The sequence below is a fragment of the Enterovibrio norvegicus FF-33 genome, from assembly GCF_000286835.2.
Taxonomy (GTDB): domain Bacteria; phylum Pseudomonadota; class Gammaproteobacteria; order Enterobacterales; family Vibrionaceae; genus Enterovibrio; species Enterovibrio norvegicus_A.
The window spans coordinates 1,853,466-1,900,719 of sequence record NZ_AJYD02000038.1; the positions used below are offsets into that span (position 1 = coordinate 1,853,466).

A 47,254-nucleotide genomic window follows, 5' to 3' on the forward strand; every position below is an offset into this window, starting at 1 on the left:
GGCATTAAAACCTGAGTGCATTTCTGCAGACACTGCACGTGCTTTGGCTCTCTGTGCCACGTCCTGAGGCCAGCCCTTTCCATCGAGATAGCGATCATTCACATATTCACTGATTGCCAACGAATCCCACACCGCGATGTCACCGTCCACCAGCACAGGTACTTTCGCTGCACCTGAGTGTTTAGCGATCTCTGCGTAGAAAGACTCGGTGAAAAGCGCCAGTTCAACTTCATCAAAATCGATGTTGAAACCACGTAGTGCTAGCCAGCCGCGTAACGACCACGTTGAATAATTTTTGTTTGCGATGATGAGTTTCATTGCACACTCCTTTGCATTGATAGGGGATGAAGACAGAACCAGTATGCTAGGTTGCAGTGAAGGTTTCTAACGCATAGTCTTGATACCTTGTATTTGAATTGTTGATGCTAAGGATTTGCAAATATGGATATTGATTCACTGAGAAGCTTCTTAGCCATCGTCGATACAGGCAGTTTCACTCGTGCCGCAGCACAAATTCACCGCACGCAATCAGCGATCAGTATGCAGATAAAGCGGCTTGAAGAAGAGCTGGGCAGCCCGCTTTTTGACCGAGAAAAACGGCCTCTTAGCCTTAGCTTTGCTGGTCAGCGCCTTGTCAGTCATGCGCGGCGTTTAATCGCTGGGCACGATGAAGCGCTGGAAGCATTCAAGCGCGAAGATACCTCTCGCCCGATACGAATTGGCTGTCCCGATGACTACGCAGAATCTTTGTTACCCGACTTTATTAGCACACTGCGGTCACGCATCGGTGAGCAAACCTTCGATGTGCTTTGTGCTTCTAGCACACGCCTAAGACAACGTTTAGATAGCGGTGAATTAGACATGGCAATCCTCACCCGTTCACCCGATTCTGACGAAGGTTGGCTGCTCAAACATGACAAAGGGGTATGGGTGTGTGGCAGCGATACAAGTTTGCTTCATCGCAGACCTTTGCCCATCGCCTTGTTCGATAAGAACTGTAAGTTTCATTCCACCGCATTGGATGGGTTAGGCAAATTCGGGATCGAGGTCGATTTGGTGGCGTTTACCACCAGCGCTTCCACCCTTCATGGTTTAGCCCGCGCAAACCTTGCTATTTCCGCCATGGCGTCCAGCAGTGTGCCGCCAGATTTACAGCTCATTGATAGTGGGAGTCTTCCGCCACTGCCTGCGGTTGATATTGTCGTCGTTACCGCAAGCCGCTCACACCCATTGATCACACCGTCAGTAATATCACAGATATCTCAGGCGTTTTTGGTCCAAGAGCAGAGTCATATGCACATCGCCTAGCTTTGGAACAGGTCTAGGTCTAGGTCTAGGTCTAGGTGAGGAATTCATTGCGATTTTTGCCGCGATCAAAAACAAAAAAGCAGCGAATTCGCTGCTTTTCTATTTTTGAAACCTTGAGCTACTCACTCTGTGGTCACTGGCCTAACGACGACGTCATTAACGACTTAGCGCCAAGTAAGCCCCAGCACCAATCATGATGGATCCCGCACCACGGTTCATTCGCCTGACTGCTTTTTCGGTTCGAAGTAATTTCGCCGCTTTCGCCGCGCCAAACGCCACCAGCATTGCACCACTCATTAATGCAATGGCTGCCAGCACATTAGCCAATACCACATCTGCCATGCTGAGTACGGTCAAATCCATAAACGTGGGCAGGAAAGCGATATAGAACAAAATCACTTTCGGGTTGGAAGCCGAAATCAAAAAGCCTTGGATGAAAGCAGACAAGTGCCCTTTCGTTTTCTCTTCCGGCGAATCTGACATCGAAGCCAGTTGTGGTAACGCACGAAACATTTTGTAGCCGAGATAGATTAAATACGCCGCGCCCATGAAACGGATAACCGTGAAAAGTTCAGCATAGTTTTCAGCAATGGTTGCCAAGCCAAAACAGGCCAACGTCAGATAAACCAGATCACTCACCACCATGCCCGCAGCCAGTGCTGTGCAATCACGCGCCCCCTTTACCATGGCACGCGCAAGAATGGCAAAAACCCCCGGCCCCGGAGTCAATACAAAGATAAAAATAGCGAGCGTAAATGTAACCGCGCCTTCGAGAGACATAGCTCTTCCTTTCGGCATTCAATAATTTTCAGAAATTACCAGAAATCGTAGGGTTACTCGAGAGGAGTTTTGCATGAATTGACAGACTATTGCTCACAATCTCCAGCTCCCTGACTTAAGCCGAAACAGCGAGACATTCATTGAATGATCTCGCTGCGCTCATGGTATGGCCTAATTGATGGCTGAATTGTGCTGAATGAATAGCTTACCTAAACGTATTCCAACACGTCTTCTTGACCCTCTTTTGCTACAGAATAGCGGTTTTTACCACTGGCTTTAGCGTGATACATGGCTTTGTCCGCCTGGTCAATCACCGTGCTCAACGATGTCCTGTCATCGGAAGCCCAAAAACGCACACCTATACTCGCACTGATTTTCGGTTTACAACTATTGATGACAATGTCTTGATTCAACCTATCGAGAATACGCGTCACGATAGGGTGAACGGTCGTCATATCATAAATGGCGATAAGGAATTCATCTCCCGCCAAGCGAGAAACGAAATCGAGACGAGAAACACTGGCTTTCATCCGACTTGCCACCACTTTTAGCAGTTCATCACCCACCTTGTGTCCATATTGGTCATTCACCGCTTTGAAACCATCCAGATCAACAAATAGGACATGCATATCTCGTCCTTTACTGTGTATCTTCACCAGTTTTTCGAACGCGTGAGCGCGGTTAGCCAACCCTGTCAGTACATCATGGTTAGCAATATGGCTAAGGCGTTTATTTTCTAGTTCGACCGACTGATCCACAATCGACACCACAAAGCCTTCAACCTTTCCACGGTGATCCGTCAGTGTCCGCACGGTGACTTGACATGGAATATAATGGCCAGCCGCTGATTGCATCTTACTATTCCATTGATAGCTCCCCGACGTTATCAATGTTTTTAAGCCACCAAAAGTGACATATCCCAGGTCACCCGCTGAGATATCTTGCCAGTGGTGACTGACCCCAAACTTTCTGATGCTGGCTGTATTCTGTGTTTTGATGACAAGTGAACGCGACAAAACTAACGTGGCATCTTGGCTCTTATCGAAGATCAATTCAGCCAGTTTTCGACGTTGTTCTGCTTCTCGGTCAGCGGTGATGTCTTCAAACTGCAACAAGGAGTGCTGTGCGGACGCCATCGGATGAGTGCTGATTGAGAATACCGCACCTGTTTCAATGTGAACCAATTCCACGTTTTTCAATGGCAAGTGCTCATCAACTGCTTTTGATATCGCCATGATGCGTGAAACCGGCTCGAACGTTTCCAGCAACTGTTCAAGATCAGTGGGGGAGCAGCCAAAACGGTTTAACTGCATTGCCGCCGCAGGGTTGTAATACGTGACTTTGTCACCTGGAGAGATCACGATGACGCCATGCTCCATGGTATCGAGTACTTGGCTGATATAACGCCCTTTTTTCTCCAACTCTTGCAGCGTTTGTTTTAGCTGATTGTCGCGCTCAGAGAGATTCGTCACCATCTCATTAAAACAGGCGGTGAGTTGGCCCAGCTCATCATTATGACGCACAGGAATAGTTCGACTTAGCACACCCAGACGAACAATCGATGACATAGACTGATGCAGTGAACCCAGGGGGGATGCGACGATTTGGTGTAGAAACTGTGCAAACAGCAACGAGAACACAGACAAAAATCCCGTACCGACAGCCAGGTACACCAACAACATGCGATGCTCACTGTCGATGGTTTCACGAGAAATATAGAGCTCTATTTTCCCTAGCGTCTCTTTACCCAAAATGATTGGCCTGACCACATACTCAACGGCGATGTTGGTACATGCGATAGTGCCATTTTGAGATCCGCAATCTGACGGTAACCTCATGAACGAAACAAACTCAATCTGCTCGGGAGACACAACCCGTGCAGCAATTAAATCGGGATCAGCGCTCAGCGCCATCAGTTGCTCTCGGCCTGTTTCTTTGTCACTAAATGCGATGGCGGCGGTCAGGTTGCTCGCTGCCGCGTTAGCCATCACAGTTGCACGACTAATCAAACTTTTTTCGAGATTCTTACCCACAATATGATCGACAGCCACCCCAAGCACAACTGCGCCGCCGGTCATTAATAGCCATGTTGGCAGGATAAACTTCACCCTCAATGGGAGGTTGTTCAAAAAACGAAAGATCATGCATTACCCTCCACATCAATGACGGCGATTGAAAGCAACTGAGAGCGCAATGTAAACGACGTACCCAATAAGTTTTTCAGGTTTACTAAGGGTTTGACTCGGTTATTTACTTTGATAAAGGCCACCATGCCGCCAGCAGCAGTGAAGCTTTCGCCTTCTCCGACAATCAACGCGTCAGGAAAGCGAGTACGTAATGCCGCAATTCGAGCCGCGGCGCTTTCAGTGGTGTAAACAATGTGGCAGCCTAAAACGTTGTCATCCCCTTGCGTAATATCGCGAAAGTTTGCCTGCTCCGGCTTTTGTGTAACGACATCTTGCAAACGTCGGCTCACGACGCTGTTCCCGTCCACACAAAATTGATAGCGACCATTTTGGGGTTGACGGTCTTTCCAATCAGTCAAAAATGCAAATCGAAATAGGTACACAGCTTTCAGATCTTCATCTCGAAAATCACTCGCACGCACCCCTAAACTGACCATCATGACAATCGTCAACAAGAGCCAGCTTATTCTTCGCGAGAAAGTACGTTTCGCCAAATCAATCATTCAAAAGCGCAACCCAATCAAATTGTCTTTATTTCCATTGCCAATCGACTTCTAACCAATATTGTGTGCCGTTATTAAAACCCCGATAGCTTTCGGGAAACTCGTTCACTTGGTCGTTGAACAAGCTTTCTGCGCTCAAAGTAACAAGCGGCATATGTTCAGATGCTTGCCAGCCGATCACCATATCCCACGTTAATACTTCTGGCCACGCGTAGTACTCATCATCCTGAAGCACGTCATCAGGATTGCTGGCATGTACATAGTTAAGGACGTTAGTCACCCACCATTGCGACGTGATGTCCCACATGATCAGGGCATTGGCTAAATGCACAGGTTCATTTTCGTAAGAACGCATTGGGAGGTCCGTCGAAGAACAGATCGCGCCGTGACAATCCGCTTTGATTTCGCGATAACTGTAACTCGCATTCACTTGTACCGCTGAAGATGGCTGCCATTTCATGCTCAACTCACCACCGTAGGTCTGAGAACTTAGCGGTGCAATGTGTTGATATTGGAATACGTCAATGATCGTTCCAACGGTTCCAGGAGATGAATTCTCAGGAAGGAAAACGCGTTGTGAATTAATCAACTGCCAAGCAGTAATACCGTCCTCTTCGCTATAGAACAAATTAGCATCAAACTGGAAGCGATTTCCTTCCCAGAAACGGTAACCCAGTTCGTATGTATCAACATTCTGAACAGGAAGATCCTCGTTTCCATGATTCTCAATGATCTGAAGGTAATCAACTGGAATGCAGTTTGGCGGTGTGCCTTGATCGCAAAATGCCAAGTTACTTCCATAAGCGTTTTCGTGAAAATCCGTCGTGCGCCCTTGGCGCGCAGGCGTCACCACTGCCCTTCCCCAACCCGCCCATACTCGTTGATTATCACCAACGTCTTGCATGACACGTACTTGAGGCTGAGAGAAGGTCTCACTGACCATATTGAAGTACTGCCAACGGTTACCCACCATCAGCGAGGTTGTGTCAGTCAGCGGATAGGTATAGTTGAAGTACACAGCGGCGCTCTGATTCACGAAGCCGGGTTCGTCTGCGACACGCACATACGGCGAGGTGTAAATTTCATTTTGCTCATACGGGCGGAAATATTCGTCAATCAAACGATAGTCAAAACCCACCGTCAGTTGCCCGCCCCACACGCTGTTGTCGCTGTAGCGCGTTTCCGAATCAATACGTGTGAAATAGGCGTTACGATCCGAGCTATCGCTACTGCTATAGGTTAACCAGAACTGCTGCTCCCACTGTTTGGAATCACCTAATTCTTGCAAGAACTTAACGCCGGCAAAATATTCTTCCGCCAGCATTTCAGTTTCATAATTGACGTAATCTGGGCCATCGACACCGGGCGTCAAAAAATGAGGGTGATAAGAGCCCCAGTTGTAGTCTTCGCGAGAACGAATGCCGCCAAGCTGAAACGACACCTCTCGGTCATTTTTCTGATAGTCACCACGTACACCAAAGCGCTCGGTTTGAACACGAAAGTGCTGTATAGGCTGGACGCGTCCTTCATCACTGGTCCATGGCATGTGTTCAACAAGCTCGGCGTACCCACTCATATAGAGATTATCGGTAACCTGACCACCATGATGAATTCGCGCTTCTTTGTAATGGTAATTACCTACCGAGGCGGAGACTTTATTTCGTGGCGCATCTTCAGCATCATAGGTAATGATGTTCACGACCGCATTCACGGCGTTGCCGCCCCAAATCGTACCAACCGGGCCCATGACCACTTCGATACGTTCAATGCTGTCCAAACTAACGGGAATCAAGTCCCAGTCCACGCCAGAAAACATGCCGTTAAATACACTGCGGCCATCCACCATCACTAACATGGTGTTGCTCAGCGTTTCATTAGGTGAACGAGCAGCAATACCCCAGTCATAATTCGAGTATTTTGCAACATGCAAACCGGGTGCAAGAGTGAGTACGTCAGCCACAGAGCGCGCACCAGATCGTTGAATTTCTTTCGAGGAAATAACATGCACAGCAGCTGGAATATCCGCCAGGCTCAATGCCGTTCGCGTTGCTGATACCACTTTGGTTTCTGAAAGCGACTCAAGTGGCATATCCAAAAGGTCACTTAAATCGGTATCCGCAAAGGCTGGAGATGATATTTGCAAGCTTAAACATGCAGTAGTCACTGCAAGACTGACTTTAAGCATAATGTGGTTCCAGTATATAGACGCAGATGCCACGCCATCTGTAGCGTCCGGCTACAAGCGTCATATCCACGAATGAATGCATTGGCTGCAATTCGCTTAGCCATTACATTGGCAATTTGGATTACAGTGTATTTTACGCATATTATACGTGGGACTTTTGAAATTCTGTACAGCAACAGTCTGAAAAAATGTATTTTATTTACTAGTCTGTGAGAGAAAAGCAACCCGCGGCATTATAATGACTTCAAGCGTAATAAAGTGTCAGTTTTACGGCGATATTTGCACAAAAAAACACCAGAAGTCCGTACTTTCTGGTGAGTGGATATAACGTGAATTGAAGGGGCTTTTTTAAGGCGGGTTTTTACACCAAGCCTTTCAGTTTTGCTAAACCGTAAGCCGCAATGGTCACAGTGTCTTTAATCTCGCCATTGATGATCATTTGCTCAAAATCAGTAACTAGAAAAGCTTGTGATATAAGATCTTCTTCTTCGTCGTCGAGTTGTCTTCCTATCTCATTGAGCTGGCTAGCAAGATACACATGACAAGTCTGATTAAGAAAGCCATAAGCCACAAACTGCGCGCCGACATACACCATGCTTTGCGCCTGCATGCCTGTTTCCTCGCGAAGCTCTCCCTTTGCCAACTCAGCATGATCTGCATCTGGGTTTGATTCCCACGCCCCTTGGGGGATTTCCCAACAGCGCTGTTGCACCGTATAACGATATTGCTGCACCAAGTGAATCAGCCCGTTATCAATGGCGAGAATCGCTGCGCAATCCGGTTTATCAACCACACCATAAATGCCTTCAGCGCCACTGGGTCGAAGGATTTTATCTTCCCGCACTGTCATCCATTTGTTCTGGTATACGATCTTACTGTCGAGTTGCTTTATCACAGGCTTGTCCATTCGCTAAGGCGCATTTGCTTCGATGTTCAGCCCTCAAGATTATCAGGGTTATTCATTGAGTAAACTTGCTTGATGCAAGGTCGCGATCCGCTCAAGTAATTGAAGCGATGTTTGGTGCTCATCTTCTGAGTGTGCTGTGCAGGCATCTGCGACAATGTGAACGGAATAATCTCGGTCGTGGGCATCTCTGGCAGCACTTTCAATTGCCCATCCTGTGCTAACGCCACAGAGGAACACACTGTCGATTTGATTCGCACGTAAAATGGAATCCAACGACGTATTAAAGAAAGGATTCACGCGAGGTTTTACCACCACAAGATCAGAGTTCTGCACATCCAAATCATCATGGAATTGCGTTCCCCACGCGTCCAACTGGAGCGCCCCAATTTCGTTCGCTTTACCAAACATAGGAGAACGTTTAGGTTGGTCTTGATAGCTAGGGTGAAAACCCACTTTGATAAACACCAACAGATGATGATGTTCACGCGCCCATCGAATCGCGACGTTTGCATTTTCAATCACTTGCTTTTGCGAAACCTGAAGCGCGCAACTGGGGATTTTTCCCTGCGGATGAACAATGTCGTTAATAAAGTCGATAACGATAAGTGCGTTTAGCATAGCGCCCCATCCTTTACATAATTCATGAATTGATCAGTATAGACACGCCGTACGGAAAACCGAGTACCATTGAAACCAAGCAGGGAGAATTGCACTCAAACAGCACGTTTGAGAGCTGATAGTCACATTGATCCACTTGCGAAAATTTTGATTCGTGATATTTTCTTGCCAAATTTTCTAAATTGGAAATACGACCATGCCAAAGGCAAGTGACATCAAAAAGAACGCAGTTATCGAACATGGCGGCAAAGTGCTTGCGGTTAAAGACATTGCAAAGCTGACTCCTGCTGGCCGTGCAGGCACTAGCTTGTACAGAATGCGTATGTACGATGTAGCAACAGGTGCAAAAGTCGACGAAAGCTTCAAAGCTGACGACATGCTGAACTTTGCTGATTTCAGCCGCCACGCAGCGGATTTCTCGTACATCGATGGTGAAGAATATATCTTCATGGACAGCGAAGATTACACGCCGTACCACTTCAACAAAGAAACCATTGCTGATGAACTGTTGTTCATTAACGAAGACACCAAAGGCATTCAGATCCTGACTGTTAGCGGTAAGCCAGTAGCGATTGAACTGCCTTCTACCGTTGATATGGTGATCACCGAGACGTCTCCGTCTATCAAAGGTGCTTCAGCGAGCGCGCGTACTAAGCCTGCCACTGTGTCTACTGGTCTGACTGTTCAAGTGCCAGAATACATCGGCATTGGCGACAAAATCCGTATCAACACCACGGAACACAAATTCATGAGTCGTGCGTAGTTTCTAAACATTACACCGATTCATCGCGCCAAATAGAAAAGCCCTGATGACTGTCTAAAGGACATAATCATCAGGGCTTTTTCGTTTATTCGCCAACCTTTGCTAAATTGCGATGTTCACTATTCTCCAGCACCTTGCAGGGAACGTTCGCTGTTTTCCACGAGACTTCTTGCCACGTATTTTTTCAATGTATTCCAGTCATTTTCTTCAATATCAATGCCATGTTTCCATGCGCGTTGTTCAGCCACTGATTGCATTTCAGCACTGATGTCTGGCACGCTGTTTGCTCGAAAAATCTCGAAAGGATAGAGTTGAATATCCACCAGCAAATCGTTTTTCTGTAGCTGTTCTTGATGCATCTTGGTTGAGAACAGCGGTTGTGTTCGCAGTTGCCCTGGGTTATCAAAATAGATATTTGGGTAGCGAAAACCGGCATTGTGCACGTAATCAACATAGTTAGGTGCTTGATCATTCCGCCACTGTGCTCTCACAGAAAGTCCTTTCCCGGCGAGCTTTAATAACTCACCAAAACCAAACCAGCGGTTATGACAATCCCGAATATGAAGCTGCACTCGCTGCCCATGAATAAGCTGCTCTAACGCCACATCAATCAATGCAGGAAAATGGCAGAGTAAACTCGCCCCACCCAGATCGACCTTGATTTGATGATCATCAGCATCAAAAACAGGCACAGGGTAATCAGTGTCCTGCTCGATTGATTCCAATGCAGCGAGGAAAAAGGACATCCCTTGCAGCCCTGCCATTTCTAAATCGACAACCATGTTGGCAATCGTTTCAGCTTCGCCACATTGCCGCTTTAAGCTGTCATAGGCTTTGGTGCAAAGCGTGACCAGCTCATTGTGGGAGACTTGCATCATGGCTGATTCTCCCTATTGGCATCGGCTTCGGGCAACAACGGAAACAGCCAGCTTTGCTCGATATCTTCAGTCGACAATTCTGCAAACAGAGGGGCACCTTGAAATAAGGTAACGCGCACCCAGCGATCAGAACGAGGGTCAAACTTGGTCGCACCAAACATTGATAGCTTGCACCTCAACAGATGCATAGGGCGTACCTCGCGTGACAGTACGTTTATTTGAATATCCCCCATAGGTAAATTCCCCATTGTCCATACTCGACGCGCAATGGTCCTTAAGCTCGGATAATTCAGCAAAAATCGAGCAAGAGATGCTTGCTGATCACTCTCTTTTAACGCGAGATAAAGCCGATGCACTTGGCGAGCAATGTCTAGATTCAGTTCATTGTCTTCACCCGGTTCCTCGCCTCGCACCGCCATACGTGGCTCTTCTTTATCAACCGAACGATACCAGAACCAGTATTGGCTATCAGGTTGGGAGAAGTCGATATCCATCACCCACTGATAACGTGTTTCAATCAGTGACATCATCGCCCCAATTTGAACACCTGGCGTCAACGACAATGTCTGATCGCAATTCATGTCTTTAGCAAAAACATTCACTTGCTCAGGGTGTACTTCAAGAAGACAGGTCAGCAATATTTCCTGTGTTTCCAGGCTGAGCGATTTTGCCAACGCGTAAATACTCTCCCATTGCATTTTGGGGTTCGTTTTCGCATTAATCGTCGCGATAATATCAACAAGCTCAATCACGCTTTGTGCATTTAATGCACGCTGATTGTCATCGATAGTGTCTACTTGGCACAAATGCTTGCAGGCTTTTTCAAGTAAACGGCAAACATCCGCGACACGCATTTCATCGACAGGGAGTGCCAGCACTGTTGCCAACGCCAGTTCGCGCTGTGTAAGCCACTTATCAACCACTCTCGGATGCATAATAAGATAGGGGGCCATTCCTAGACCGGTGGCATTGCCTATCCCAATATAGCGCTGCAGACCAGACGACAAGGTGACGGCACGCTGCCCTCCTCGCTTTTCAGCGATGAAGTGAATCCAATCCAAGCTGAACTGCCGCAACAAGTAAACGGCGCACATTTGCGCACTGAACGAGAGGTGAAAATCGGCGTTATCTTGCAACGTTTCGAAATCCGCAATGCCAAATTTCCCGTTGCCATACACTGCCGTGGTTCTCAAAATGTAACCCACGCTCGCGATAACAGAAGAGTCAGGTTGTTCACCGTTTGCTAACGTATCAACGATATGTTCAAACACGCGAACACTCTTGTTTGCACGAGATAGCACCAACACCTTGGGCGAGTTACGTCCTGCTTCTTGCAGAGGAACGTTCTGTCTCAACTGCTCAAGCCCTTCTTGACTGACACGCCCTTTGATTAATGCGAAAGTGACATCCCATTTTTCGGCTATGACTCGGTCAATGCGTTCGTCATCAGCGATCGCGTCAGAAAAAACCACCATCTGATAGATGTGCTGTGGCGTCGCCAACTCATAGATCACTGTGCCAAAGCCTTCGTCCTGAAGGTCCCATCGCTGAAGTGACAGGCGCCAACCCTCGTTAGCCATTTTACGAAGCAGTGAACGAACAAAACTGATACGTGTTTGATGCATGGCACCAAGCCGATGGGGGTTCATTACCATCGCAGGATCGCGCAGCATCATCGTTGCTTCCATGACAGAGTTTGCAGTCATCACTTCTTACCTATGCTCTACATCTCGGTACAACCGTTGGGCTAACACAGCCAACACTCGGCCTCACCATTATTATTGGGAACAACCTAGGTTCAGGTTGTCCCGATATTGCATCTGTTCAGATATTGTGTGTCGCGTTAATCCAATCCCTGCGCTTTTGCCATTTGCAGTGCGATTTTCGGTGCATTCCACAACGCTGGGAGAAGGATTAAGGAAACAGGTACTGCGGTAATAACGATGAAGGACTGCAACGCAGATACACCACCAGACCCCAACGAAATCAATATAATCGCGGTTGCCCCCATCATGACCCCCCAGAAGATGCGCATCAAAGCGTTGGGCTCAAGATCCCCACTGATCACCACACTGATGGTGTAAGTCATGGAATCGCCCGTGGTCACGATGAAGACGGTCGTGAGGATTAAAAACAAGATTGAAATCAAAGTCGGGAATGGCAATTGTTGTGTGATTGCCAGTAAAGATGCTGGGAGGTTGAAACCTTCAAACGCTTTACTCACCGAACCAGGTTCTGCCATTTCAAATGCCAGCCCTGAACCACCCACAATGGTGAACCAGAAACAGGTGATGAGCGGCGCAATAATACTGATGGTGACAATCAACTGACGTATGGTTCTGCCTCTAGAAATACGAGCAATAAAAATCGCCATCATTGGGCCATAACCTAAGAACCAGCCCCAGAAGAACACTGTCCACCAGCTTAACCAACCCATGTCTCCACGGAATGTTGCCATAGGGATGAAGTTATCGATCATGGTGCCGACACCCTGAACGTAACCGTTGATGATGAAGTCTGTCGGGCCAACCAACAGAATGTAAGCCATCAGCGCCACAGCAAGAATGACGTTGTATCGACTCAGAATCTGTATGCCTCGGTTTACGCCACTCAGTGCAGAGATGGTATAAATAGCAATGGCAAACAAAATGATAATAAATTGGGTGGTGAAGCCATCAGGCAGAGCAAATAACGCATTCAAGGCATAACTGATTTGCAGGCCAAGAAAACCGATTGGTCCAATCGTACCGGCAGCGACCGCCACAATGCAGCATGCGTCAATCAAGGCGCCAAGCCAACCTGTCATGGCGCGATCACCAAAGACTGGATAAAGCAAAGTGCGTGGTTTCAATGGTAAACCTTTGTCATAATGCAAATGCATCAGCACGATGGTGGTCAAGGTGCCAAGAATGGCCCAAGCAAGAAATCCCCAGTGCATAAACGATTGTGCAAGTGCATTAAACGCTTGGCGCTGAATATTGCCTTCTGGCACACCATAAAGCGGTGGTGGATTAACAAAGTGCGCAATCGGTTCGGCCGCCGCCCAGAAAACGCCGCCCCCTGCGAGCAGGGTACAAAGGATAATCGCCAGCCACTTAAAACCGTCCATCTCAGGTTTGTCCATCGCCCCAAGACGTACCTTGCCCGTAGACGGATTAAACGCCAACGCGAGACCAATTAAAAAGGTGGCGAGTAGTAGCAGCTGCCAGTAAGGGCCAAAAATCTTCACGCTCCAGCTGAACCCGCTATTCACCATGCTTGAGAGCAGTTCATTATCGATGAGTGCGGTCACCACAAAAGCGGTGAGAAAACCGCCACTCAACCAGAGTACAGGGTTGTCTAACCCCAACTTTTCCCAGATATTTTGCGCCTTTGGTATCGCTGTTGTCTTCTCGTTATTGAGTAAATCAGACATCATCTATCTCCACGTTATTGCGGACTCTGCGCCTTGTCAGCGCCAATTCCTATTTCCTTGTGAGCGGGTCTAACCCGCACTGCGATTGTCAGAGTGCTGGTCGTAACCCAGCATCCAAAAAGTTGAGCCAATTACCACCCATGACCGCGGTGGTTTCTGCCTCGTTGAAGCCAATATCGCGTAATCCCTTATAAATATTTTTCATACCGCTGCTGTCGGGGAACCATGGCAATGCCGCAGGCCACCCCGCATTCGATGCCGAGCCTTCTCCATAATCGAGGCTTTTCGACCAGCGTCCGTTTCGCATCCAGTCCAGAACACTTTGAGGTTGGTTTAAACACAGATCACTGCCAATGGCTAAGTGCTCCACACCGACTTCATCAGCGGTCTCTGCAATCATCTGGCAGAAAGTTTCGAGGCTGCATTTGCTTCCATCCGGCAAATGGAAAGGATAGAGACTGAAACCGAGTAAGCCGCCGCGCGCCGTCAACGCGCGGATCACTTCTGGTGATTTATTTCTCAGCGCAGAATGCACGTTGGATGGGTTGGCGTGGCTGATACAAATGGGCCTCGCCGACAGTTCAATCGTTTCCAGCGTGGAACGTTCGGCACTGTGCGACATGTCGATCACCATGCCGACACGGTTCATCTCTTCAATGACCTGTTTGCCGAAACGTGTAATACCCGCATCTTCTTGTTCGTAACAACCCGCCGCCAGCAGGCTCTGATTGTTGTAGGTCAGCTGCATGATAAGCAACCCCTGCTTGCGCATGACCTCCACCAACCCAATTTCGTCATCAATCGGCGAGCAGTTCTGCGCACCAAAGAAGATACCCACTTTGCCGCATTGCTTTGCCGTGCGGATGTCCTCCATAGACATCACTGGCATGATCAGATCGGCATTACGTTCAAACAGCACATTCCATTCTGCAAATCGCGTAAGCGTTTCACGGGCATTTTCGTGGTAAACCAAGGTGGCATGCACCGCTGTCACCCCGCTTTTTTGCAGGCTTTCAAAGTAGGCGCGATCCCAATGGCAATACTGCAACCCATCAACAATGATTTCGTTCTGATACATAGCGACTCCTTGTTCGACACGCGTAATGGCAGTCAGTCATTAATACGGGCGCTGATAAGCGGTTTTAACAACCGTGTAAAAATCACGCGCGTACTGCCCTTGTTCTCTCGGCCCAAAGCTGGATTCTTTTCTGCCTCCAAACGGGACGTGATAATCCGTGCCAGCGGTCGGTAAGTTCACCATCACACAGCCTGTTTGAGCTTGCTGCTTAAACAGGGCGCTACTACGAAGACTGGTGGTCACAATGCCTGCGGTAAGGCCAAAACGTGTGTCATTAGCCTGAGCAATCGCCTCTTCCAATGACCCCACTCGCTGCACACACGCCATCGGTGCAAACAATTCCTCTTGGTTAACATCCCAGCTATTTTCGGTGTTGATGAACAAGGTCGGTGCCATGTAGTAGCCATCATGTTCAAGCGAAATTCGCTCCCCGCCTGCCACTAATTCACCGCCCAATTCTTTGGCTCGTGTAACCCAACGTAAATTTGATTCAAGTTGTTTTTCATCAACGACGGGTCCCATGAATACACCTTCTTCTAATGCATGCCCGACTTTCAGTTGGGCAATACGTTGAGTAAGTGCATCCACATAAGCATCATGAATACCGTCCATCACGATGAGGCGTGATGAGGCAGTACATTTTTGTCCAGCGCCGGAAAATGAACCTGCAATGGTGGCATCAACCGCCACCTGTAAATCAGCATCATCGGCTATCACGAGTGCGTTTTTGCTGCCCATTTCTAACTGACAACGCACGAAATTAGGCGCAGTTGCTGCTGCCACTTTTCGCCCAACATCAACTGAGCCCGTAAAACTGACCGCATCAATGTTGGGGCTATGGATCAAGCTATCCCCAACATTTGAGCCTGAGCCCAATACCAAATTGAACGCCCCAGCAGGCAGGCCAGAACGGTGAATAATGTCAGCCAATGCCACTGCACTGGCTGGCGTTAAATTGGCAGGTTTCCAAATCACACTGTTACCAAACGCCAGTGCGGGCGCGATTTTCCAAGACGCAGTGGCCGTCGGGAAGTTCCAAGGAGAAATAATGGCGACCACGCCAACGGCTTCACGGGTGACTTCCACTTGAACGCCGGGACGAACGGACTCCGCTGTCTCGCCCATTTGGCGAAGCACCTCCGCCGCGTAGTAATGGAAAAACTGACCCGCGCGATACACTTCACCACGACCTTCCGCAAAGGGTTTACCTTCTTCAAGAGACAGCAAACGTCCTAGCTCATCACAACGCGCAATCAACTCATCCCCAATGGTCTGCAACACTTTTTGTTTTTGCTCTAACGGTGTTTTTTCCCATTTCGGCTGCGTTTCTCGAGCACAAGCGATGGCTTGTTGAACTTGTGTTTTGCTCGCCTGTGCATAATTACCCAGTGACTCTTGGATATTGGAGGGGTTGATATTTGCAACGGTGCCGCTGCCTTGGTGCCATTCGCCGCCAATATATAGGGCGCTTTCGCTGTGTTGTGTCATCTGTTATTCCTTTAATCCAAATCCAGTGTCTATTTCATTACAGCGGCATACACCACCAACTCAACCAACATGCCTTCGCGTGCCAAACCTGCAACGACCATCGCAGCCCTGTTCGGGAATGGAGCGGTAAAATATTCTGCATATATTCTGTTAACGGTAGGCAGATCATTTCTGTCTGTCACGTAAATCAATACTTGCAACACGGCGTCACTGCCTACGCCTGCCGCCTCAAGCGTGTGCATCAAATTACTCAGTGTCTGCCGCGTTTGCCCTTCAATACCGCCTTCAACCAAATCACCATCCGCATCAATGGGAATTTGAGCTGTGTAGAGCGTACCGTTATGGGTTACTGCCCATTCAAGTGGTGCTTTAGAAGCAAAAAGCGGGGTTTTCACTGCCGTGATCCCATGCCTATTTGAAGGTAATCCTGACATGCGTGTCCTTATCAATTTGTGCACTTGTTAACGATTAGTTAAATCTTGCATCACAATAATTGATAAATCGAACGGTTAATTTTTGACAATTGTTCAGTTTTACTTATCACTAGGGGCAGATAACGCAGGGAAGGGATCGCAGCGTGGATATTAAACTTCAGCAACTCAAACATTTTTCTTTAGTTGCAGAGCAACGCGGGTTTCGTGCGGCAGCTTCTAAGGCAAATCGCTCTCAAGCGGCGTTATCTACCTCAGTGAAGGAGTTAGAACGCATACTCGGTCAGACATTATTTGACGCAGGCCACAAAGCCAAGCTCACACCGTTTGGCGAGTTCTGCCTACCCAAAATCAATGACTTTCTTGCACGTTATGACGACCTAAATTCTGATTTACGCTCAGCCGCCGCCGGCCAGTTAGGGCAAGTGCGCATTGCCAGCGTCCCCTCGGTCGCTGCCAAGTTAATTCCCGGCATTCTCGCCCATTACACCGAAAACCACCCAACGGTGGAAGTGGCGCTGATAGATGACAATGCAGCAGGCGTAGAAGCACGTTTATTGGCCGGAGATGTGGACCTCGCGTTGGGTAACTGCCTGCACATTCAAGACGAACGTATTGAATTCACCTTGTTGATGACAGATCCCTTAGGCGTTGTCTGTCTAAAGGATCATCCCCTCGCTACACTCAACACCCCTATCGATTGGCAGGCATTACAGCCCTATCCTTTTGTGAAAAATGGCACCTGTTCTTTGTTGGAGCCAACACCAGCCAATATACTCGCCGCCAATGCGCTCTACAGCGTGGAAAACATCACATCGCTTTTCTCGGTCTTGGAGCTGGGTGTTGGCATCACCACACTGCCTAAACTGGCTTTTCCTGAAAATGCGGAGCACCTTTGCTGGCTGCCTCTTTCTTCCCCTTACGTTGAAAGACAAATCGGCATATTCCGTTTGCGCGACCGATACATTTCGCCTCAGGCGTATGACTTCTTCGAACTTTGCATTTCGTCTTTAAGCACCACGACACTCTCCCCAAGTAACCTGTGAGAGAACTAACATGATTTCTTCGGTTTAATAGGTACTTACTATCGATACCATTGATAAAACCCAATGGTATTTTTAGAAGCATCGGTTTAGGCTACGAACCATAAACAGAACAAAGGAAAGGTTTAATCATGAGTACATTAACGGTGCGTTGCCCACACTGCCAAAAAATGAACCGTATTCCCGCCGATCGCGTTGAGGACAACCCAAGCTGTGGTTCATGTAAGTCGTCGCTGATCAACGGTAAACCTATTGAAGGAACGGAAGCCAACATGGATGCCCTTATCGCATCAGGTAAGCCTGTCGTCATTGACTTTTGGGCGCCGTGGTGTGGACCTTGCCAAAGCTTTGGCCCGATATTCGAAGCCACTGCAGCACACAAAGGCGATGATGTGATTTTCGTGAAAGTGAATACGGAACAAGAGCAAGCCCTTGGCACGAAATACCGGATTCGAAGCATTCCGACCATTATGGTGTTTAAAGACGGGAAAATGGCGAACCAAATCAACGGTGCATTACCGCAATCTGAGTTCAATGCATGGTTAGATCAAAGCATCTAACTTACTCTCGATAAATCAAAGCACTTTCTAAAGTAAAACGCCCTCTAGTGAAGGCGTTTTACTTATGGTTACATCGCTCAACCGAGCGACTTTCTTATCTCTCTGAAACGCCCCTCCCTCGCCGTCTCAATAAAAACCTCAATGTTTCTTTTCTGACTACACTTCTTATTGATAAACCAATAATTAATTATTGAATCATACGAAGTGTTAGAGGTAAAAATGAAGGTTTCCCATAAAGTTGCGCTGCTGGCGTCCTGTATTGTTGTTCTCAGTTTCTCTATTTTCTCTTGGTTTCAATACAACACGGTGAAAAATGCGCTTTATGAAAACAAGGCCCAAACGACACTCGAGACCACGTCAGCACTGGGGAACCAAGTGACCAACTGGCTAAATAGTAAGCTTGCGTTGATCGATATGATGGCTCAAACCATTGATGCCGACTTTACTGCTGAAACCATTCAAAAAACCTTTGATACTCCCCTTTTAAAAGACGAGTTCATTCTCATCTTTGGCGGCTTAGCGACCGATGGTAAATCCATCACCAATGACATGACATGGACACCAGAAAACTGGGATGCGAGAAAACGCCCTTGGTATCCGCTCGCCAAACAACATGACCGCGCAATTCTTACCGAACCTTACGCGGATGCAGGCACCAACGAAATTCTCATCTCTGCCGTGGCAAATTTCTACGACAAAGGCGAATTCAAAGGCGCGTTTGGTGGCGATTTGAGCCTCAGTTCCGTTTCTGAGGCGGTGAATACCTTAAACTTTGACCAGACTGGATACGCTTTCCTGCTCAGCGCAGATGGCAATATTATCAGCCACCCCAACACGACCTTGAATGGCAAATCTATCACCGAGTTATTTGGCGATAACGTACCGTCGTTTTCTCAAACGATGACCGAGTCCACCATCGGCGATCAACGTGTCTTTACGGTTTTTTATGAGCTTTCTAACCTGTATGGCAACAAATGGTTGATTGGCGTTGTGCTCGACAAAAATCAGGTCATGGCTGAAGCGACACAATTTGGCTGGACCGCATTGATTGCTACGATCTTCAGCGCCTTATTTTGTTCCATTGCCTTGTATTTCGGAGTGTCACGTCAACTGAAGCCGCTAGAAGGCCTCCGTCACTCACTAAGAGAAATCAATGGCGGTGAAGGTGACTTAACCAAACGCATTGTTGTTTCTGGCAATGACGAGTTTGGCAAATTGTCGATTGAGTTTAATGCGTTCCTCGAATATTTACAGAGCCTTATCGGGCAAGTAAAAAGCATTTCACTAGAGGTCAGAAAAAACACCGACTTCACTGCAGAATCAGCCTCAGCCTCATCGCAACGAATTCAAAAGCAACTTCATGAACTAGAATCACTGACTAATGCAATGGGGGAGATGTCATCTATTGCCCAAAACGTGTCTAACAACGCTCAAAGAGCATCAGGTGCCGCGCAAGAAGCGGATGATGCCGCATGTAAAGGGGTGGAAGTGGTTTCAAATACCGCCAAATCTATTTCATCATTAACCGTAGAAATGGAATCGGCGGTCGGAAAAATTAATGAGCTCTCAGGCTATAGCGACAACATTGCATCAATTCTGACGGTCATTACTGGTATTGCTGAGCAAACCAACTTACTCGCTCTCAACGCTGCGATTGAGGCAGCGCGAGCAGGTGAAATGGGACGCGGTTTTGCTGTCGTTGCTGACGAAGTTCGCGCGTTGGCTTCTCGAACACAACAATCAACAGAAGAAATCAAAAAGATGATCAGCCAACTTCAAATTGGTGTCGGCAGTGCTGAAGAGATCATTCTCAAAGGACGTGATACAGCCAAAAACACACAAGAAATTGCAGGCCAAGCTGACGCTGTGCTCGCTGAAATCCGAAACAGCATTAATGAGATAAATACGCTCACTACCGATATTGCTAACGGTGCCGAAAGCCAAAACACAACATCAATGGAAGTTAACCAAAGCACCAACAACATGCGAGCAATGAGCCAAGCTGCATCCGAAAAAGCCACAGAGCAAGAACAACGTTGCGCAGGGATGGTTACGCTCACTAGCAAACAAGACATTGAGCTAAATAAATTTAAAGTGTAACCATAAAGCATTGGCAATATCACCGAGCGAACTCCAGTTGCTGCGTTCAGAGCCGGTTATCACGTTCAACTTGGGAAAAAAAAGGCAAAACAACGTTGAAAAACGTTTCGAGGTTTTTCGACAACAAGGTAGACGGATGAGGCCCTCCCAAGGGCCTGATTTTTTTGTTCTCATGCTGGGTGACTGACTTCAATGTAGAACGACTATATTTTCAAATCCACGACGTACCGCCTCAGCCTGAATGCCGACCAATTTTCGCTGAGCAATCATATTGAGGTTAATTGGGTATATAGACGAAAAGAATAAGACATAGGAAAGCGCTTTCCTATTAGTATATTCTAAATAATTAATATGAAATTAGTCCCATAATAGAGACACCCCACCTGCACCACCTTCGTGCATACTCGTCGAAATCGAGATACTCATCTACCTGTTTACCTTCTGATTTACATAACAAAGCCTTCCTTTCATTGTGGAAATGTCTGTTAGACATTCACTCAAAGGCCATAAACAGCACCCATCAAAATAATAAAATACGTAAAACAAAAAGGACTATTCATGAAAGCACGGCTAGCACTCTCTTCCCTTGCATTATCACTGGCAGCCATGGCTGCCAACACCGCACAAGCACAATGTTTCGGCAATGTTTATTCTATCAATGGTGGGCGGGGCGACGTTGGCTTCCTACTCGACCTCAAAGAAGACAATAAATTGCTGGGCTATTCGAACCCAGGAGACCGCGCACTAATATCATCTAGGGCGGCCTTTAGTAGCTCTGCCATGGCCTACGACCCAACCACCAACCGCACCTATTATGTCAGTGTGCCGAGACCGGCTGATTATCATGTCGCAGATGCAAGCGCGCATGTCTCGTCCGACGAGTTCAACAGCCTTTCTCTCCATGCGTCAACGTCGTTGCCCAATCAACTTGCCTATTTTGACCACGATGCACAACGCCATACCGTTGTCGCCAACGTGCCTGCTACACTACGAATGGCTTACGATGCGGCCAACAGTAAACTCATCGCGTCCAATGCAACCAAGCTGTTTTCTATTGACCCACTTTCTGGTGCCGTGTCTGACACCAAAGCCTTCGACAATAACATCGCATTTGGGGGCTTTTCGTCTTGGGGGGACTTTGTCTTTAAAGACAATGCGCTTTTGTACGTCACCAATACCCGTACCTTCTCTGTCGACCCGTCCACGGCTGAAATGACGCTCAAATCATTCCATAACATTGACTTTGTAACCGCGGCTACCCTCGACCAAAACGGTCAAATTCTTGTTGCCGCCAAGAATCAGAATGTCAGTGGGAACATCAACAGCACATGGTTATATCGCGTTGACCCAGTGACCGGTGAGCAAGTTAGGATCGGCCTCTTCCCTGCTCGCGTGAATGCCATGTCGACCAACACACAAGAAGAGCATACGTGCTATACCGCTACGACCTTCCCGAATGCACAACAAACACGTGTTAAGAAAATCACCAACCCTACCGTGGAAGAAGGCGAAACTGCCAGCCTCAACGTCTCTTTTAATAACCAAACCAAATTGTCGCAAACCGCCACATTGAAACTGGTGAATGGCACAACAAAAGACAGTGATTATTCAAGAGACGTGAAAATCTTGTTCAGTGATGGCTCAAGTGTCCAAGAAACCATTACGTCTGCAGGCACTGATATCGCTGTGCCAGCGGGCGTCGCATCGTTTAACGTTAACATTGACACCGTGGATGACAAACGAGGAGAGGAGAGCGAAACGGCAACGCTTAAGGCATCAATGCTAGCAAACGGCAATGATAGGAAAACCGGTACGCTCACCATCACTGATAACGACGTATTCACCGAAAATAGTATCTGTAGTCAGTACAGTTATGTGTCTGTATCCGTTTATGGCCATACCATTTACATAGATTGTGATAATGGTGTTATTGGTGGACCTGACTTAGTCACAAAGTTAAACATGAACTATCAAGGGTCGGGACTGATCAATGAATGGGAGACTGTGACTGAAGGTAAAGGCTCGAATGTAGATTGGAGATCCAACGTTGGTGTGGCAATTACATCCGGTATCACTAGCTTTATTTATACCAATGCTGCAAACGATAACGCGTTCAAAGTATGTCAAACTAACCCCAACGGACACTATTACAGTGTTCTTCAAGGTGGAATCATTCTCGATTCAAGCACCAACAAAGTTCATTGCAACATTGTTGTCAACGAAGGGAAATGTCTAAACGGTGCTAAACAACCCATCGTCTATCTTGGAAAGTCTAGCTTTGAAGCGTGTGATTTTATCGAATAGAACCCGATAACATTACGACCTATTAACGCGGTGTATCTACTTCACCAAAATGAACATGCCGTATTTAAGCCGCTCAGTGAGCGGCTTTTTAGTCTCGCTGCACTCCTCCCATAAGCATCACTCATCGCGTCGACGGAAAGCACCGAAAGGCTCAAGGCCAATACAAATATTTTGATACCACTCCTCTATTAACGCCTTGTCGATAGGTGGCTTTTTGCATCATCAACACCTATTTTAGGTTTCGTTACATTAGTTATTTTATATATAAATGCCATCTCATAATTGGACCACTCCACGTATCATTTTTAAGGTTAAAGTCTGAAACAATATTGAAGAAAAGTATTGAATGGCGTTTCACAATGCGTCATCGGTATCAATTGCATCAGATCGAAAAAATACTTTCTATTAACCCTAGTGACGGCATCGTCACCCAGCTTTCCAATTTTAGTGACATGGTGAGATTTGGCGAATTTAGTTCGTGGGGTGATTTTTATTCTTTAAGAGTGAATTTTTACGAAAATGCGCACTTAAAAACAAAAAAGCCTGTCAGCAATCGCTGTCAGGCTTTTCGTTATTCAGCTTTTAACGTTCATTTCTGCTGTTAGCAAATCTTCCCCGCCCCCACTGCAATGTCGTGCTTATTGTCCAGTGTTGCTTGCGCAGCCACTTTCAAGCCTTCCACAATGGTTTCAAGAGACATTGACGGTTGATCTGTCGCTGCCGCTTGTTCAGGTAGCAATGGAATGTGAATAAAGCCGTGTCCAATATCCGTGTCACGCAAGAAGTGTTGAACACCATAGAAGACATGGTTACAGACAAACGTACCCGCCGTGTTAGAGACGGTACATGGAATACCCTTCTCTTGCATGGCGCGAGTGATTGCTTTGATTGGCAAGGTACTGAAATACGCATCAGGGCCATCTTCATCGATTGGCTCGTCGATTGGCTGGTTGCCACCGTTATCTGGGATACGAAAATCATCAATGTTAATCGCAACACGCTCAGGGGTGATCGCATTGCGACCCGCAGCCTGACCCACTGTAATCACAAATGTTGGCTTGTGAGTCTCAATGGCTTTAGTGACGGCTTTAATCGCGTCATAACGCGTCACAGGCACTTCACAGATAACTATCTCGCCACCATTGAGCTGAAAACCATCAAGCTGCTTTACTGCTTCCAATGCAGGATTAACTAAAGCGCCACCAAAAGGCTCGAAGCCTGTAATCAATACTTTTCTCATCACTACTACTCTCAGAATGCAAAGCTATACATAACGAAGATGTTGAACGCCAAGATGCACAGGCCAGGAAACACCTGCATCAAAATAACGTGGTGTTTATTTTTCAATTCAAGTAACGCTGCAGGTACGACATTAAAGTTGGCAGCCATTGGGGTCATTAGCGTACCGCAGTAACCGGAAAGCATACCCAGCACACCTACGATGGCTGCGTTGCCGCCGTTTTCGAGTATCAGCAATGGAATGCCAATGCCCGTGGTGATCACGGCAAACGCGGCAAACGCATTACCCATCACCACGGTGAAAATGGTCATACCTACGCAGTAAGCAATCACGTTCACCAGCAGCATGTTCTCAGGGATCATCATTTTGACAATTTGCGCGACGGTATCGCCCACACCCGCCTGATTAAACAGAAAACCTAACGCGGCCAGAAACTGCGACAAGATGGCAGCCCAACCGATGGAATCGATCAAACGGCGTCCTTCGTTAAGGCAGTGCATCGGTTTGCTTTTGGTGATCATTAACGCCACAACGATGGCTGCAATAGAGCTGAGACCTAGGCCAACCAGTGCGCCGAGTGACGTAAACTGGCTGATAGCAACCGTGCCGACAGGCACGATAGCAGCAGGAATGAACAGCTTGTTTTTAAGCATGGTTGCGGTTTGTTTACGCTCTTCTTCGGTGGTGGTGCGGTAGTTGCCCACGCCCATAAACCCACCCGCCGCCAGCGCGGTAAGCGCCAATACCATAAGGCCTGTCACCCAGTTCGGGATCATCGCGCCAAACAGGAATGTCATGCCGTAGATCAGCCAAAACAGACCACTACCGATACGTTTCGGATTCTCTTTATCAAGGAAGCTTTGCAGCGAGAACGCCAGCAGCAATAAACCCGTGGTTTGATAAATGTACTCTAACATGGGTTATTGCCCTTCTTTTTGCGCATCAGCGTTTGCAGTCGCTGATGCACTTTGATTGGTCGATGGCTTAAGAAGACGCACTTCCACGATTTTGCTGAAGACAACGAACAGCACAAACGATGCAACGGCGGTTGGCAGTGCCCACAAGGCCATGGTTTCAAGCTTCACGTCGAGTTGATTATCAGTCATCACGCCTTTGATAAGAAGAATACCGCCTGTGCCGATAAACAGCAGCTGGCTAAAGAAGTTGCCAAAATTTTCACTTGCCGCTGATAACGCACGAATCGACTGACGTTTTTCATCTGACAAATTGGGGCAGTCTTTTTCTGCGGCGGCTTCCGCCATAGGTGCAATAAGCGGACGGATCATCGATGGGTGACCACCAATACTCAGACCCATCCCGTTGGTAGCTTTACGCAACAACAAGTAAGTCATCAGAATTTTACTGACTGACGCTTTCTTCATCGAGCCAATCAAAGCTTCTGCGCGCTGACGAAGGCCGAAACGTTCAAGAATGCCAATCATTGGCAAAATAAGAATGAAAAGGGACATATAGCGGTTTTGGGTAAAGGATTGACCTAAGATAGACAGGATTTCCATTACCGCGATGTCTGCGACTAAACCGGTTGCGACACCCGCAACCAAAATGACCAGTAACGTATTGAGTTTTAACGCTAACCCAGCTGTAATTACAACAATGCCAATTAATGGCCAAAAATCAATCATAATGCTCTCTACACGGCCTTTTATATAAGTAATGGTTAACGGTTTCACTCCCATCAACACCCCGAGTATACGAAAGCACCAAAAGCAGCTCCAATCAGAGATTTTTGTGGTTATAACCAATAATTTCACTTATTGAGGTTAACTTTCCACCAACGACAGTTATTTAACCTTAAGCCTTACCAGACATAACTTTGGTTAAAGCGAAATTCAAAAAAGTCACGTTAAAGATGATTCATTGATATAACTTAATGTTGAAAAATTTAGGCTAATTGCCTAGTTCACCCATTTGAACGATAAACACTCAGTTTCATCCACGTGGTAATCCTCAACATCTTTCGACAGGTCTCATTTAGAAAACAGTGAGCGTCCATTTATAGCGGTATAATTCACACTAATATTTCCATTTCTGCTGCTTCGAATCGCCCCCTATCAATAAGGATGTATGATGGTTCCGACTCGTTTTTTCTTTGGCTACCTGCTTGCTGTAACCTCTCTAGTCGGCTGTGCGACTCAACCTGAACCGGTAAAAACCATTCAGTTGTATTCAAACAAAGAAGTTATTCAACTGTCGTATTGCACTGAGCTTGCAGATACCGCCTATTTCATTGCTTCAGAAAAATTGAAACAGCGTCCTCAACAAGCATTGATTGAACGCTATGCAACAGAGGCTTCCTCCAAAATTAAGATTAACGCTGTTCAGCGCATCTATAGCACGGACTTTGACAGTGCTTGGGATTACTCAGTCAGCCTGTTTGGTGAATGCGCGCAAAAAGTGGCTGAGATCCCGTCACAACGGTTGGATATCGCCAGGTTTTGTGCGCAAAAAGCCGTGGTTGCGGGCGGCGCTTATGATTTCAAACAAAGCGGCGCGCCCAAATTAGAGGCGTACATGGCATTCGCCAGCTATAAACCGACACGACCTTATGAGGTCATCGATGCTGTCTATAACAGCAGGTCAACCTCTCACCTTAATGTTTCTCAAAACACATGGGATCACTGCATTGACGTGATGTCCGAGTGATAACATCGCCACAGGGCAGGCCTTGAATGTACTGACTTGTGGTAATTTCCCCACCAAATTGGGTATTGACTGCGATTAAGTGGTAATACTTAATATTCGTAGGAAAAAGTTCAGGGATGTTATGAAACGGAATTTTTCACCATTGGCTGTCATGAAGGGGAAAGCGGTGATACGAGGCTTTATCAAATCTTCATGGTGGTTTTTACTGCCCATTATCCTTGCCTTACCCGCTCAAGCGACGAACAGTATGGTTGACATTGATTTGGTCAAAGTGGATAAATCTGCCCGTAAAATGTATCTGATCCAAGGTGATAAGATCGTCAAATGGTATCCCATTGCACTTGGTGCCAACCCGAAAGGCCACAAACTACGTGAAGGCGACAAACGCACGCCGGAAGGCAGTTATACCCTTGACTTCATTAACGAGAAATCCCGCTTTTATCGCTCTATCCGCATCAACTATCCGAACACACGAGATCTCGCGCGCGCTGAATTATTGGGCGTGAGCCCTGGCGGTCAAATCATGATTCATGGTCAGAAAAACGAAGCAGGCCCGCACCCTAGCTTAAGCCGTGGTGAGGATTGGACAGATGGTTGTATTGCAATTGCCAACGAGCAGATGGATGAGTTTCTGAGCATGGTCTCAGTAGGCACGCCGATAACAATTGAATGGTAAACCATTCTGCTTAAAGCTTTCACTCAGATCACATGAAATCAGAGACATTGTCGACCTTTGTTCATACCCAAACGGCCCAAACAAAAAAAGCCCGATGCGTTGCTTCGCATCAGGCTTGTCATTTGGTTTATTATACTATCAACGCTGTACGTTGTTATTCACAAGCAAACGGGCCTTTGTTCGTCCATGCTTCTGGTGCTGATACTGGGCTGCTGTTTACCCACCATTTAGCCTGATACAGGTTGCCTTCAAACAACACTTGCTCGCCAGTTAAATACGCTTTGCCTGATGTCCACGCCACTGGCAATGTACTGAGCAATTTCCACGCATCGCTGCTTTCTGGTGCTGCTCCCTGAATCCAGTATTTTGCTTCCCACACTAAACCATTGAAGCTTACTTTTTCGCCGCCTGTGTAGGTGGTGTTTTCGTCCCATGCTGGGTGGTTCGTCGCCTCAGGATCAGTGCCACACTGGTCGCTTTTTTCAATCAGGTGAAAGTCTACGGTTTGCTGTTCAACCAAATTTCCTTCACTGTCTTTCACGCGAGAAACCAACATGTGATGACCCGCGCTGGCTTTCGTCAGTTTTAGACTCACGTTTTCAGACACGCCATCTTCCAACGACAACTTTTCGTAAGCCAATGCTTCTTGTGCGTGATTGTAAACGGTCATTTCTACCGTAATGTCACCCGAAGCCGTGACGGTGAAACCGAGATCAATCCCGTCTTCTGAAATCATGTACTCGGATGCCACGCCACCAATGATCACGCCGTAATCCGGCTCAGGTGATGCAATGTCATAGCCAACTTCTACACGTGCTAGTCCACTGTCTTTCTTTAAGTAGATCGGATTAGCACCGTAAACGGGGATAAAATTGCCATTGCTGTCACGCACACCCGCTTTGATAACGTTATTAGCCTGATTAATTTTTTCCGCAAGATCGAATGACCAGGTGTTTGCCACACCGGCTTTTTCGCTCTCAATGATCAGACGCGTTGACAGCTCTGGGCGCTCGCCTTCGTTGTCAAACACACGGGTAAATACCGCATCGCCTTCTGTCAGGTTCATACCAGGACTAATTTGCCCATGTTGAGACCAATTAGGTTGCTCTGGCTGCTCGCCGTCAAATTGCACATCGATGGCGTTATAAAACGCTGCGGCAGTATCACCCACATCCCAAACAGCCAAAATGACATGGTAACCGTCACGAGCAGGCACATCACACGAATGAACCATGGTCTTTGGCGGCTTTTGCATGTTGCCTTCAATCACACAAAACGGATTCAAATCTAATGCAGCGCGAACCAGCGGCTGATTCACGTTCCAATCAGGTTTAGTGATGTAGTACTTCCAAGTGCGCGTCACATGGTTTGCCGTGAACGTCCACTCAAAATCGTTTTGACCAGCCACAATCGAGCGTTTGACCCAGCGTGAAGCGGTCTGCTCATCTAACGCTGAAAACTGGATCAATCCCGCGCTGGCCAGTTTGCCGTCTTCGGGGCCAAGTTCTGGGAAACCCTCTGGCCCTTCCACACTTTGTGGCTCCCACTGAACTTGACCACAATCAGTATTTTTCTCACCCGTTTCAGAGGTGTATTTACACATTGCCGCACGGCCAGCGAAGCCATCATCAACGGCGCTAATATAACCATGAGACATCACGCTCGCGCTGAAAAACGCGGCGGTAACAGACAAAATAGAGGTGTGAAGCTTGAGCATGTATGTACTTCCTGCGTGTTTTTATTGTTATTCACCCACAGCACGGACAGACGCGAAAAGCAGACATTTTCAATCTCGAAAATGGCAACCCCGCTATCATCATTGTTCTCTACATTAAGCAGAGAACACTCTTAGACCGGAGGCTTTGCGTCCTGTTTTTTCAAACAGTTTGCCGATAATTGTGGAACGCGCGCATCGTATTCTGAATAGCTTGATATTCAACAGAAATATTGGGGGCGCGGAGGTGGCAAGAGCCTTAATGGAAGGAGGGTCACACAGGGTATGCAGTGGCAGTACGCTTTATAACCTAACGCCGCTTTTGCATTCTCAGTAGCGTCCATGTTTCTTCTTGAAACTCACGCGTTTTGGGCTCTTCTTGTAGTAAGTCGAACCCCAGGGCGGTGTAGCAAGCTACTGCGATCTGATTGCACTCAAACACGGCCAAGCTAACTGTCGTGATTTTAGGCTCTTCAAAGGCAACATCCAGTGCCAATGACACCATCGCTTTGCCCCACCCTTGCCCACGGCTATTTTCAGCGGCGATCAGCACCCGACATAGGCGGTATTCAGTGGCAGATACTCGATAAAGCTCAATGTATCCGACTGCTTCACCCTGATGACGAAAGAGAAAAGGGCGCACTTCGGGTTTCGCTAAGTGCGCTGCGACCTGCTCAACCGTGATTGGAAATTCAAACGCCGGGCCTCCCCACAGGTAATTGTCTCTGGCGTTTGGTATCCAATCGCAAAGTTGTGGTGCATCTGCTGCTTCAAAGGGCACAAGCAACATTAAGCGGGTTTCTCCTGTTCGTCCGACGCGTCATTCAGCGGTTCATTAGGCTGGTCATCCGAAGGAGGCGCACCAAATTCATCTAAGTAACCCTTTGGTGGCGGCGTCCACTCGCGATCGGTGAGAGCATGTTTATCCATCCTATCCGTATCCATCGCTTCTCGAATGGTTTCTTCTAGCTCAATAAACAGATGTTGGTAATGGTTATCGTAGGTTTGTGATTCTTCGCCGCCTAACCAACTTTGATAGAGTTTTTCAGAACTCTGTTTCTCAATTTGGTTAAACATCGCTTTTTGCTGCTCAACCAAAAAGGGATGTGAGCCAAGCGCACGCAGCGCTTCTGCGCCCATTTCCAGTGCAGAGTGGTAGGTTTCTTTGATCACAAAATCCGCCCCCGCATGGCGAAGCTTATACGCATGCCCACGGTCAAAGGCACGAGCGAGCACTTTCACATGGGGATAGGTGTGTTTCACGTACTCAACAAGCTCGGTGGTGGTTTCTTCGTTATCCATGGCGACCACCAACAACGCCGATTCTTCGATACCTGCTGTATGCAATAGATCGGGTCGAGTGGCATCACCAAAATAGCTTTTGATGTTAATTTGGCGCAGGTTTTCTACTTGCGTGGCTTCATGATCAAGCACGACGGTCTTCACCCCATTACCCGTCAGCAAACGGTTCACTACCTGCCCAAAACGGCCAACACCCGCAATAATCACCGACCCTTGCTCATCAATCACATCGGCTTCGCGGTCATTAGACACTTTCTCGTAACGCGGCAAAATGACGTTGTCATAAAGAATGAATAAACCAGGTGTGAGAAACATAGAAATTGCTACTACCAGCGACAGTAACTGCGCAGTTTCAGCAGGCAATACATTGTTTTGCATTGAGAAACTTAGTAACACAAACCCGAACTCACCCGCTTGGGCGAGGCTCAGTGCAAATAACCAACGAGCCGAGCCTTTGATCTTGAATATAAAAGTCAACAAAAGCAGCACGATGGCTTTCAATACCATGAGTCCGATTGTCAGGCCAATAATGACAAACAGATCTTCAAACAAGATGCCAAAGTTGATGCCCGCCCCAACGGTAATAAAGAACAAGCCCAGCAGCAGTCCTTTAAACGGTTCAATGTTTGATTCCAACTCATGACGAAATTCACTGTTGGCCAGTACGACACCCGCCAAAAACGTACCTAACGCTGGTGAAAGCCCTATCAAACTCATCAGTGCGGCAATACCAATCACGAGCATCAGCGCGGTGGCGGTAAATATCTCACGAAGACCAGAGCTGGCAACAAAGCGCAATAACGGGCGGCTTAAATAGTGCCCGCCCACAACGACACCTGCGATTGAGCCCAAGATCACTAAACCGACGGCCCAACCCGGCAGTCCCGCGACTAGGCTCATTTCTTCATGGTGTTCAGACGCGGAAGCGGCGGCATGTTTTGCCTTTTCCACCAACTCAGGAAGTGCCAACAACGGAATAAACGCCAGCATCGGGATCACGGCGATATCTTGAAACAGCAACACTGAAAAGGCATTTCGACCGCCTTCTGTTTTGGTGAGTCGCTTTTCATTAAAGGTTTGCAGCACAATAGCAGTCGAAGACAAGGCGAAAATTAAGCCAATGGCAAGCGCGATGGTCCAAGGTTGCTCAAAGAGTAATGCAATCCCCATCACGATGGCTGTTGTGACACCGACTTGGAGGCCCCCCAATCCCATCAAGCGGTTTCGCATTGCCCAGAGCATCTTCGGCTCAAGCTCTAAACCTACGAGGAACAACATCATCACGACACCAAATTCTGCGAAGTGCTGAATCGTATTGGTTTCCGAGCCCACTAGCCCCGTCAGAGGGCCAATAATCACACCGGCAATCAAATACCCAAGAACCGAGCCCAAACCAAAACGCTTGGCAATCGGCACCGCAATGACAGCAGCAACTAAATAGATAAATGCCTTTAAGAATAAATCTGTCATGCTTTTCCTTCCTTGATGACACTATCAATAGAGCGTGCTGTTATTTTCTCACTACCCGCAAGCAAATCCGTATCCAACCTGCCATCAACCAGCGTAGTCAGCAATTTTTTATAAGCGGCAGTATGTTGGCCAACTTTTCCTTCCTCTGCAGCGGTTCGTGAGCCAAAGATCGCAAACGGCGCAAGATAATTCATGCCCGTTAAGTTTGCCATTTGTTCAAGGGGGTAGAGAAGTTCACGGATTTTGAAATGATTAAATCCATCGGCTTTATACGCTTCTTCACTCCCACCCGCGGTAATGGCACACATGAAGTATTTCCCCTGCAATGCGGTGCCGCTCGAGCCATAAGCAAAACCATATTCCAACACTAAATCTTGCCATTCTTTCAAGATGGCAGGCGTTGAATACCAATAAAGGGGAAATTGGAAGAGCACCACATCATGCTCACGCAAACGCGCTTGCTCGCGGTCAATGTCAATGTGAAAGGTCGGATATTCGGCATAGAGATCCACCACTGTCGCTCCCTCGACCGACTGCGCGATTTTATAAAGCGGCGCATTCACTTCCGATCGTCGTTGAGACGGGTGCGCAAATAACACCAGCACTTTCTTTTTATTGTCTGCCATAAACTTCCTTTTTTGACATTGGTGCCTCTAATATGAGTGCTTCAAGCGCATTGCAACCAGGTAACCAAATAATTACTGGTTAATATTAGTAACCTAAAATACCAAAATCCTGCCACGTACTGCAATATTAGTGAGTGAGCATATACCCTATCTCAGAAGGTAGACTAAACACTCGCTTGGTTGAAATCACATCAATCGCACTTGAGTCACTAGGCCATACTATAAAGACATCCCATGATGAATCTGAGTACGACATTCAAGAAGAAGTCGAAAAACATTCATGAGCATAGGTGGAACACGGTGTTGTGCTGGGGACCATGCTTCACTTAGTTTCATTCTTAGAGGCTCTATCACGATCAAAAAAGCCCCGAGCGGGGCTTTCTTCTGTCATCTTCACACACGCTATTTCGATGAACTGGTAAACAGTAGTTTCAGACCAAATGCTAACATCACCGAACCTAATACTCTGTCTACCCAATGCCCAACACGTTTGAATTTGGCTTGGACAGACGGTTTCGACAGAACAAGCGCCACTGAACTGAACCACGCCAATTGAACAAACATCATCCATATACCCAGCAAGAAAAGCTCAAAGGTGGGCATGTCCGGTGAAACCACCAAGGTGAATACAGAGAGAAAATACAATGGTGCTTTCGGGTTTAACGCATTACAAACAAAGCCCATCGAAATCAGCTTCGCCGTGGAGCGTGCTTTCACTGGCACAGACTGCTCATCATCGCCTACTGCTGCTTTACTTCGAATACCCTTCACACCGAGATAAATCAGATAAGCTGCGGCTAAATACTTCATTACCGACAAGACAATCGCAGAGTCACTGATCACAGTCGCGAGGCCAATAGATGAATAAATAATATGAACAGAAAGGCCGAGCGCAATACCAAGACTAACGAGCAACCCTGCACGGCGACCATGCACAAGTGATTGTTGTGAAACCATCACAAAATCAGGTCCTGGCGACGCTGCCCCCAATAGATGGACTAAAGTCAGGGTAATAAACGCGTGATAGAATTCCATTCACATTGCTCCGTTTTTCCGATAATAACTAACTGTTTGGTATGGTGACGATCCGAATATAAATCAACTGCGTATCAATGAAGAACTCATGATTAGGACACGCACAATGCTATTCACACTTTTCTACGATGGAAGTTGCCCTTTATGTGTGGCCGAGATGAACCAACTCCGCACCTTAAACACGAATGGCTCACTTCATTTTGAAGACATTTTAGCGTCTGATTTTACCGAACGTTATCCAGATATTATCCCTGATGATGCACGTGAAATTTTGCATGGCAAATTTCACGATGGCCGAGTATTACTAGGGTTAGACGTGACACATCAGGCTTGGAAACGGGTGGGTAGAAAACGTTGGATTGGTTTACTTCGCCTTCCTGTCATTCGTTGGTTTGCAGATAAAGCCTATCTAACTTTTGCCAAGAACCGTTATCGCATCTCATGGTTGCTCACAGGCAAGTCACGCTGTGAACCTTGTGCTAGCGGGGGGTGCGAGATAAACAAAAACAGACCGAAAACATAAGTTGATTGAAAAGCCACACCAGTGTAATTAACTATTAACAACAACACAGAGCTACTGTAAATCTGGCACTTTCATTGACATGCATCACTATTATACCGCCAATCATTCTATTGACTAATTGTTCATTTAGACGCACCATCCCTGCCAAAATACGTGTCGTAAATTTGAGAAATGATTAACGCAATTTCTAATTTCGCGACTCAATTCAATATGTTGATTTGTATAACAGAATGAAAACCACCGACACACTTTCGGCTGCGGCCTTTTTGCCAACGATCCCCGTTGGCACTGCTCTCACGTTTGAACTGAGATACAAAGATAATATCAAAGCCTTTAGCGGGTCCTCCCGCCTCATTGGCTATCGTGATCGAAAGTATCTGCTTCTTGAAACACCAAGCGACCCTGAACTGAGTAAATTGCTGTCCGACCCTTCTGGCTGGCAAGTCATTGTGCGCGGTATCTCTTCGTCACGTTATGGCGAAATATTTGCGTTCAAATCCCATATTCTTAGCGTGATGCACAGGCCCGAAAAGATGCTCGCGATTGCCATTCCAGATTCTGTCGGCATTCACCGCATGCGCAGATTTGCACGCTACACCGTATCTCGCATTGTGCAGGTCGAAATTAATGGCAGAGGCACATTAGCAAAACTTGCCGATTTCTCTTTGGGCGGATGCGCCATCAGAGTGTCGAACAGTCAATTTATCGAGCCTGGCGAGTCAGTGCGTTTTAACATCAACGCGCTATTTGATACGCCCATCATGTTTGAAGGGACAGTAGTGACGGTCACCAGCAGTGGTGAAGGGATTCAACTGGGCATCAAATTCAACAACGAAGGCAGCCATCAAGCACGTGATACGCTTGCTAGGCTCATCATGTCATCTGAGATAGATGCCGAAAATTCAACAAGCCATGTCTCCACGGTTTCTTAGCAAGCAGAGAGACGCTAAAGTCAGTGATGAAACCGTCCAAGACGAGAGGAAAAAGTCATGCAAGAAACCTTTATCGATGATGGCTTGGTCTATCGTCAACACCACTTTGATTTACCGCTAAATTACGATGACAAAAACAGCACAACACTTCGCGTTTTTGCTCGAGAAGTCGTTGAGCATCACCGTGATGCAGGCTCCCTGCCTTGGCTGGTGTATTTTCAAGGTGGCCCAGGCTTCCCTTCCCCGCGACCAGACGGTCGGAGCGGTTGGCTAAAGCGTGCATTGCAACAATACCGTGTTCTCTTGTTAGATCAACGTGGCACGGGGCTCAGTTCCCCACTCACACTTCAGACACTTGCCGACTTATCCTCGAGTGACCAAGCGGAACTTATCTCACATTTTCGCGCCGACAATATTGTTCGCGATGCAGAAGCCATTCGTGAGCAGTTCGGCATCAAAACATGGTCAATTTTAGGTCAAAGCTTTGGCGGTTTCTGTGCACTCACTTATTTGTCGTTCTATCCAAACAGCCTGAGCCGCGTATACATTACAGGTGGTGTACCTTCGTTAACTCGCCCTGCCGATGACGTTTACCGTGCCACCTATCAACGCGTGCTAGACAAGAATGAGGCTTTCTTTGCACAGTTCCCAAGCGCCCAAACACGCTGCAAAGAGATCGCTACTCACTTAACATCCAGTGACGTTAAATTGCCGAACGGTCAGACGTTTACTGTGGAACAATTCCAGCAAATTGGCATCAATCTTGGCCGTAGTGGTGCAAACTTGCCGATGTATTATTTGCTCGAAGACGCATTCGTCAATACCGCTACCGGCAAGGCGCTCAGCTATGCCTTTTTACAAGCGATGTTGGCCGAACAAAGCTATCAGACCAACCCTATTTATGCCTTCCTACATGAACCGATTTACAACCAAGATCAATCCTCTGATTGGTCTGCCCATCGCGTTCGCAATACAGAGTTTCCGGCATTTAACTATTCACCCGAAACACCATTTTTGTTCACGGGCGAAATGGTATATCCGTGGATGTTTGACCAACTTCAAAATCTGGTTCCACTAAAAGGCGCGGCGGAATTGCTTGCCGCTAAATCGGATTGGCCTGCGTTGTATGACGTGGACGCACTCAACGCGAACATGGTTCCCGTCGCTTGTGCGGTATACGCAGACGACATGTACGTGGAGATGGATTATTCCCGCGAAACACTGCGAAACATTCCTAACAGTCGCGCCTGGATCACCAACGAATACGAACATAACGGCCTTCGCGCTGACGGCGAACGTATATTGGGTAGATTGATTGATATGGCAGAAGAAATCGAAAATATCCCATAAATACACGTTAGCCGCATGATCCTTTCATGCGGCTTCATAACTGCAAAAAACCACCTTACTAATAGCCGTTCCCATACGAAGAATTATGTATAAAAACTTCAATATCAATGTTAAATATTGGTGACTAACTCCCTGTTATTTATTATATTTATATGGAAATCAAAAGCATAAATGCCCTATTACTTGACCTGGTAACCACACTTCGATTTAAACCGTTATTTCTTCCTATCAAATGCTTTACAATTGCCATTCTCGCTATAAAATCCCGCTTCTTCTGACTATTTTTCATCCAGGTACTATTCTATGAATCCGACACGTTTTGGTAACGTGATGGCGGCGATTGCCTTTCTGTTATGGGGCGCGATGCCGCTCTATTATCAGCTTCTCCCTAACGCGGCAATGGATGAACTGCTCGCCTTGCGTATCGCTGCATCCGTACCATTTTTACTCATCATTTTGCAGAGTCGTCGCGGGCGCTCACTTAATTGGCAAACATTGACCGCAGACAAACGCTCTTTTGCTTTCGCGTCATTAGCATCGGTCATGATGTGTATATCTTGGAGTGCTTTTACATGGGCGATGACAAACGACCGAGTGTTAGATGCAAGCCTAGGCTTTTTCATTAACCCCTTACTGGTTATCGCACTTGGCGTCTTGGCATTTAAAGAGACGCTAAGCTTTGGTCAAAAAGCCGCGGTTGTCTTTGGTGCGTTAGGGTTGAACTATCAGGTGTGGCAATACGGTGAAGTGCCTGTTGCAGCCGTATTGATGGCGGTATTTTTCGCACTATACGGCTGGTGCAAACGCTATGTGAAATATGATGCTATTTCGTGCCTATTCGTCGAAGCCATCGTTTTATTTCCTTTTGCAGCGGGATATATGGCCTACAAAATGGCCACAGGAACCAGTGTCGCGGTATCTAGCGAGATGTCGACGCTACTGCTTTATCTTGGCGCAGCGCCAATCACACTCGCACCGCTGTTCTTCTTCTCAGAAGCCGTGAAGCACGCAAAAATGTCGATGATTGGACTCATGCAATACATCGAACCCAGCCTGCAGTTTCTCCTCGCGGTGTTAATCTTCCATGAAACATTCGACAGCATTAAAGCCGTGAGCTTTGGTTTAATTTGGCTGGGGTTGGTTGTTTCAATCACAGAGGGTCTGATAAAGGTGAAAGCAAAAACGAACCTGCCACAGACCTAATCCCCATAGGGTTAAGCAAGCGGTCATACTTTGCGCAGGAACAATCGTCAAGAGCAAGGAATAAATCCCAGTGACTCTTTATTCCAATTATAAAATTTCTGACACAGCTATTGCCGACTTTAACCAGCAAGAATGACTGAATACTTATCCTAATTGGTATAAATGAAAACAAAAAAGAAAAGGCATCCGAGGATGCCTTTTTCATATCAAACTTGGCCGCATTCGGCGGTCATAGCGCTCGCTTGATTATTTTTCGTCTTCCACTTCAATCAACTTAGTGGAGCCGCCGTGATATTTCTCACGCAGTCGCTGGATAATGGCAAAGAAGCCAGGGATAAAGAACGTACCCGCCAACAACACGCAGAGCAAACCACCTGCCAGTGATATACCCAGTGAGTTCTGGCTGATGTTACCCGCCCCACTCGCAAAGACTAACGGCATGATGCCGAGAATGAATGACCAAGACGTCATGTTCACCGCGCGGAAACGCAGCTTGCCGCCCATCACTGCAGAGTCACTAATTGGGTGTTCATTCTGTTCACGCTCATTTTTAGCAAATTCAACGATCAAAATGGCATTTTTAGCGGCCATCGCAATCAACAGAACCAGACCAATTTGCGCGTACAAGTTAAGCGGTGTGCCAGTGGCAGCGAGAGCGAGGAAGGAACCCAAGGTTGCAACCGGAACCACCAGAATGATCGCCAGTGGAATCGTCCAACTTTCATACTGTGCCACCATAAACAGGTAGATGAAGATCAGCGCAAGACCAAAGGCATAGATCGCCAAACTGCCTGCCTGTTTCTCCTGATAGGCCATTCCCGTCCACTCATATTGGTAACCTTGTGGCAGTTGTTCTGCCGCAACACGTTCCATCGCTTCAATCGCATCACCTGACGAGTAGCCTGGCGCAGGTGACCCTTGGATGACAGCAGAACGATACATGTTGTAACGCCATGCGACATCCGGTTCGAACACCTGCTCGATATCAATCAAAGTACCCAGTGGGATCATTTCACCCGAGTTAGAGCGAACATGGAAACGACTCAATGAATCCAAATCGTTACGGAAATCCGCATCAGCCTGAATCGTCACACGGTAGCTCTTGCCGTACAAACTGAAATCATTCACATACATCGACGCCAAGTTGCCTTGAAGCGTAGTGAAAATTTCGGACAGAGGAATACCCAGTTGCTTGGCTTTCTCACGGTCAATATCAACGTAGAAATGCGGAACATTCGCGCGGAACGTACTAAACGTACTCGCAATTTCCGGCTGCTGGTTAGCCGCTTCCATCAACTGTTGTGACACCATGGCCAAATCACCACGACTTCGGCCAAGCGTATCTTCCAATACAAACTCGAAGCCAGACGCCGGTCCCATCCCCGGAACAGCAGGTGGACCCATAGTGAACACAATCGCTTCCGGTAACTGCATGGCAGCAGCCCCATTGATTCGGTTAATAATGTCAAACGAGGAGTGGTCACCATCAAGTGCTTGACGCGTTTCCCAATCCTTCAATTTCACAAACATTGACGCACCGTTTGATGCAGAAGCACCCGTCAAGAATGCGTAGCCGTTAGCAACGGTAGCCCCTTCAACACCCGGTTCGCTGGTCACAATGTCATTCAGCTTTCTGGTCACTTCCTCTGTACGTGACAAAGACGCCGCATCCGGTAGCTGAACGTTGATCAGCAGAACACCTTTATCTTCTTGCGGTACAAAACCTGTTGATGTGGTTGTGGCAAAGTAACCTGCCGCACTGACTGCAACGATAAATAGCACACCCAACACCGCAGTTTTACGGACTAAGAAGCCTGCAATCGCGCCGTATTTGTTAGTAACGCTTTCTAAGCCACGGTTAAATGCCGTAAACCAACGCGCGTGATTATCTTTACCTTGCTTGAGCACAAGGGAGCACATTGCAGGTGACAAGGTCAGTGCGTTAATTGACGAGATCAGAACGGAAATACATATCGTCAATGCGAATTGGCGGTACATGATCCCGGTAATACCCGGCAACATTGCCACGGGTAAGAACACGGCCAGCAACACCATCGTCGACGTAATAATGGGACCCGTCACTTCCTTCATCGCAAGCAATGTCGCTTGGCGAGGCGTCAAAGACGGATCTTTTGCCATGTTGGTATCAACGTTTTCGATAACCAAAATGGCATCATCCACCACAATACCGATAGCCAAAATCAAACCAAACAGCGTCACGGTGTTGATGGTAAAGCCCGCCGCCAACATGATGGCAAACGTACCCACAAGTGACACAGGAATCGCGACAACGGGGATCAAAGTAGAACGGAAACTACCAAGGAATAGGTAGGTCACCGCAATAACCAGCAATATCGCTTCTATCAGCGTGACAACAACGCCTTTGATAGACTCAGAGACAAACAGCGTCGTGTCATAACTGGTCTCATAGCTCATTCCTTCAGGGAAGCTCTGAGAGAGCTGTTCTAAACGCTCCATGACCATCCCCCCACTTTCCAGCGCGTTAGCGTCAGATTGCAGGTTCAAGATCACGATAGAGGCAGGCTGTTCGCGGAAGTTGCCGTTACCCGAGTAAGACTTGCGGCCCAAGGACACATCAGCGATATCTTTCAGGTACACCATGGTGCCGTCCGCATTTGCGCGAACAACCACGTCTTTAAACTCATCCACCGAGCTCAGACGACCTTGTGTCACCAGTTTGAACGTCATTTCTTGTGCGTTGTTGAATGGCGGCGCGCCAATATCACCCGCGGCAACCTGAACGTTTTGCTCAGCAAGCACAGAACGCACATCTGACGTGGTGATACCTAGATTGGCCATTTTTTCTGGGTTAAGCCAAACACGCATCGAGTATTCGCCACCACCAAGCACATTGACATCACTGATGCCTTTGACACGTGCAATTTGGTCTTTGACATTCAGGTTGATGTAGTTAACCAGAAACTGTTCATCGTATTTGCCGTCCGGCGCATAGAAGTTCAGTACCATTAACAAGTCCGGCGAACGCTTCTTCACCGTGACACCAATCTGACGCACTTCTTGCGGCAACTTTGATTCTATTTGTGCAACACGGTTTTGTACGTTGACCTGTGCCATATCAGGGTCAGTGCCGATATCAAAGGTCACGTTTAAACTGTAAGAGCCATCATTAGCACTTTTGGAAGACATGTAGATCATGTTTTCCACGCCATTGACCGACGTTTCTATCGGGTCTGCGATGGCTTGCTCAACCACCTCAGCACTGGCACCTGCGTAAAACGCCGTCACACTAACAGAAGGTGGACTGATTCGAGGGTATTCAGCAACTGGCAGGTTCAACAATGCGATGAGACCTGAGAGCGTCAGAATGATGGAGATAACCAGCGCAAATTTTGGGCGGTTAATAAAAAAGCGACTTAACATATCAGCTTATGCCCCTTGGCCTTGAAGGCGAACTGTCATGCCATTTCGAACACGCTGCAAACCCTTGGTTAACACTTGCTCGTCTTCTACTAGGCCGCTTAATACAATGACACCTTTTTCCGTTTGAGGGCCAAGCTTCACGTTACGACGCTCAGCGACATTGCCTTCTTTCAGTACCATCACGAAATCACCTTCTAGATCGGTCTGAACCGACAAACGCGGCACAACAATGTGTGGCGTGGTGGCTTTTTCTTTGACGATAACTTCAACATATTGCCCCGGAAGCAGGCGATAACTCGGGTTAGGAAATTTTGCGCGCAGCGCAATGGTGCCCGTGTTAACGTCAATGCGGTTACCGACGTAGTCCAACTTACCAGCATGCTCATAGTCGTACCCATTACCCATACTTAGGAACACTTCAACACGTTTTGCGCCGCCCTCGCCGTTGCCTGACATTCTGTCAGCACCCGCAGCCAGACGTTGCTTCTCACTCATAGAAAATGATGCCTGCATCGGGTCAAGGCTAACGATGGTGGTGAGAACGCCAGTGGAGGGAGAAACCAAATCACCAATACTGGCCAAGCTTTCACTGATACGCCCAGTGAATGGCGCGACGATTTCGGTGTGAGACATGTCAGTTTCAGCGGCTTGCAGTTGCGCTTGCGCTGCCTTCAAGGCGGCTTCAGCTTGCAGCTTTACTGCGGTCAAACGGTCAAACTCAGATTGGCTAATACCTCCACGAGGTAACAAATCTTTCCCACGTTCAAAATCCAACGCGGTATTCGTCACGCCAGCCTCTGCTTGCGCCACAGATGCCTCAGCACTGGCGACCTTCGCGCGATAAATAGCGGGGTCAATTTGGAAAAGACGTTGGCCTTCTATGACCATTTCACCTTCGGTAAAATATCGCTCGGTTAAGTAACCAGAAACTTGAGGAACAATGCTGACATCCTCCATCGCTTCGGTTCGTCCGACAAACGTTTGTTGTGGCTGATAATCAATCACTTCAGCAGATTGGATATCAACGATAGGCAAGAAGCCACCCTTCTGTTGAGCTTCTTGCCCACCACAACCTACAAGCACTGATGCGCTAATCAGCGCAGGAAGCAATAACTTCCGTTTAATCATTTTTCTCTCCTCACCTAACCTGTTTGCATTGAGACAAACGCAAAAAAGAATAGCGATAATTTATAGTGATATTATTGGGCTCATCGCCAAAATAAGACGTGACATTTGTTGCAGTAAAATGACATATGTAGCAACAAAATGGCAAGCCGACCCTAGTATGCCAAGCTATCCTTTCTGAAAGCTGTACGACACACAAAATTGCGACAGAATTGTAGATATGCAGAATTAAGATGTTACAAAATGCGACAAGACAACAAAGGCGGTTATTTGCCCGCCAATGCAGTAAAGATGGGATCAGAGAAGAGTTTGCATCGCTTCAGCAAGTCGGACTGAAAGGGAGTCATTGCTTAAAACACCCACTTCCGTATCAAAGTTGTCAAAAAACGAAGGGATCGACAGTGATGCTTTTAAATCACCGTCAAAATGAGGGCATGACGCTGACGCCGCAGCAAGTACATTTTTCGCCCCGCCCGGCCCTGGCGATGTTGATAGCATCACCACTTTCTTACCTTGAAAGACTTTTTGATTAATACGAGACGCCCAATCGAACACATTTTTGTAAGCCGCACTATAAGACCCATTGTGCTCCGCAAACGAAATAACCAGCGCGTCCGCTTCGCCAATTTTCGCGAAAAACGCCTTAGCTTTTTCTGGCTGGCCTAACTCCTGTTCTCGATCAACGCTGAACAAGGGAAGTTCGTAATCATTGAGATCCAAGATCTCAGCGTCAGCACCATCAATCATGCTAACCGCGTGAGTGACCAACTGCTTATTAATTGACGCTTTACTGCTGGAAGCGGCAAAAGCAATAACCTTCATATTCTTCTCCGAAACGTTTGTTTGACATACCTAACAATCATAGCGTCTTGCCTGTGTCCTGTGCGTTTTACTTTTCAGATAGTTAGAGAAAACATCATGCTTTTCTTACTGGAAAAGTACACGGTTCAACATGGCTTCAATCATTCACGCCAATATAAAAATAAATCCAAAAAATTCAAGAAGATAAATTAAATAGATTTATTTATGATTCAACGCTCTCATAAATGAGTCTTTGATTAACTACACTTTTTAAGGAGAAAAACCAATACACCGACTTTTAACTGTCAGATGGTAAATCAAGGTAGTCAATATGAAACTTGTTAACTCACTCGTCAAAAGCGTTATCTCGTTATTCATCATTTCCCCGATGGTGTCCTTGGCAGCACCAGAACCCGGCTCACATTTGAAAGTCTTTATTCCCAGCCTTCCTTACTTATATATTTCACATTCGATCAATGGCGCGCTTCTGAGACCTGCAAATAACGATCGCGGTTGGGACTACGACATGGCGGTTTCACATAGAAAAGTTGACGACACAACCTACGAGTTCAATTTACGACAGGGTGTGAAGTTTCAAGATGGCACACCATTTAATGCCGACGCGGTATTAATGAACATGAAATTTTTCAAGGAAGACCCGTTTTTATTTACGAAAATAGACACGGTTTTTGATCGCGCAGAAAAAGTAGATGACTACACCGTTCGATTTCATCTCACAGAAAAGTATGGTCAATTCCTAAACGATGCTATTTGGATTCAGTTCTACACCCAAGCCTATCTCGACAAATTTGGTTGGAACGGCAAACCAACATGCCCGAACCTTGCCGAACCAGGCCCTTACGGCTTGGGGCCCTACATTCTCAAAGAAGGGTACATTGAAGGTGATCGTCAAACACCCAAAGCAGTTTTAGTGGCTAATCCTAACTATTGGAATTCTGAATTTCCAAAGATTGAAACGGTGACCGTCTATACCGAGCTCGACTCCAACCAAGCACTAGAGATGGCTATTGATAACGATGCCGCTCTCGACATTATGCCAATACCCTTTTCTGAGAAGAAACGAGTCGAACAATCACGATTTGCCAAACTTGTGAGTGCACCGTCAACCAACAACATCGCTATTCACATCAACATGCGAACGGGCAACAAGCGCCTTCTTGACAAAGATGTTCGTGTCGCTCTCAACAAGGCAATAGACCAACGCCGCTTACTTGAAAAGAACTACGCAGGCGAAGGTCAGATAAGCCCAACACTCGCTGCGCCTCTCTATCCTGGTGTAGACAAAGTGGTGAAAAACCTCAAAGCCTATTCTGAAGTGCAAAACCCCAAATCCATTCGTGACGAGCTCAAGAAAACTTTAGATGGACTTGAACTCAACGTATATACGCAAGACCGTTTTATGTACATCTGGAAAGGTATCGACCGTGACTTACGCAAAGTTGGCGTAAAACTCAATTTCACCATCACATCTAGTGAGAAAGATGTCTTTGGTCAGTTGCTTACTACTAACGCTAAAAAGAACACTGAAGATTGGGATCTCCTCGTTTGGGGTAATGACGATTGGTATTACAACCACCCCTGGTCGGCATTTTTTGTCTATCGCACACACAATGCGTGGAGCACCATCTTCCCAGACAGCACTTTGGATGGATACATCGAAAAGATGTTCCGCGAATCGGCGGGAACACCTGAGTTTGATGACGTCTCTGACAAAATCATGCGTCATGCATATAACAACGGGTACATGTTGTTTGTCCCAACGCCAAACAAGGTGTTAGCCGTCAATAGAAACGTGAATTACTCACCATTTAGAATGGCCAACATGCCACTGTGGGAAATCGAAGTCACGCCTTCACATTGGTCAGTCAAATAGTTTTTCGGTGAGTCACTGAACACAATGAAACGAAAAGCGAGAGTATGCTGACATCGCACTCGCTGGTAAAAAAAAGGGTCTCGAATGTTTGCAAAGCTAAAAGTAAAGCTACTTCTTATCTTCTTGTTCACTGGCGTATTACCCATTCTTGTTGTTGGGTATTTGGCACTTACAACATCAAGTGCTGCGTTACAAGATCAAGCGTTTGCACAGCTTGTCAGTATGCGAGAAGTTAAAAAGGATCAAATCGAGTCCTATTTTAGTCGTGCTCGCAAAGACACGATGATCCTTTCCGGCAGTGAAGACACCAAGCAAATTCAAAAATTGCTTCAATTCTACGCTGCAGATGAAGATGTCGAACGTGATGATCCCTTTCCTACTGACACATATGAATACGAAGAAATCTGGAGCGTCAACGGAAAAACCCTCAGTGATTATGTCAATGTCTACGGCTATACCGACGTTTTCATTATCCAAGCCGACACTGGTCACGTGGTTTACACCGCACAAAAAAGATCCGACCTTGGCGCGAATCTCATTTCAGGGCCGTTAAAGAACAGTCCCCTCGCCACCTTGTTTCGAAATGTCGTTTCCAGTAACGACATTAGTGTTCAAGATTATCAGCGGTATGCTCCTCACGACAACAAACCTGCCGCACTCATTGGCGCTCCAATCACTGATTTAGGCGGCAACACTCTCGCGGTAGCCGTATTGCAGCTTTCTGTCGCAGAAATTAACGATATCATGTTGCAGCGCACAGGCATGGGGGAAACCGGTGAGACTTATCTTGTAGGATCTGACTTTTTGATGCGATCAGATTCGTTCTTGTCCGATATCAGTCATTCCGTTAATGCTTCATTTGCCACACCTGAAGAAGGAAGCATCAAAACCATCGCCACCTTAAAAGCTATCGCAGGTGAAACAGGTTTTGACATCATCAATGACTATCGGGGTATCTCTGTTTTAACTGCATACACGCCTCTTGAATTTGGCGACAAAAAATGGGCACTTGTAGCCGAAATTGACGAATCAGAAGCCTTTAGCCAAGTCAGCACCATGAAATGGATGATTGGTATTGCGCTGCTGTCCGGTGTAATGATCATCACGTTGATTGCACTTGTGGTGACGAGGTCGCTCACTCACCCTGTGTTGAAACTAACTGAAAACTTGGAAGCCGTTGCGCTAACTGGAGACTTCTCAGCACGAGTCGTGGTGAGAACCAAAGACGAACTGGGCCAATCTGCTGATGCATTCAACACGCTGATGGATAGTATGCAAGCAGCAATTGGTGACATAAAAAAAGTGATGGAGGGCTTAGCAGAAGGCGATTTCAGTCATCGTATTGAAACTGATCTTCGTGGCGATCTCTTATCGATCAAGCAGGCAACCAACACTTCCCTAGAAAATGTAGAAGCTTCTGAACGAATAAAAGCAAACCTCGAGCATGATGCGAAAATTCAAGCGGAGGAGAATGCTCGTGTTCGTCAGGCGCTGGACAACGTTTCTACCAACACTATGATTGCAGACAGAAATTTCGACATCATTTACCTCAATAGTGCGTCTCAGGCATTGCTGAGAGAAGCAAGAGATGATTTTGCTCAGGTGATCCCGCACTTTAACCCCGATGACATCCTCGGGCAGAACATTGATTTCTTTCATAAGAATCCTGCGCATCAGCGACAATTACTCGAACATATTGATGACACACATGAAATGCAAATGCCCGTTGGTAATCGCATTATGGCCATTGCTGTCAATGCGATTATTGACGAACACAATGAAAGAATTGGTACCGTTATAGAGTGGACAGACCGCACCGCTGAAGTCGCCATAGAGCGTGAAATTGATCAGATGGTAGAGGCCGCGACACGCGGAGACTTCTCTAAACAACTTTCTCTCGATGACAAGAAAGGGTTCTTGTACAAACTCGCACAAGGCTTGAACTCTCTGACCAACAATACCGACGCCGCACTCGAAGACGTGCAGCGCATTTTAAGTGCAATGGCCAAAGGCGACCTCACACAACGAATTGAAAAAAGCTACAACGGTCGCTTTGCCCAACTGAAAGCCGACACCAATGCCAGCATTGATAGGCTGACTCAAGTCATTGACAATATCCGCCTCGCATCAGAAACCATTTCCAACTCTTCCAATGAAATCGCATCAGGTAATCGAGATTTAAGTCAACGCACCGAAGAGCAGGCAACATCGCTACAAGAGACTGCAGCAAGCATGGAAAGCATGACCGATACGGTTAAACAAAGCGCAGACAATGCCAAAGTCGCCAACAAATTGAGTGAAGACGCACGACTAAAAGCTCGTGAAGGAGGAAATGTGGTGATGAGAACCATCACCGCCATGGATCAAATCAGCGGAGCCAGTAATAAGATTTCCGACATTATTGGTGTCATTGATGAAATCGCCTTCCAAACAAACTTGCTGGCGCTTAATGCAGCCGTAGAGGCAGCACGTGCAGGTGAACAAGGCCGTGGGTTTGCTGTTGTGGCAGGCGAAGTACGAAACCTCGCACAGCGTTCGGCAGAGGCCGCCAAACAAATCAAAGAGCTGATCCGCGATACGAACAAAAAAGTAGAAGATGGTGCGGAGTTGGTCGCTGAATCCGGCGAGACACTGCAAGAAATTGTCAATATGGTTGAAGAGGTCAGCAACAAAATGTCTGACATCAGTGAAGCGGCACAAGGTCAAAGCTCCGGCATTGAACAAGTGAATATCGCCGTCAATCGTATGGA

The 47,254-nt window shown here is 47.1% G+C and carries 38 protein-coding genes and 1 riboswitch (1 of these 39 running past the window's edge); of the genes, 14 read left to right on the top strand and 24 right to left on the bottom strand.

Annotated elements, in window-relative coordinates:
• On the bottom strand, positions 1-318 hold the start of the coding sequence (locus A1OO_RS16465; RefSeq protein ID WP_016962532.1) for a glutathione S-transferase family protein. Its footprint begins 339 nt before the window's first position; 318 of the gene's 657 nt are visible here — the first part of the coding sequence; it begins with the start codon at positions 316-318; its stop codon lies off the left edge, out of view.
• 123 nt (positions 319-441) lie between these two features.
• Here A1OO_RS16465 and A1OO_RS16470 point away from each other — a divergent pair, with 123 nt between their 5' ends.
• Entirely contained in the window at positions 442-1,308 is an 867-nt protein-coding gene (locus A1OO_RS16470) for a LysR family transcriptional regulator (RefSeq protein ID WP_017003722.1), read from the top strand.
• Between the two features lie 156 nt (positions 1,309-1,464).
• On the opposite strand, the gene A1OO_RS16475 is transcribed toward A1OO_RS16470, so the two are convergent.
• From A1OO_RS16475 to A1OO_RS16500, 6 genes are all read right to left on the bottom strand, one after another.
• Positions 1,465-2,088: a LysE family translocator gene (locus tag A1OO_RS16475; RefSeq protein ID WP_016962534.1), complete on the bottom strand. Its 624-nt coding sequence runs from the start codon at positions 2,086-2,088 to the stop codon at positions 1,465-1,467.
• 209 nt (positions 2,089-2,297) lie between these two features.
• On the bottom strand, positions 2,298-4,232 hold the full coding sequence (locus A1OO_RS16480) for a diguanylate cyclase domain-containing protein (protein WP_017003723.1): 1,935 nt from the start codon (positions 4,230-4,232) through the stop codon (positions 2,298-2,300).
• Complete coding sequence (locus tag A1OO_RS16485) at positions 4,229-4,714, bottom strand: YfiR family protein (RefSeq protein ID WP_241819156.1); 486 nt, start codon at positions 4,712-4,714, stop codon at positions 4,229-4,231. The genes A1OO_RS16480 and A1OO_RS16485 overlap by 4 nt, the downstream gene beginning before the upstream one ends.
• A 91-nt stretch (positions 4,715-4,805) precedes the next feature.
• A complete protein-coding gene (locus A1OO_RS16490; protein WP_017003724.1) occupies positions 4,806-6,962 on the bottom strand; it encodes a TonB-dependent receptor plug domain-containing protein in 2,157 nt (718 codons plus the stop codon).
• Between the two features lie 361 nt (positions 6,963-7,323).
• Positions 7,324-7,869, bottom strand: coding sequence for an NUDIX domain-containing protein (locus tag A1OO_RS16495; protein WP_017003725.1), 546 nt, complete (start codon positions 7,867-7,869; stop codon positions 7,324-7,326).
• A gap of 48 nt (positions 7,870-7,917) precedes the next feature.
• A complete protein-coding gene (locus A1OO_RS16500; RefSeq protein WP_016962542.1) occupies positions 7,918-8,487 on the bottom strand; it encodes an isochorismatase family cysteine hydrolase in 570 nt (189 codons plus the stop codon).
• 196 nt (positions 8,488-8,683) lie between these two features.
• On the opposite strand from A1OO_RS16500, the gene efpL reads away from it, so the two are divergent.
• Complete coding sequence (efpL, locus tag A1OO_RS16505) at positions 8,684-9,250, top strand: elongation factor P-like protein EfpL (RefSeq protein WP_016962543.1); 567 nt, start codon at positions 8,684-8,686, stop codon at positions 9,248-9,250.
• 119 nt (positions 9,251-9,369) lie between these two features.
• Here efpL and A1OO_RS16510 read toward each other — a convergent pair whose 3' ends face one another.
• The 6 genes from A1OO_RS16510 to A1OO_RS16535 all read right to left on the bottom strand — a co-directional run bounded on the left by A1OO_RS16510 (position 9,370) and on the right by A1OO_RS16535 (position 16,543).
• Complete coding sequence (locus A1OO_RS16510) at positions 9,370-10,128, bottom strand: DUF3726 domain-containing protein (protein ID WP_016962544.1); 759 nt, start codon at positions 10,126-10,128, stop codon at positions 9,370-9,372.
• The gene (locus A1OO_RS16515; protein WP_017003726.1) at positions 10,125-11,834 is read right to left on the bottom strand and encodes a hypothetical protein; all 1,710 of its coding nucleotides are present in this window, start codon (positions 11,832-11,834) and stop codon (positions 10,125-10,127) included. The genes A1OO_RS16510 and A1OO_RS16515 overlap by 4 nt, the downstream gene beginning before the upstream one ends.
• A 137-nt stretch (positions 11,835-11,971) precedes the next feature.
• Complete coding sequence (locus A1OO_RS16520) at positions 11,972-13,543, bottom strand: BCCT family transporter (RefSeq protein WP_017003727.1); 1,572 nt, start codon at positions 13,541-13,543, stop codon at positions 11,972-11,974.
• A gap of 88 nt (positions 13,544-13,631) precedes the next feature.
• Positions 13,632-14,621: a membrane dipeptidase gene (locus A1OO_RS16525; protein WP_017003728.1), complete on the bottom strand. Its 990-nt coding sequence runs from the start codon at positions 14,619-14,621 to the stop codon at positions 13,632-13,634.
• A gap of 39 nt (positions 14,622-14,660) precedes the next feature.
• A complete protein-coding gene (locus tag A1OO_RS16530; protein ID WP_017003729.1) occupies positions 14,661-16,109 on the bottom strand; it encodes an aldehyde dehydrogenase family protein in 1,449 nt (482 codons plus the stop codon).
• A gap of 29 nt (positions 16,110-16,138) precedes the next feature.
• Positions 16,139-16,543 carry a RidA family protein gene (locus tag A1OO_RS16535; RefSeq protein WP_017003730.1) on the bottom strand — a complete coding sequence of 135 codons (405 nt, stop codon included), beginning with the start codon at positions 16,541-16,543 and terminating at the stop codon, positions 16,139-16,141.
• 143 nt (positions 16,544-16,686) lie between these two features.
• On the opposite strand from A1OO_RS16535, the gene A1OO_RS16540 reads away from it, so the two are divergent.
• The 4 genes from A1OO_RS16540 (at position 16,687) to A1OO_RS16555 (ending at position 22,547) form a co-directional block, all read left to right on the top strand.
• Positions 16,687-17,586, top strand: a complete 900-nt coding sequence (locus A1OO_RS16540; protein ID WP_017003731.1) for a LysR family transcriptional regulator — start codon at positions 16,687-16,689, stop codon at positions 17,584-17,586.
• Positions 17,587-17,714: 128 nt separating this feature from the next.
• Positions 17,715-18,143, top strand: coding sequence for a thioredoxin TrxC (gene trxC, locus A1OO_RS16545; RefSeq protein ID WP_017003732.1), 429 nt, complete (start codon positions 17,715-17,717; stop codon positions 18,141-18,143).
• Positions 18,144-18,362: 219 nt separating this feature from the next.
• The gene (locus A1OO_RS16550; RefSeq protein ID WP_016962553.1) at positions 18,363-20,243 is read left to right on the top strand and encodes a methyl-accepting chemotaxis protein; all 1,881 of its coding nucleotides are present in this window, start codon (positions 18,363-18,365) and stop codon (positions 20,241-20,243) included.
• 558 nt (positions 20,244-20,801) lie between these two features.
• The gene (locus A1OO_RS16555; RefSeq protein WP_017003733.1) at positions 20,802-22,547 is read left to right on the top strand and encodes a hypothetical protein; all 1,746 of its coding nucleotides are present in this window, start codon (positions 20,802-20,804) and stop codon (positions 22,545-22,547) included.
• A 601-nt stretch (positions 22,548-23,148) separates the two neighbouring features.
• Here the strand turns inward: A1OO_RS16555 and pcp are convergent.
• Genes pcp through A1OO_RS16575 form a run of 3 tightly spaced genes read right to left on the bottom strand, consistent with a single transcriptional unit; the run spans position 23,149 to position 25,430 of the window.
• Positions 23,149-23,787 (bottom strand): pyroglutamyl-peptidase I, encoded by a 639-nt coding sequence (pcp, locus tag A1OO_RS16565; protein ID WP_017003735.1) that lies wholly within the window; start codon positions 23,785-23,787, stop codon positions 23,149-23,151.
• Positions 23,788-23,798: 11 nt separating this feature from the next.
• Positions 23,799-24,704, bottom strand: a complete 906-nt coding sequence (locus A1OO_RS16570) for a DUF979 domain-containing protein (RefSeq protein WP_017003736.1) — start codon at positions 24,702-24,704, stop codon at positions 23,799-23,801.
• 3 nt (positions 24,705-24,707) lie between these two features.
• Positions 24,708-25,430 carry a DUF969 domain-containing protein gene (locus A1OO_RS16575; protein ID WP_026023914.1) on the bottom strand — a complete coding sequence of 241 codons (723 nt, stop codon included), beginning with the start codon at positions 25,428-25,430 and terminating at the stop codon, positions 24,708-24,710.
• Positions 25,431-25,875: 445 nt separating this feature from the next.
• Here A1OO_RS16575 and A1OO_RS16580 point away from each other — a divergent pair, with 445 nt between their 5' ends.
• Entirely contained in the window at positions 25,876-26,451 is a 576-nt protein-coding gene (locus A1OO_RS16580; protein ID WP_017003738.1) for a hypothetical protein, read from the top strand.
• Between the two features lie 247 nt (positions 26,452-26,698).
• Positions 26,699-27,127, top strand: coding sequence for a L,D-transpeptidase family protein (locus A1OO_RS16585; RefSeq protein ID WP_241819246.1), 429 nt, complete (start codon positions 26,699-26,701; stop codon positions 27,125-27,127).
• Positions 27,128-27,281: 154 nt separating this feature from the next.
• On the opposite strand, the gene gbpA is transcribed toward A1OO_RS16585, so the two are convergent.
• The 5 genes from gbpA to A1OO_RS16610 form a co-directional block, all read right to left on the bottom strand.
• Entirely contained in the window at positions 27,282-28,844 is a 1,563-nt protein-coding gene (gene gbpA / locus A1OO_RS16590; RefSeq protein WP_017003740.1) for an N-acetylglucosamine-binding protein GbpA, read from the bottom strand.
• Between the two features lie 80 nt (positions 28,845-28,924).
• Positions 28,925-29,028: riboswitch (cyclic di-GMP riboswitch) on the bottom strand.
• Positions 29,029-29,151: 123 nt separating this feature from the next.
• Positions 29,152-29,631: a GNAT family N-acetyltransferase gene (locus A1OO_RS16595; protein ID WP_017003741.1), complete on the bottom strand. Its 480-nt coding sequence runs from the start codon at positions 29,629-29,631 to the stop codon at positions 29,152-29,154.
• Positions 29,631-31,613, bottom strand: coding sequence for a monovalent cation:proton antiporter-2 (CPA2) family protein (locus A1OO_RS16600; protein ID WP_017003742.1), 1,983 nt, complete (start codon positions 31,611-31,613; stop codon positions 29,631-29,633). Before A1OO_RS16600 ends, A1OO_RS16595 begins: the two co-directional genes overlap by 1 nt.
• Entirely contained in the window at positions 31,610-32,239 is a 630-nt protein-coding gene (locus A1OO_RS16605; RefSeq protein ID WP_017003743.1) for an NAD(P)H-dependent oxidoreductase, read from the bottom strand. Before A1OO_RS16605 ends, A1OO_RS16600 begins: the two co-directional genes overlap by 4 nt.
• A gap of 402 nt (positions 32,240-32,641) precedes the next feature.
• A complete protein-coding gene (locus tag A1OO_RS16610) occupies positions 32,642-33,274 on the bottom strand; it encodes a LysE family translocator (protein ID WP_016959651.1) in 633 nt (210 codons plus the stop codon).
• Positions 33,275-33,380: 106 nt separating this feature from the next.
• On the opposite strand from A1OO_RS16610, the gene A1OO_RS16615 reads away from it, so the two are divergent.
• The 4 genes from A1OO_RS16615 (at position 33,381) to rarD (ending at position 37,282) form a co-directional block, all read left to right on the top strand.
• On the top strand, positions 33,381-33,797 hold the full coding sequence (locus A1OO_RS16615; protein ID WP_017003744.1) for a thiol-disulfide oxidoreductase DCC family protein: 417 nt from the start codon (positions 33,381-33,383) through the stop codon (positions 33,795-33,797).
• 230 nt (positions 33,798-34,027) lie between these two features.
• Positions 34,028-34,729, top strand: a complete 702-nt coding sequence (locus tag A1OO_RS16620; RefSeq protein ID WP_017003745.1) for a flagellar brake protein — start codon at positions 34,028-34,030, stop codon at positions 34,727-34,729.
• 57 nt (positions 34,730-34,786) lie between these two features.
• The gene (locus A1OO_RS16625; RefSeq protein WP_017003746.1) at positions 34,787-36,079 is read left to right on the top strand and encodes an alpha/beta fold hydrolase; all 1,293 of its coding nucleotides are present in this window, start codon (positions 34,787-34,789) and stop codon (positions 36,077-36,079) included.
• 303 nt (positions 36,080-36,382) lie between these two features.
• Positions 36,383-37,282 (top strand): EamA family transporter RarD, encoded by a 900-nt coding sequence (gene rarD / locus A1OO_RS16630; protein ID WP_017003747.1) that lies wholly within the window; start codon positions 36,383-36,385, stop codon positions 37,280-37,282.
• Between the two features lie 246 nt (positions 37,283-37,528).
• On the opposite strand, the gene A1OO_RS16635 is transcribed toward rarD, so the two are convergent.
• From A1OO_RS16635 to A1OO_RS16645, 3 genes are all read right to left on the bottom strand, one after another.
• Positions 37,529-40,684, bottom strand: coding sequence for an efflux RND transporter permease subunit (locus A1OO_RS16635; protein ID WP_017003748.1), 3,156 nt, complete (start codon positions 40,682-40,684; stop codon positions 37,529-37,531).
• A gap of 6 nt (positions 40,685-40,690) precedes the next feature.
• Positions 40,691-41,812 carry an efflux RND transporter periplasmic adaptor subunit gene (locus A1OO_RS16640; RefSeq protein WP_017003749.1) on the bottom strand — a complete coding sequence of 374 codons (1,122 nt, stop codon included), beginning with the start codon at positions 41,810-41,812 and terminating at the stop codon, positions 40,691-40,693.
• Between the two features lie 294 nt (positions 41,813-42,106).
• Entirely contained in the window at positions 42,107-42,631 is a 525-nt protein-coding gene (locus A1OO_RS16645) for an NADPH-dependent FMN reductase (protein ID WP_016959658.1), read from the bottom strand.
• A gap of 310 nt (positions 42,632-42,941) precedes the next feature.
• Between A1OO_RS16645 and A1OO_RS16650 the strand changes: the two genes are divergently transcribed.
• Complete coding sequence (locus A1OO_RS16650; RefSeq protein WP_016959659.1) at positions 42,942-44,504, top strand: ABC transporter substrate-binding protein; 1,563 nt, start codon at positions 42,942-42,944, stop codon at positions 44,502-44,504.
• 84 nt (positions 44,505-44,588) lie between these two features.
• Positions 44,589-47,254: methyl-accepting chemotaxis protein (locus tag A1OO_RS16655; protein ID WP_026023917.1), on the top strand; the 2,666-nt coding region annotated here is incomplete at its 3' end.

Coding starts and splice junctions, on each gene's coding strand:
- A1OO_RS16520 (WP_017003727.1), bottom strand. CDS start 13,543: ATGTCTGATTTACTCAATAACGAGAAGACAACAGCGATACCAAAGGCG.
- A1OO_RS16625 (WP_017003746.1), top strand. CDS start 34,787: ATGCAAGAAACCTTTATCGATGATGGCTTGGTCTATCGTCAACACCAC.
- A1OO_RS16525 (WP_017003728.1), bottom strand. CDS start 14,621: ATGTATCAGAACGAAATCATTGTTGATGGGTTGCAGTATTGCCATTGG.
- A1OO_RS16500 (WP_016962542.1), bottom strand. CDS start 8,487: ATGCTAAACGCACTTATCGTTATCGACTTTATTAACGACATTGTTCAT.
- A1OO_RS16485 (WP_241819156.1), bottom strand. CDS start 4,714: ATGATGGTCAGTTTAGGGGTGCGTGCGAGTGATTTTCGAGATGAAGAT.
- rarD (WP_017003747.1), top strand. CDS start 36,383: ATGAATCCGACACGTTTTGGTAACGTGATGGCGGCGATTGCCTTTCTG.
- A1OO_RS16610 (WP_016959651.1), bottom strand. CDS start 33,274: ATGGAATTCTATCACGCGTTTATTACCCTGACTTTAGTCCATCTATTG.
- A1OO_RS16550 (WP_016962553.1), top strand. CDS start 18,363: ATGAAGGTTTCCCATAAAGTTGCGCTGCTGGCGTCCTGTATTGTTGTT.
- A1OO_RS16640 (WP_017003749.1), bottom strand. CDS start 41,812: ATGATTAAACGGAAGTTATTGCTTCCTGCGCTGATTAGCGCATCAGTG.
- A1OO_RS16650 (WP_016959659.1), top strand. CDS start 42,942: ATGAAACTTGTTAACTCACTCGTCAAAAGCGTTATCTCGTTATTCATC.
- A1OO_RS16570 (WP_017003736.1), bottom strand. CDS start 24,704: ATGTTAGAGTACATTTATCAAACCACGGGTTTATTGCTGCTGGCGTTC.
- efpL (WP_016962543.1), top strand. CDS start 8,684: ATGCCAAAGGCAAGTGACATCAAAAAGAACGCAGTTATCGAACATGGC.
- A1OO_RS16495 (WP_017003725.1), bottom strand. CDS start 7,869: ATGGACAAGCCTGTGATAAAGCAACTCGACAGTAAGATCGTATACCAG.
- A1OO_RS16620 (WP_017003745.1), top strand. CDS start 34,028: ATGAAAACCACCGACACACTTTCGGCTGCGGCCTTTTTGCCAACGATC.
- A1OO_RS16555 (WP_017003733.1), top strand. CDS start 20,802: ATGAAAGCACGGCTAGCACTCTCTTCCCTTGCATTATCACTGGCAGCC.
- A1OO_RS16580 (WP_017003738.1), top strand. CDS start 25,876: ATGGTTCCGACTCGTTTTTTCTTTGGCTACCTGCTTGCTGTAACCTCT.
- A1OO_RS16515 (WP_017003726.1), bottom strand. CDS start 11,834: ATGACTGCAAACTCTGTCATGGAAGCAACGATGATGCTGCGCGATCCT.
- A1OO_RS16645 (WP_016959658.1), bottom strand. CDS start 42,631: ATGAAGGTTATTGCTTTTGCCGCTTCCAGCAGTAAAGCGTCAATTAAT.
- A1OO_RS16635 (WP_017003748.1), bottom strand. CDS start 40,684: ATGTTAAGTCGCTTTTTTATTAACCGCCCAAAATTTGCGCTGGTTATC.
- A1OO_RS16595 (WP_017003741.1), bottom strand. CDS start 29,631: ATGTTGCTTGTGCCCTTTGAAGCAGCAGATGCACCACAACTTTGCGAT.
- A1OO_RS16615 (WP_017003744.1), top strand. CDS start 33,381: ATGCTATTCACACTTTTCTACGATGGAAGTTGCCCTTTATGTGTGGCC.
- gbpA (WP_017003740.1), bottom strand. CDS start 28,844: ATGCTCAAGCTTCACACCTCTATTTTGTCTGTTACCGCCGCGTTTTTC.
- A1OO_RS16585 (WP_241819246.1), top strand. CDS start 26,699: ATGGTTGACATTGATTTGGTCAAAGTGGATAAATCTGCCCGTAAAATG.
- A1OO_RS16535 (WP_017003730.1), bottom strand. CDS start 16,543: ATGTCAGGATTACCTTCAAATAGGCATGGGATCACGGCAGTGAAAACC.
- A1OO_RS16600 (WP_017003742.1), bottom strand. CDS start 31,613: ATGACAGATTTATTCTTAAAGGCATTTATCTATTTAGTTGCTGCTGTC.
- A1OO_RS16475 (WP_016962534.1), bottom strand. CDS start 2,088: ATGTCTCTCGAAGGCGCGGTTACATTTACGCTCGCTATTTTTATCTTT.
- A1OO_RS16480 (WP_017003723.1), bottom strand. CDS start 4,232: ATGATCTTTCGTTTTTTGAACAACCTCCCATTGAGGGTGAAGTTTATC.
- pcp (WP_017003735.1), bottom strand. CDS start 23,787: ATGAGAAAAGTATTGATTACAGGCTTCGAGCCTTTTGGTGGCGCTTTA.
- A1OO_RS16575 (WP_026023914.1), bottom strand. CDS start 25,430: ATGATTGATTTTTGGCCATTAATTGGCATTGTTGTAATTACAGCTGGG.
- A1OO_RS16490 (WP_017003724.1), bottom strand. CDS start 6,962: ATGCTTAAAGTCAGTCTTGCAGTGACTACTGCATGTTTAAGCTTGCAA.
- trxC (WP_017003732.1), top strand. CDS start 17,715: ATGAGTACATTAACGGTGCGTTGCCCACACTGCCAAAAAATGAACCGT.
- A1OO_RS16510 (WP_016962544.1), bottom strand. CDS start 10,128: ATGATGCAAGTCTCCCACAATGAGCTGGTCACGCTTTGCACCAAAGCC.
- A1OO_RS16530 (WP_017003729.1), bottom strand. CDS start 16,109: ATGACACAACACAGCGAAAGCGCCCTATATATTGGCGGCGAATGGCAC.
- A1OO_RS16605 (WP_017003743.1), bottom strand. CDS start 32,239: ATGGCAGACAATAAAAAGAAAGTGCTGGTGTTATTTGCGCACCCGTCT.
- A1OO_RS16470 (WP_017003722.1), top strand. CDS start 442: ATGGATATTGATTCACTGAGAAGCTTCTTAGCCATCGTCGATACAGGC.